Raw genomic sequence first — 56,173 nt, 5'->3', positions numbered from 1 at the left:
AATCTGTTCGCCGACCATTGTGGTGGCCATTGTTCTTCGAATTCTTCATGGCCGGCGCCGTCTCCGACTGACGGCGTCGGCCATTGTGGTGTGCGCCTTCGACCGTGTGCGGGAAACAGTCAATTAAGGGCTGGGAAACACTCACGCAATCAAGTCGGTCGACGCTTTGCGTGCCCGTACCCGATGCGATGGCCAACGGCGACGTCCACCCGTCGACCTCGGCATCGCCCACTTGAGCTCCACCGGACCGCACCGACCGTCCATTCGTCACAAGAGTGCACCGCAGGGAGAATAGATGTCACTTCTTTGGAGCCGCCGCATCCTGGCGGGCGCCATGACCGTCGTCGCCGCGGCCGCGCTGAGCGCGTGCGGCAGCAAGACCAGTGACGAGGGCGGCGCGGCCGGCGTCACCGCCGACGTCTCCGGCGACACCGTCAAGGTGGGCCTGCTCAACTCGCTGTCCGGCACCATGGCGATCAGCGAGGTCACCGTCCGCGACTCCATCATGCTCGCCGTCGAGGAGATCAACGCGGCCGGCGGCGTGCTCGGCAAGAAAATCCAACCGGTTGGTGAGGACGGCGCCTCGGACTGGCCGACCTTCGCGGAGAAGGCCGAGAAGCTGATCTCCGAGGACCGCGTCGCCGCCGTCTTCGGTTGCTGGACGTCGGCGAGCCGCAAGGCGGTCAAGCCGGTGTTCGAGAAGAACAAGGCGCTGCTGTTCTATCCGGTGCAGTACGAGGGACTGGAACAGTCGCCCTACATCTTCTACACCGGAGCGACGACCAACCAGCAGATCGTTCCCGGGCTCGACTACCTCAAGGCCCAGGGGGTGAAGTCGGTCTATCTGGTCGGCAGTGACTACGTCTTTCCCCGCACCGCCAACAAAATCATCAAGGCGTACGCGGCCGCCAACGGGATGACAGTGGCCGGCGAGGACTACGCGCCGCTCGGGTCCACCGAATTCGGCACGATCGTCAACAAGGTCAAGTCGTCCGGCGCGGCTGCCGTGTTCAACACCCTCAACGGCGACAGCAACGTGGCCTTCTTCAAGGAGTACAAGTCGGCTGGCCTGACCGCCGCGGCGATGCCTGTGGTGTCGGTGTCGATCGCCGAGGAGGAGGTCAAGGGCATCGGCACGCAATACCTTCAGGGCCAGCTGACCGCCTGGAACTACTACCAGACCACGCCCGGCGCGGCGAACAGCAAGTTCGTGGCCGCGTACAAGGCGAAGTACGGCGCGGACAAGCCGACGAGCGACCCGATGGAGGCCGCCTACGTCAGCGTCTACCTGTGGAAGGCGATGGTCACCAAGGCCGGCGCGTTCGACGTCGAGAAGGTCCGCACCGCCTCCGACGGGATCACCTTCGACGCGCCGGAGGGCCTGGTCACCGTCGACGGGAAGACCCAGCACATCGCCAAGACCGCCCGGATCGGCAAGATCGGCGCCGACGGTCTGATCACCGAGGTGTGGAACTCCGGCAAGCCGGTCGCGCCGGACCCGTTCCTCAAGACCTACCCGTGGGCGAGCGGCCTGAGCTGACGACGCCGGCCCGGGCGGGCCGTGTTGCCGCGCGGCCCGCCCGGGCCACCCGACCAGCAGTACGGAGTACCCACCGTGACAGTCCTCTTCGGTCAACTCTTCACCGGCATCAGCATCGGCGCGGTGCTGCTGCTCATCGCGCTCGGGCTGGCGCTGACCTTCGGTCAGATGAACGTCATCAACATGGCGCACGGCGAGTTCATCATGGCCGGCGCGTACACCACGTACGTCCTGCAGCAGAGCATCACCTCCGCCGGCCTGTCGCTGGTGGTCGCGCTGCCGGTGGCTTTCGTGGTCGCCGGCACGATGGGTGTGCTGCTGGAGATCCTGCTGATCCGCCGGCTCTACGCCCGCCCGCTGGACACCCTGCTGGTCACCTGGGGTGTGTCGCTGATGCTGCAACAGCTCGCCCGCGACGTCTTCGGCAGCCCGAACGTGCAGACGCGCGCGCCGGACCTGCTGACCGGCAACGTGGCGTTGCCCGGCGGGCTGACCATCGCCAACAACCGGCTGTTCATCCTGGCCCTGGCCCTGGCCGCCGTCGCGGCGCTCACTCTGGCGCTGCGGCTCACCCCGCTCGGGCGTCGGATCCGCGCGGTGGTGCAGAACCGCGACCTCGCCGCGGTGTCCGGCATTCCCACCGCTCGAATCGACCGGACGACGTTCTTCCTCGGCTCCGGCCTGGCCGGGCTCGCCGGGGTGGCGCTCACCCTGCTCGGCCCGATCGGCCCGACAATGGGCACCAACCTGATCATCGACGCCTTCCTGGTCGTCGTGGTCGGCGGGATCGGCCAGCTCAAGGGCAGCGTGATCGTCGCCTTCGCCCTCGGCGTGCTCCAGGCCACCGGGGAGTACCTGACCACCCTCAGCGTCGCCAAGGTGATCGTGTTCGTGGCGATCGTCGCGTTCCTCCAGTGGCGACCACAGGGCCTGTTCACCCTGCGGACCAGGAGCCTCGCATGACCGCCGTGACGCCCGCCCCACCGGACACCGCCGTGCGACAGGCGCCCGCCGGCGCCGTACCGCCGAACCCGCCGGGGGGTCGGTCGCGGCTGCGCGCGGCGGCGGGCTTCGCGTTCGGCGCGGCGTTGCTCTTCGCCGTGGCGCCGCTGGTGCTGTCGGACTTCCGGCTGGCTCTGCTGGCCAAGTACCTCTGCGTCGCCATGGTCGCCGTGGGCATCGGGATCGCCTGGGGCCGGGGCGGCATGCTCACCCTCGGCCAGGGCGTCTTCTTCGGCCTGGGCGGCTACGCGATGGCCATGCACCTCAAGCTCGCCGACGCGGGCCCGGGTGGGATGCCCGACTTCATGCAGCTGTACGGGCAGCTCGACGAGCTGCCCCTGTGGTGGCGGCCCTTCGCCAGCCCGTGGTTCGCGCTGCCCGCAACGGTGCTGCTGCCGATGGCGGTCGCCTTCGGGCTCGGCTCGCTGGTGTTCCGCCGCCGGGTGCGGGGCGCGTACTTCGCCATCCTCAGTCAGGCCCTCGCCGCCGCCATGGTGATCCTCCTGATCGGGCAGCAGGGCACCACGGGCGGCACCAACGGGCTCACCGACATCCAGGGCTTCTTCGGCTACGACCTCGACGACCCGGTCAACCAGCGGATGGTCTACTTCATCATCGCCGCAGTCCTGCTGGCGTTGCTCGCGCTGGCCCGCCAGCTCATCCACAGCCGCTACGGCGAGCTGCTGGTGGCGGTCCGCGACGGCGAGGAGCGGGTCCGCTTCCTCGGCTACGACCCGGCGTCGGTCAAGCTCGTCGCGTACGTGGTCGCGGCCGGTATGGCGGGGCTGGCCGGGGCGCTGTTCGTGCCGGCGGTGGGCATCATCTCGCCCGCGCTGATCGGGATCGTCCCGTCGATCGAGTTCGTCATCGGGGTGGCGGTGGGTGGCCGGGCGACGCTGCTGGGCCCGGTGCTCGGCGCGGTGGCGGTGGCCTGGGCGCGTACCGCCCTGTCGGAGCGTTTCCCAGGCACCTGGACGTACCTGCAGGGTCTGCTCTTCGTGGTCGTGGTGGCGTTCCTTCCCGGCGGCCTGGCGTCGCTGTGGGCGCTGACCCGCCATCGGGCCCCCGGGCCGGCGTCGGACCGGCGTGGATGGTCGCCGCTGGGCCGGCGACGCGGCGATCGAGCGGAGGTGCCGGCGGCATGAGCGGCGATCGGCTGGACGGCCTGTCCGTCCGTGACGTGCGGGTCAGCTTCGACGGCTTCACCGCGGTCGACGGCGTCTCGCTGGAGGTGCCGGCCGGCGACATCCGGTTCCTGATCGGGCCGAACGGCGCCGGCAAGACCACCCTCGTCGACGCGGTCACCGGCCTGGTGCGGGCCACCGGCTCGGTGCGGTTCGGCGACCAGGAGCTGCTCGGCCGCCCGGTGCACCGGATCAGCCGGCTGGGCATCGGGCGGACGTTCCAGACGTCCACGGTGTTCGAGGAGCTGTCGGTCGTGCAGAACCTCGACATCGCGGCCGGCGCCCGGCGGAGCTGGGTGACGCTGGCGCGGCGCCGGCGGGGGATCCCCGACGAGGTGGCCGCCGCGCTGGAGACCATCGGCCTGACCGGGCGGACCGACCAGCTCGCCGGGACGCTCGCGCACGGCCAGAAGCAGTGGCTGGAGATCGGCATGCTGCTGGTGCAGGACGCGCGGCTGCTGCTGCTCGACGAGCCGGTCGCCGGGATGAGCCACGAGGAACGCGACGCCACCGGCGCGCTGCTGGAGACGGTGAGCCGGGACCGCACGGTGGTGGTGATCGAGCACGACATGGACTTCCTGCGCCGGTTCGCGCGCAGCGTCACGGTGCTGCACGCCGGCAAGGTGCTCAGCGAGGGCACTGTGGCGCAGGTCCAGGCGGATCCGCGTGTGCAGGAGGTCTACCTTGGCCACCCGGTCGACGCCGGGGCGGTTCCCAGCGGTCTGGAGGCATGATGCTGACCCTGCGCGGGGTGCACGCCGGATACGGGCGTTCGAGGGTGCTGCACGGGGTGGATCTCGCCGTCCCGCCCGACGGGGTGGCCGCCGTGCTCGGGCACAACGGCGCCGGCAAGAGCACCCTGCTGCGGGTCGCGGCGGGCCTGCTGCGCCCCAGCGCCGGCACCGTCGAGCTGGACGGCGAGGACGTCACCCGTCTCGCACCGCACGAGCGGGTGCAGCGTGGGATGGCGTACGTCCCGCAGGGCCAGCAGTGCTTCGGGCACCTGACGGCCGGGGAGAACCTGCGGCTGGTCGCCGACGGCCGGCGTGACGGCGCGGTGGCCACGGCGGAGGTGCTGGACCTGTTCCCGGCGCTGCGCCCGCTGCTGCGCCGACGGGCCGGGCTGCTCTCCGGCGGCCAGCGCCAGCAACTGGCCATCGCCCGCGCGCTGATCACCCGGCCCCGGCTGCTGATGCTCGACGAGCCGACCGAGGGCATCCAGCCGTCGGTGGTCGCGGAGATCCAGGAACGGATCGTCGAGCTGACCCGACAGCCCGGCTTCAGCGTGCTGCTCGTGGAGCAGCACCTGGGTTTCGCACTGCGGGTGGCGAACCGCTACCACGTGCTGGAGTCCGGCCGGGTCACCTCGGACGGCGACGGCGGCGTCACCGCGGAGCGGGAGGTCCGGGCGGCCCTGGCGGTCTGACCGCACCCCCGCCGCCGGTCAGGTCGTCGGCGCGGGGCCGGTCGAGTCGCGGACGACCAGCAGGTGGCCGGTGGCGCGGCGGCGGGGTCGCGCCGAGCGGGGCTTGAGGGCGAGGGTGAGCGCGGTGCGGCCCATCTCGGCCATCGGCAGTCGGATGGTGGTGAGGCTGGGCGCGAGGTCGGCGGCGACGGACACGTCGTCGAAGCCGACGACGGAGACCTGCGCGGGCACCGGCACGCGGCGCGACCGCAGCGTCGAGAGCACGCCGATCGCCATGGCGTCGTTCAGCGCGATGATCGCCGTGGTCTCCGGGTGCTCGTTGAGGATCTGCTCGGTGGCGGCGCGTCCACCACCGCGGGTGAAGTCCCCGTGCACGACAGTCAGGTCGTCGGGGCGCAGCCCGCGCTGCCGCAGCGCGGACGTCACGCCGGCGAGCCGGTCGGCGACAGTGGTGAGGCCGGCGCTGCCGGCGGCGACCGCGATGCGGCGGTGGCCGAGGTCCATGAGGTGCGTGGCGAGCGCGTGGCCACCGGCCTCGTTGTCCGGCAGGACGGCGTCGACGCCGAGCGCGTGTCGGCCGATGGCGGCGACCCGGCCGCCGTGGTCCTGGAACGCCGCCAGCTCGGCGCGGGCCTCGGTCTCGACCCGCGGGTCGTCGTACCCGGAGCCGCTGATCAGGATGATGCCGACCCGTTGGGCGATGAGGTGGCGCAGCTGTTGCAGCTCGTAGCCCGGGTCGCGGCCGGACTGGCAGATCTGCACCAGCAGCCCCTGCTCGGCGGCGAGCTGGATGACTCCGGCGGCGATCTCGGAGAAGTAGGGGTCGTCGACCTGGTGGACGATCAGCCCGACAGTGGACCGGGCGCCGCCGGCCAGGGTGCGCGCGTACGGGTTGGCGACGTAGCCCAGCTCGTGGGCGACCCGCCGGATCCGGTCGGCCACCTCGGTGCTGACCCCCTCGCGGCCGGCGAGGGCCCGGGAGGCGGTGGCCAGCGAGACGCCCGCGCGTTCGGCCACCTCCACGAGGCGGGGCCGCTGGCCAGCCCTGGGCATCCGCAACTCCCCGGAAACATCCATGTCACCCGATCTATTGCCAGTGACGTTCGTCGAAGCCTAGGGTACGTAAGCGCTTACGTAAGCGCTTACGTAGCGGGCACCGGCGTGCCGCGAAACGAGGTGAACGATGTCCAGAGCCCGAATCGTCGCCGTCTCGCTGCTGATGGTCGGCGTGCTGACCGGCGCGGGCGTGCCGCCGGCCCAGGCGGACCGGAGCACCGCGCACGACGTCCACCCGGCCCTGCGGACGCACCTGGTCGCCGCGTACGACTTCGACCACCCGGTGCCGGGCGACCCGGCCCTGGAGCGTGACCAGGGCCGCTCCGGCACCGAGATCGAGCTGATCAACGGCGGCGCGGCGATGCGGGTGCCCGATCGCGCCTACCGGGGCAGCGGCAACGCGGTGCAGACCCGGCAGGTCGACCCGGCGACCACCGGCAACGACGACTGGAAGGCCGGGACGTGGTCGGCCAGCGGGGTGCGGACGTTGCGCGCCTTCAGCGCCACCGGCGGCACCACCATCATGGGCTGGTTCAAGCTGAACATGGACAGCCCGGCGCTCAACTCCACCACCGCCGACCCGGACGACAGGTACAACGCGATAGGGCTGGCCGGCCTGCTCACCGGCGACTCCGACGGGCACGGCGTCCGGGCCCTGCTGGAGCTGATCGACGTCGACGGCGAACTGCGCCTCGTCGCGCTCGGCCGCCGCCTCGACGGCGGCAACTCGCAGACGTTCGCCGCGCGGCCGGACTGGCGGGACCTGCTGCCGGTGGGGGAGTGGGTGCACCTCGCGGCCACCTTCGACTTCGGCACCGGCGCGCTGGCCCTCTACCGCAACGGCGAACCCGTCGACGGTTTCTACACCCGCGCCGACGATCCGTGGCTCGTGTCGGGGCCCGGCCCGCACGTGACCACCGCCTCCGACCCGCGGGGCATCAAGATCGGCGGGAGCTTCCCGCAGGACACGCTCGAACGCAACCCCTGCGACTGCCGCATGGACGGCCTGCTGTTCCTCGACAGCGTGGTCTCCGCGCGGGACGTGCGCAGGCAGTACCACCACCTGGCCCGCTGACCACCCTCGGCACCGTCCCACCGATAAGGAGACACGCGTGCGCACCCTCCACCGCCGACCCACCCTGAGGGCCGGCCTCACCGCCCTCGTGGTGGTGCTGTCCACACTGGTCGCGGCCCCCGCCCGAGCCGCCGACGCGGTCTACGACCCGATCCCCGAGATGCCGACCCAGTCCCGCCTCGGGCTGGTCCTGAGCGAGTACGCGCGCTTCCCGCAGTCGTACCCGACCCCCGCGCCGACCGACCAGCGGCTCATGCGGACCGCCCGGATCAACACCATCATGGAGCTTCCCGACGGCTCCGGCCGGCGCGCGGTGCCCGACCTGAACGGCAACCTCTACCTGGTCGAGAACGGCGTGCCGCACGTCTACCTCGACATGGCGGCCACCTTCGCGCCCCAGTTCTTCTCCGGCCGAGGGCTCGGTCAGGGCTTCGGGTACGTCGCCTTCCACCCCGAGTTCGGCGTCAACGGCCGGTTCTACACCATCCACACCGAGCTGGCCTCGGCGACGACCACGCCACCGGACCACGCCCAGGCCGGCACGATCTACCACGGTGTCATCACCGAGTGGACGGCCACCGATCCGGCCGCCGACACCTTCGCCGGCACCCGCCGGGAGGTGCTCCGCATCGGCTTCGGCGGGCAGGTGCACGGCATCCAGGAGATCAACTTCAACCCGACGGCGAAGCGCCACGACCGCGACTACGGCCTGCTGTACCTCGCCGTCGGCGACGGCGGCCTGGGCGTACGCAACACCGACCCGCAGAACCTGGGCCTGCCGCACGGCAAGCTGCTGCGCATCGACCCGCGCGGCACCAACTCGGCCAACGGCCGGTATGGCATTCCCGCCGACAACCCGTTCGTCGGGCGGGCCGGCGCGCTCGGCGAGATCTACGCCGTGGGCTTTCGCGATCCGCACCGGTTCAGCTGGGACCGGGCGACCGGCCGGATGTACCTCGGGCACATCGGTGAGCACGCCATCGAGGCGATCTACGAGGTCCGCGCCGGCGACAACTTCGGCTGGAGCGAGCGCGAGGGCTCCTTCGTCTTCGACAAGGCGGCCACCAACCCCTGCGACCGGCTGTTCCCGCTGCCCGCCGACGACGCGCGCTACGGCTACACGTACCCCGTCGCCGCGTACGACCACGACCCCGCCGCGGACTGGAACTGCACCGCGGACGTCGGCGTCGCGGTGGCCGGCGGGTTCGTCTACCGCGGACGCGCGGTGCCCGCGCTGCGCGGCAAGTACGTCTTCGGTGACCTCGTCGACGGCCGGGTGCTCTACACCGAGGCGAACGAGATGCGCCGCGGGCACGGCCTCGCGCCGATCCACCAGCTCGCGCTCTTCGACGCCGCGGGTGGCCCGGTGCGGATGCGGGACCTCTCCGCGCCGGGCGCCCCCGGCGACCCCAACCGGGTCGACCTGCGCTTCGGCACCGACGCCGCCGGCGAGCTGTACCTCGTCGCCAAGGCCAACGGCACGATCTGGAAGGTGACCGGCATGAGGGAGTTCGCCAGCGGCGACGTCGGCGACACCACCGTGCGCCACACGTCGGGCGCCGCGAACTGGGCGCCGGTGACGCCCGCGAAGTGGCAGTTCACCCGCGACCAGGTCATCCTCGCCGAGGCCGGGGAGAGTCGGCCGGGCCCGCGCCGGCCCTTCGAGTACGCCGTGCTGACCGCCGGCCCGGCGTGGTCGTCGGTGCGGATCGATGCCCGGGTACGACTCGACACACCTGTGGAGATCAGCAACCGCGACGTGATCATCGTCTTCGGCTGGCGCTCGGACACGGAGTTCTACTACGCCCACCTCTCCACCGACAACACGATCTATCCGCACAACGGCATCTTCAAGGTCAACAACGCCGACCGGGAGCGCATCGACCACCAGTGGAACGGCCGCTCCCGTGGCGCCAACCCGGCGATCACCGACGCCGAGTGGCACCGCGTACGCGTCGTGCACCTGCCGGCCACCGGCGAGATCGCCGTCTACGTCGACGGACACCGCGACCCGCTGCTCACCGCGAAGGACACCACCTTCGGCTCGGGGCGGGTGGGCTTCGGCTCGTTCGACAACGTCGGCCGGCTGCGCAACCTCACCGTCACCGGCACACCGGCCTGAGACCCGCCGGGGGCGGCGGTCACCGTGCCGCCGTCCCCCTCGGGGCGCAACCCGCCCGGAGGGCACCGTCGCGTTCGTAGAATCCGTGCCATGGCGCAGATCGTCGAGTTGCTGGCCTCGCCCGTGCACCGCTTCCTGGGCCGACCCAGCGACGGCCCGGCACCCGCGCCACCCGGTGAGCTGGTGGACAGCGTCCAGATCCGCGCCGACCTCGGCATCGTCGGCGACCGCTACTTCGGCAAGCCGGCGCACCGCGACGCCAGCGTGACAGTGATCGCCCAGGAGTCCCTGCCGGCCGGCATCGGCCTCGCACAGGTGCGGCGCAACATCCTCACCGCCGGCATCGCCGTGGACGAGCTGATCGGCCGGGTCCTGATCCTGGATTCCGGCGACGGCCCGGTCAGCCTGCGGGTGAACCGGGCCGCCCGCCCGTGCGCCTGGATGGACGTCACTGTCGGTCCGGGCGCCTGGAAGGCGCTGCGCACCACGGGCGGCATCCGCTGCACCCCGCTCAACGACGGTCTGCTGCGCCTCGGCCCGATCGACGCCACCGTGAGCTGAAGCCGGCCTGCCGGGAGGTAGGGCGGGTCAGACCGGACTGATGTGTGCGGCGAGGATCCGCCAGCCGTGCGGGTCGTCGTGGACCCACGTCCGGGTGTAGCGCAGGCGCGCGGCGAACGGTTCACCATTGAACACCCCGGCGACCCGGCCCAGGAAGAACGTCACGCCGGTCCGCCCGACGACGAGCAGGTCCAGTTCCTCCTCGACCAGCTCCTCGATGATCGAGGTCCGGTCCCGGTGCGCCGCCAGGTCCTCGGCCTTGCCGTGCTGGCGGCCGTCGGGGCCGATCGCGATGAGCTGGTCGACCAGCAACTGATCGAGGGCCGCGACGTCACCGGCCCGCTGCGCGGCCTGCAGGGTGCGTTCGGCGTCGAGCAGCTCCGCCTCGCGTGCGCTGTCCGGCATGGCCGTCCTCCTGGTCTCCCTCGTCCGGCGCCACCGACCGGACTGACCGCATTGTGGCAGCCGGCACGCCTCGACGCGGGCGCATCGGCGGCGCGTCTCGTCCCACCGTGGTTCCACCGGCAAACGAGCCACCTCGATACGCCGGCCGGATGCTGGTCGGCGAACAGGTGTCGCGGGACGCGAGGTTGACGGCGCTCGCTCCCGGAAAACGGTTGCACGATGACCGGCGGGCCTGAGTAATGTTTGCGCCATGTCGAGCCCTGAGGCATCCACGGTGGGGGCTTTCGGTCACGCCGTCAGCCCCCTGAACCACTGAGTTCTTAGCCCGCTCCCAGCAGCCTTCGCTGCGTGGGACAGGTGCGCGCACGCCTTGGGGCGCTGGCCGCGGTGACGAGACGTCTCCTTCTCCTTCTCGCTCACCTCGGAGCTCTCGATGCCTCTCCCGCTCTACCTGCTTGCCGTGGCGGTCTTCGCCATGGGCACCTCGGAGTTCATGCTCGCCGGCCTGGTGCCGGACATCGCCACGAGTCTCGACGTGTCGGTCGGAACCGCCGGGCTTCTGACCTCGGCGTTCGCTGCCGGGATGATCGTCGGCGCGCCGCTGATGGCGGCGCTTGCGCGTCGCTGGCCCGCACAGGCCAGCCTGTTGAGCTTTGTGCTGGTCTTCGCCGTGGCCCACGTCGTGGGCGTCCTCACCACGAGCTTCGCGGTTCTCCTTGTCACCCGCGTGCTCGCCGCCCTGGCCAACGCGGGCTTCCTCGCGGTGGCGTTGAGCACGGCCGCGACGCTCGTCGGGACCGATCAGAAAGGGCGCGCACTGGCGGTGCTGCTCTCGGGCACGACGGTGGCCACCATCGCCGGAGTTCCCGGCGGTGCCGTGCTCGGCACGCTGCTCAGCTGGCGCGCAACGTTCTGGGCGATCGCACTGCTCTGCGTTCCCGCTGCCTTCGGCGTCGTGAAGGGCATCCCGACCCGTGCCGGAAGGACCCCTCAGGGCGCTCCGGCCGGCTCGTCTCTTCGGAACGAGATCGCCCAACTCGCGATGCCCAGGCTGCTCCTGGTCATGCTGCTCGGCGCCCTCGTCAACGCGGCCACCTTCGCCACGTTCACCTTCCTGGCACCGATCGTGACTGACACCGCCGGCCTGCGCGACCTGTGGGTCCCGGTCGCGCTGGTGCTCTTTGGGGTCGGGTCCTTCGTCGGCGTCACCGTCGCCGGTCGGCTCTCCGATCAGCGCCCCCGCATCGTGATCGCCATCGGCGGCCCGTTGCTGCTGCTCGGCTGGGTGGCATTGGCGGCCCTGGCCGCCGAACCGGTGGCGCTTCTGCTGCTCGTGTTCGTACAGGGCGCGCTCTCCTTCGCGTTGGGCAGCACCCTGATCGCCCGGGTGCTCTACGAGGCAGCAGGCGCGCCCACAATGGCAGGGTCGTACGCGACTGCGGCGCTCAACATCGGCGCCGCTGGCGGCCCCGTCGTTGCCGCAATGACCCTCGGGGCCGATGCTGGTGACCTCGGCCCGGTATGGGTCAGCAGCCTCCTGGTTGCGATCGCACTGCTCATCGCCCTGCCGCTCCTGCGATTCACGACACCCCGCGTCGGTCAGGCGATCCGATGAACCACCCGCTGGACGTCGAGCGAGGTGTCATCAACGTCCAGCCCTCCGACAACTAGGCTTCGTGCCATGGCGGACCACGGTGGTCCCGGCGGGCACGCCGCCGAAGCGACGCGTCCGGTCGAGGCGGTCGTCCGGGAGATCCTCGCGGTCGTCCCGGCCGGATGTACGTGGCTGGTGCCCGTGCCCGACGACCACCGGGCGGTCGCCGACTTCCGGATCGCGGCCACCAGCGGCCAGAGCCACGACATCTACGGGCGGGGCGTCGACCGGGTGGGCGCCCGGCTCAGCGAGCTGTACCCCAGCATGGTCGGCGGCCCCCTCTGGCAGCTCTACCAGCAGGTCCTCGCCACCGGTTCGTCCGGGCGCCTGGCCGACTTCCGGTACGTGGAGAAGCGCACCGGCGTCGTCGCCGACTCGCTGTTCGACATCCACGTGCACCGCGTCCTCGGCGGCCTGCTGGTGTCCTGGCAGCGCCTCGACGAGGACCGCCGGCGCATGGACCGCACCGAGCTGCTGGGCAGCCTCGGCTGGGCGGAGTACGACCTGGCCAGCGGGGTCAGCCAGTGGTCACCCGGGATGTACCGCATCTTCGAGCGCGATCCGGCGCTCGGCCCGCTGTCGCGCACCGAGCAGGCAGCCGCCCTGCTCCCCGACGACTACATGCTGAGCGAGACGGCGTGGCAGACACTGGACAGCGGCGCGTCCTCGGACGTGACGGTCCGGTTCCAGGCGGCAGGCGCGGTCCGGTATCTGCGGATCCTCTCCGACGTCTCCCGCGACGCGGACGGCGCACCGCTGAAGATCCACGCGGTGGTGCAGGACGTGACCGCCCGGGTGGACTCCCGGACCGCCATCGAGCGACTCAGCGACCAGTTGCGGACGCGGGAGATGACAGCCCTCGCCGAGCACCGGCTCGCCGGGCAGTTGCAGAACCTCATCCAGCCCGTGCCCCGCGACCCGTTTCCGCTGGCCGGCCTGGAGGCGGTGGTCAACTACCTGCCGGCCGAGAGCACCGCGCGGGTCGGCGGGGACTGGTATCACGCGCAGTCCCTGCCGGACGGAAAGGTCGTGCTCGCCGTCGGCGACGTCGCCGGTCACGGACTGGACGCGGCGAGCGGGATGGCACACCTGCGCTTCTCCCTGGTCGCCTGGCTCTCGATCGGCATCCAGGACCCGTCGGTGCTGCTGGGGCACCTCAACCGGCTCTGCGGGCAGCTCTCGATCACCGCAACCGCGGTGGTCGCGGTGTACGACCCGGCCACCCGGGTGCTCTGCTGGGGCCGCGCCGGGCACATGGTGCCGCTGCTGTCCCGCGCCGGCCAGACCGACCCGCTCGACCGCCCCCCGGGTCTGCTGCTGGGCGCCGGGGATGACGCCGCGTACCCGGTGCTCGCCCCGCGCCTGAACCCCGGCGACGTCGTGCTGTTCTACACCGACGGCCTGGTCGAGAGACGCGCGCCCGAGCAGGACCTGCTGCCGCAGGTGCGTAAAACCCTCTCGGCGCTCACCGCGACGCCGGGTGAGCAGCCCCTCGCCCGGCTGCGTGACCTGCTCAACCATCCCAGCCCGGACGACGACACGTGCACCCTGGCCGTGCGCGTGCTGCCCTGAGCCGCCGCGCTCAGAGCGCCAGTCGGATCCGGACCACGGTGCCCTCACTGGCGGTCAGCACGGCCACCTCGTCACAGATCTGCTCGACGATGGCCAGCCCGCGACCCCGTACCGCGTCGGCGGCCGGCATGACCCGGCCGAACGCCCGCGCCGGGCCCCGATCGACGACGTCGCAGAACAACTGGTCGCCCTCGGCCCAGAGCCGGACCCGGCCACCGTCGGAGGTGTGCTGCAACGTGTTCGTGGCCAGCTCGCTGACCGCCAGCGCCAGCAGCTCCACCCGATCGGCCGGCAGGCCCCGGGCGACGGCGCCGGCGCAGACGAACGCCCGCAGCGCCCGCAGGTCGTTCGCCACCTCGTACGCCATGGTGTCGGTGCGCAGGGCGGGCGAGGGCTGCTCGGCCACGGTACGGGTCTCTCGCTGGTCGGCCGCCATCAGCCCGCCAGCCGCGAGTCGTCGGCGGGCGGGCGCAGCAGGTTGCCGATGCCGGTGATGTCGAGGACGGCCGCTACCGGGCCGGCGGCGTTCACGGCGTACAGATGCCGGCCGCTCGCGCGTGCCTCCTGATGGGCGGTCACCAGGCCGTGCAGGCCGGTGGAGTCGAGGAACCGCAGCCCGCCGACGTCGACCACCACCACCGGCGCGGCGCGCACCGCCGCGGACAGCACGCCCGTCAGCTCAGCCTGGGCGGCCAGGTCACACTCACCGGTCAGCGTGACCACGATTCGCCCGGATGCCGTGGACGTGCGGGCCTCGAAGTGCGCCATCAGACAGCAGCACCCTTCCTCGTAGCGTCAGCTGTTGTCGGCACATCATGTCATCCGCCGGCCCACTGACCACGTCGTCCGTTCGGCGGGTGATCACGAAAACCCGTTCCGGTCCGCTCCGGGGCCCGACGACGGGACGCGGAACGTCCGGCGCGGGTCGCCGATTCGCCCTTGCAGGGGGTCAGGGCGTCGCGTCGAATGCGACGGACTCGCTCAACTCGCGCCACCGCGCGTCGGACGCGGCGAGCGCCTCGGCGACCGTCGAGGCGGCCGCCACGGCGTCGGCGCCGAGGAGCAACCGGGCGGGCGGGTCGTCGACGCGGGTGATCCGGATGATCGTCTGGGCGGCCCGGGCGGGGTCGCCGGGCTGGTTCCCGCTGGTGCGGCGCATCCGCTCCACGACCGGCTCGATGATCGGCCGGTACGGCTCGCTGACCGGCAACATGCTCATCGAGGCGCCTGCCCAGTCGGTGCGCAGCGCGCCCGGCTCGACCGTGGTGATCCGGATCCCGAACGACGCGACCTCCGTGGCGAGCACCGCCGAGAAGCCGGCGACCGCCCACTTGGCGGACTGGTAGGCGCCCAGCCCGGTGCTGGCCACCCGGTCGCCGACACTGGAGATCTGCACGATGTGCCCGCGTCCCTGCCCCCGCAGCACCGGCAGGGCGGCGCGGGTCAGGTTGACCACCCCGAAGAAGTTGGCCTCGATCTGCGCCCGGAAGGCCTCCTCGGACACGTCCTCGATCGCGGCCACGTCGGCGTACCCGGCGTTGTTGACCAGGACGTCCAGGCTCCCGAACGCGTCCACCGCGCCCTGTACGGCCGTCCGCGCGGCGGCGGGATCGGTGACGTCGAGCGCGAGCGCCCGGACCTGGTCGCCGTACCGGTCGGTGAGGTCGGCGAGCTGCGCCGGGTTGCGGGCGGTGGCGACGAGCCGGTCGCCGTCGGCCAGCACAGCTTCGGCGAGCGCCCGGCCGAGCCCTCGCGAGCAACCGGTGACGAGCCAGACTCGTGCCACGACGTCTCCTCCTGACGGGCGACTCGCGTGGTCGCTACGGGCGGATGTCCAGGGCGCCGATCAGGCCGTCGCGCAGGGTGAACCGGTACCGCAGCTCGATCGGGCTGCCCGGAAAGTCACCCGACACCCGTGTGCTGACCAGGTACGAGTCGCCCGCCTGGGGCGTCACCCGCAACGGTTCGGCAGTGTACGAGGAGGCCGCCGCCGTCCGCTGTGCCCAGGAGCGGATCGACGGTCGGCCGTCGTACAGCCGGTCCTCGTCGGCCACGCTCGCGGTGTCCGCGAAGCAGGCGACGAGGGCGTCGAGGTCGTTGTCGCCGACGGCTCGGAAGTACCTGTCGATCACGTCGGGCAGGTCGACAGCCATCTGCTCCTCCTGCGGCACGGGCCGCCGTCGGGCGGCCGGCGTGAACCCGGTCCGACCCCACCGTACGAGACGGGGCTGACCGGGCGCGGAGCAACCGACAGAACCGATCTCGGCGCGCGTGGCGCCGGCGGCGGGATCCGCCACCGGCGCCACGCGGCGCGGGTCAGGGCTTGCGGCCGACGGCGCAGTAGCCGTCCAGGGGCGCCGGGGTGCCGTCGTGCTCGGGCCGCCAGTGGGTGAACGGCACCAGACCGGGCTCGACCAGCTCCAGGCCGTCGAAGAACCGGGCGATCCGCTGCGGACTGCGCAGGTGGTACGGCAGCGCGCCGCTCTCGTTGTACTGGCGGTGCGACTCGACGACGGCCTCGCTGGTGTCGGTGCCGTCGGAGAGCGCCAGGTAGCTGCCGGACGGGACCGCGTCGAGCAGGGCGCGGATGATGGCGACCGCCTCGTCGTCGTCGCCGACGTGGCCCATCACCCCGAACAGCAGGACGGCGACGGGTTCGGTGAAGTCGAGGTGCTCGGCGGCCTGCCGGAGCACTGCCTCCGGCTCGCGCAGGTCGGCGTGGATGTAGCGGGTCAGCCCGTCCGGGCTGCCGACCAGCAGCGCCCGCGCGTGGGCCAGCACCATCGGGTCGTTGTCGACGTAGACGACCCGGCTCCGCGGGTTGACCCGCTGGGCCACCTGGTGGGTGTTGTCGGCGGTCGGCAGACCGGTGCCGACGTCGAGGAACTGGCGGATCCCCGCCTCACCGGCGAGGAAGCGCACCGCGCGGGACAGGAACGCCCGTGACTCGCGGGCGGTCTCGATCATCGCGGGGAACAGCTCGCGTACCTGCTCGCCGGCCAGCCGGTCGATCTCGAAGTTGTCCTTGCCGCCCAACCAGTAGTTCCAGATCCGGGCCGAGTGCGGCACGCTGGTGTCGATCTTGGGCTGGTCGGCGGCCGGCAGGGGGGCGGTTTCCGCCATGGGGCGTCCTTCCGCTCGGGGGTGGGCAAGACACGAAGGACAACCATGTTCGCACAGCCCTTCGATGCGCAAAGCGGACGCCCACGCCCTCGGGTTTGCCGCCGGTCGGCCCGGGTAGCCACGCGTCTCGGCAACGGAAAGGGCGGGACCATGGCCGATCTGGGGTTCGTCGACAAGGTCGCGGCACGGGCGGGCATCCCGCCCGCGCAGGCACGCCCGCTGACCGAGGCCGTGCTGCAAACGCTCACCGAGCGCCTCAGCGGCGGCGAGGCCGCCGCGCTCGCTCCGCACCTGGCCGCCGAGTTGAGCCCACTGCTGGTCAAGGCCACCGAGCCGCCGGAAGCGTTCGGGTACGACGAGTTCCTGCGCCGCGTCGCCGACCGCGCCGGAACGGACCGGCCCGGCGCCGAGCGGGGCGTGCGGGCGGTCCTGCAGACCATGCACCGGGTGGTCGGGCACCGCGAGTTCACCGACGCCCTGTCCCAACTCCCGGCGGACCTGCGCGCACTGGCCCAACCCCTGCCGCACGGCCCCTGACCGACGCCGTGTCCGGCCTGGCCGTCCAACTGTCGGCGCAAAGCGCGGTCTGACCGGCCGGCGGCCAGACCGCGCCCCGGGCGTCAGCCCGCGGTGACCACCCACTTCTGGTGCGCGCCACCGACGTACGTGCCGATCTGGATCTGGGTGCCGTCGGCGCTGGCGCCCCCGGCGGCCTGCAACACCTTGCCCGACTGCGGGTTGCGGATCGACCCGTCGGACTGCGGCTGCCACACCTGCGAGCCGGTGCCGTTGCAGGTCCACAACTGCACCTTGGTGCCGTCGGCGGTGCCGGCGTTGTCCACGTCGAGACACTTGCCCAGCGCCCGGTACGTGTCGCCGGACCGGCTCCACGACTGCGCTCCGGTGCCGTTGCAGGTCCACAACTGCACCTTCGTGCCGTCCGCGGTGCCGGCGTTGTCCACGTCCAGGCACTTGCCGCCGATGCCGGTGATGCTGCCCGCGCCGCTGGCGGCGCTGCCGTACACCTCCAGCTCGTAGATGCGCGCGGCGGTGTCGCTGGTGCTGGTCGGCGCGGTGACGGCCAGCCGGACGTAGCGGGCGCCGGGCGCGGTGACGTCGTGCGTCGTGGTGCTCGCCGTGTTGCCGGTCACCGTGGCCCGGGTGGTCCAGTTCGTGCCGTCGGGACTGGACGCGATGGTGAAGTCCCGGGTGTTCCAGGCGGCGTCCTCACCACCGGCGCCGGCGTGCTTCACCACCACCCGGTTCACCGCGTAGCTGCCGCCCAGGTCCACCTGGAGGTACTTCGACGTGCCCTTGGAACACCACTTGTCGCCGTTGCCGCCGGTGACGCTGCCGTTGACGGCCTTGGCCGGCCCCTCGGTCGTCGAGCAGGAGCTGTCCGCGGTGGCCGGCTTGTTGAGCGCCAGGTTGGTCCCGCCACCGGGCGGGGTGACGCCCGGGATGGCGTTGAGCGTGTACCACGCCTCGGTGCTCCACAGCGACTGCCCGCTGGTGGAGGTGAACGGGCGGGGTGAGCGCAGGTAGACCACCCGGCCGGCCTTGCGGCCGTCGACGGTCAGGTTGACCTTCCGGCCGTCCGCCGAGAGGGTGGCCCCACTGACCGTCAACGTCTCCTCGTCGATCTTCGGGCCGCCGTAGTTGGACGTCGCCTCGTACCGCCACTGCTTGACCTTGTAGTGGGCGGCCAGGTTGGCGGCGGTCTCCGCCGAGACCGGCTGGGTGTACTCCACCTCGAAACCGGCGGTGTTGGCCCGCATGGCCAGCATCTCGAACGTGCTGGCGCTGTTCGGGGTGAGCTTCTGCAACCCGTACGTCAGCTTGCCGGTCTGCCCCCAGTTGCCGCCCGCGCCGAGCCCGCCGACGTAGATCGCGCCGTCCGGGCCGAGGTTGACCTCGGAGACGCCCGCCTCCAGGCCCTGGGTGAGGCGGAACAACGCGCCCTGGTACTCGCCGTTGACCTTCTCCACCGAGGCGCGCTGGAGGCCGCCGTAGGTGACGTCGCCGATGACGAACTGCCCGGCGTACCGCCCGGTGGTGAGGTAGAGCGGCGTGCTGGGGGAGTTGGCGATCTCGTTCTGCGGCATCCAGAGCACCGGCGGGGTGACCGGGTTGGCGTCGAACGGGCCCGCCGGGGTCATGTAGTGGTTGAAGAAGCGCCCCTGCTTGATGTGCACCAGCTTCGACGACGGCAGCCAGCCGCCCTGGTTGTCGGTGACGAAGATGCCGCCCTCCGGACCCCAGCCGATGCCGTGCGGCGTCCGCAGACCGCCGGCGATGTAGCTGACCGCGCCGGTGTCCTTGTTGACCCGGATGGTGGTGCCCCGGTTGGCGGCGGGCTGCGGCACCGTTGTCGCGCCGCCGTAGTCGATCGACACCGACAGGTTCACGTAGAACGAGCCGTCCTGGTAGAGCAGACCGAACGCGAACTCGTGGAACTTGCCGCCGTACGGCCAGGTGGCGACGGTGTCCAGGCGGTCGGCCACCTCGTCGCCGGTGGTGTCCACGAGCCGGGTCAGCCGCTGCTTCTCCGACACGTAGACCACGCCGTCGACGACCTTGAGCCCCATCGGCTCCTTGAGCCCGCCGGCGATCTTCTTGGTGGTGACCGACCCGGGACCTGTCGCGCCGCCGGTGTTGCCCATGATGTACACCTCGCCGTCCTGGGAGGTGCCGGACTGGTCGCTGCCACCCCAGGTGCTGATGACGAGCCGGCCGTCGGCCAGCCAGTCCATCCCGGTGACCTTCGGCTGGAAGCCCGAGGGCCGCAGGTTCGTGAGCGTGTAGCCGGGGTGCACGCCAGTGAGCGGCAACCCGTCGCCGGGGGAGTCGGTGACCCCCTCGCACTCCTTGCGCCCCGGTGCGGTGACCCGCACGACTCCGGCGTCGGTGCTCAGCGCCGAGGTGGGCACGACCACGAAGGACGACGAGCCGGGCGTCCGCCACTCCAGGGTGATCTGCTGGCCGCCGGTGCGCTCGAAGTGGTCGATGCGCAGGGGGTGCAGCCCGGCCGCGAGGGTGACCGCGCCCTCCTTGGGCGGGGTGGCGCCGTGCAGGCCGTCATGGTTGATCACGACGGTGTTGTCGATCGTCAGCTTGGAGCCGTCGTCACTGCTGAGCCGGAAGGTGTAGCTCCCGGCCTGGGTGATGGTGATGTTGCCGAGCACCTGCGAGACGAAGTTGTCGTCGAAGCCGAAGTCGGCCGGCGACGTCCAGTTGATCGTGGACATCAGCTTGTCCACGTTCGGGGTCTGCGCGGGCTTGAGAGTGCAGATCTCGGAGAGCGGTACCTGGACGTCGTAGACGCGCAGAGTGACGCCCGGTTCCTGCTCGGGGGCGGCGTCGGCCGGGTCGGCCCAGAAGCCGACGGCGAGGACGAGCGCGAGCGCGCCCAGGACGGGACTGCGGAATCGGCGCAGCAGCGGTGTGCCCATCGTTCCTCCACAGAGGATAGGAGTGACCGACGGCCGGTGTGCAGCGATGTGAGGCGGTGGCCGCCGGCCCGGTCCGTAACGTCCTCGACGCCGACGAGTGACGATCCGGAAACACCGGGTTGATGGGTCGAGACATTAAGGGCTTTCGATCTGACTGTCCATGCCTTTGCATCGATACATCAAAAGTTCCCGATGTCCGTGCGAAAGGTCGCGGTGCTTGTCCTCGAATGCCCGGAGATGCCCCTCCGGGTCAGCGGCGGCCGCGACGAGCCGGCCGGCGGTCCGTTCCACCGCGCGGACGCGACGCCGCACCCCGTGGACGCGGCGCTGCGCCGCGCGGACGGGCGGTGCCGCCGGACGCGCCTTGCGCCGGCCGGCGACGGGCTGCCACGACGATGATCGTGCCGACGACCACGACGACGGCGGCGGGCACCACCCAGGGCGGAAGACCTTCCGCCGGTGGGGACGCCGGCGGCGCGGCCGCGGGGGTGGCGTCCGCCGGGAGTGTCGCCGCCGGCACGGCGGAGGCCGAAGGGGTGCCCTCGGCCTGGGCGAGGAGGGCGGGCTCGGGACCGTTCGTCGGTGCCGTCCAGCCGGCCGGGGCGGGCGTGCTCGGGCCCTGGTAGTCGAAGGTGACGGTGCCCCGCACCGCTTCGCCGTCCGACGCGACAGTGAGATAGCTGGCGGTGTAGCGGCCCTTCGCCGGCCAGTGCGCGACGGTAACCATCGCGGGAAAGCCGGTGTGGTACAGCCGCGGCTCGAAGACCCCGTTGACCATGAAGTACTCCTGGACCGGCTTGTCCAGCCGCTTCGGCTCGCCGTGCGACCAGCCGCTGTCCACCCGTGACCCGTTCGGCCCGGTGAGGGTGAAGTGCGCGTTGGAGGCCGGCTTCTCGGTGAAGTACAACCCGATCTGCGCCAGGGGCTTACGGACGACGGTGCCGGTCAGCGGCGTGGAGGTCGCCAACTGCCCGTGCGCCGAAGCCGGGGCGGCGGGCAGCGCCAGGGACACCACCAGCAGCGCCGCCAGCACCGCGACGGTACGGCACACAACGTGACAGACAGTGACCAGCCTCGATCGCATTCGTTCATCATGGTCATTTCCCCACCGCCGAACAAGACGTAGAGTTCACCCTCCGACGATCAGCTCGACACCCCGTCCCCCCGCGTCGTTCGGAGTCCGCCCGTGCTCGTCCGTACCCTCGGTGGCCACCGCACCGCCGTCCCCACCGCCCTTTTCGTCACCGGCCTGCTCAGCGCCCTGCTCACCGCCGGCTGCGGGCAGGACGACGACCCGTCCGTCGCCGCCCCCTCGACGCCGGCCACGTCGACCGCCGCACCGAGCGCCTCCGCGCCGGCCTCGGCGGACAGCCCGACTCCCGCCGCCAGCACGCCCGGGGCCGACCGGGAGATCACCGTGACCATCGCCAAACGACGGATCAGCCCGCCCACCGGCCGGGTGACCGTGACCAAGGGTCAACTGGTCCGAATCACCGTCACCTCGGACGTCGCCGACGAACTGCACGTGCACGGCTACGACCTGGGGGCCCGACTGCCGGCCGGTACGCCCGGCTCGGTGGAGTTCCGGGCCGAGAAGACCGGGCTGTTCGAGGTGGAGACGCACGAGACCGAGCTGGTGCTGTTCCAGCTCGTCGTCCGCTGAGCGGGATGCCCGCCGCTCCCGCGCTGCTGGCGCACGGCGTCGGCGGCCGCCAGGACCTGCCCATCACGCTCCCCGAACTCGTCGTCGCCGCCGCGCTGACCCTGGTCGTCACGTTCCTCGCCCTGGGCCTGCTCTGGCGCGAGCCACGCCTCGACCGGGACGCCGCCGGTGGCCGGCCGCTGCCCGACCGGCTGGCCGGCCTCGTCGACGCCCCCGCGTTCCGGTGGGCGCTGCGCGCGCTGGGACTGCTCGCCGCCGGCTGGTTCTGCGTCGGCCTGCTCGCCGGGCCGGACACCCCGGACAATCCGACGGCCGGCGCGCTCTACGTGCTCCTCTGGGTCGGGCTGGTACCCGCCTCGCTGCTGTTCGGCCCGCTCTGGCGGGCCGTCAACCCGCTGCGGACCGTGCACCTGCTCGTCGCCCTGGCGGCGCGGCGCGAGCCCGCGCGCGGCGTCCGGGAGCTGCCCACCGGCGTGGGCCTCTGGCCTGCCGCGCTCACCCTGTTCGGGTTCGTCTGGCTGGAACTGGTCGCGCCGGACCGGGCCACCCTGCCGGTCATCACCGCGTGGCTGGCCGGGTACGCAGTGGTCATGCTCGGCGGCGCCGCGCTGTTCGGCGCGGGCTGGTTCGACCGGGCCGACCCGTTCGAGGTCTACAGCGCGCTCGTCGGCCAGCTCGCCCCGATCGGCAGGGCCGCCGACGGAGTACTGGTGTGGCGCAACCCGCTCGACGGGATCGCCGGACTGCGGCCCCGTCCCGGGCTCGTCGCCGTGGTGATCGTGCTGCTCGGCTCGACCATGTTCGACAGCCTCTCCAACGCGCCGGCGTGGCTGCGCTTCTCCCAGGAGGACGCCCTGCCCCCGGCGGTCACCGGCAGCGCCGGACTGATCGTGGTCATCGGGGTCGTCGCCGTGGCGTACCTGCTCGCCACCGGCGCCGCCGCCCGCGTCGGCGGTCCCCGACCGCCAGACGCCGCGGGGCCGTCGAACCCTGCGGGGTCGCCGCGGGTGCCGCGCGAACTCGCGCACTCGATCGTGCCGATCGCGGTGGGCTACGTGGTGGCGCACTACTACTCGCTGCTGATCCTGGAGGGTCAACGCACCGTCGCCCTGCTGTCCGACCCGCGTGACACCGGGGCGGACTGGTTCGGCACGGCGGGCTGGCAACCGCACACCGGGCTGGTCACCCCGTCCGGGGTGGCCAACCTCCAGATCACCGTCATCATCGTCGGGCACCTGCTCGGGACGCTGCTCGCCCACGACCGCGCCCTGTACCTGTTCCCCCGGGCGCGGGCGGTGGCCGGCCAGCTCCCGCTACTCGCGCTGATGGTCGCGTACACCGTCGCCGGTCTGCTGCTGCTCTACGCCGGTTAGGGCCGGTGCCGACGCGCCCGGGCCCACGGGTGAGGATGGGGCGTGGACCCTGCTCTTCGGCGCTACCTCGACGACCTCGTGGACACCTCCCGGGACGTGCTCGGCGGCGATCTCGTCGGGGCGTACGCGGCCGGGTCGGTGGGACTCGGCGCGTACCAGCCCGGCCGGAGCGACGTGGACGTGGCACTGGTCTGCGCCGGCCCGCTGACCGAGGCAACCAAGCGGACGCTCGTGACACGGTTGCGACACGAGGCGCTGCCCTGCCCGGCGCGCGGGCTGGAACTGGTCGTGTACCAGCGGGCCGTGGCCGCGGCCGGCAGCCCCGAGCCCGGCTTCGAGGTCGAGCTGAACACCGGGCGCGCGATGCCGTTCCGCCGCACCCTCGACCCGGCGGACCGCCCGAGCGCCGACGGTCGGTTCTGGTACGGGCTGGACCGCAGCATCCTGCACCAGAGCGGGATGGCGCTGCTCGGACCGCCGGCGGCGGAGGTCTTCGCCGACCTCGCCCCGGCCGACCTGCGTCGCCTGCTGATCGAGGCGCTGACCTGGTGGCTGGCCCTGCCGACGCCACCGGGCGACCGGCCCGCGCCCGGCGTTCAGGACGCGGTGCTCGGCGCCTGCCGCTCGCTGGTGCGCCACCGCGACGGTGCGTGGCTGTCCAAGGTGGACGCCGGCCGGCGGCTCGTCGACACCGGCGACCCGGATGAGGTGATCCGCCGGGCGATCGCCGCGCGACACGGTGGGCCACCGCCCACGGGTGCCCAGGCGCGTGCCTTCCAGGAACGGGTACGCGCCGAGATCGCCGGCTGACCTCGCCCGGCGGGACGTGCTCAGCGCACCGGGTGGGACGTGCTCAGCGCACCGGGCGGGACGTCAGCGACGCGAAGAGCAGGTTGAGGCCCTCGGCCATCGTCGGATGCGTGATGACCGCGTCCCGCAGCGCGGTCCACGGCATGCCGGCGAGCATGGCCAGCTGCACCGAGGTGATCACCTCGCCCGCCTCCGGGCCGAGCAGCGCCGCGCCCAGGATCTGGTCGGTCCGGGCGTCGATCACCGCCTTCCACATGCCCTGCGTCTGGCGCAGGGTGCGGGCCCGGGGGATCGCGGCGACGGGCAGGTGGGCCACCTGGACGTCGTACCCGGCGCGGCGCGCGTCGCTCTCGCTGAGACCGACCCGCGCCAGCTCCGGGGTGGTGAAGACGGTGTACGGGATGAGCCTCCCCGCCGTGCTGCGCTGCGCACCGGCCAGGTTCGCCCGGATGATCCGATAGTCGTCGAGAGAGGCGTGGGTGAACTGCGGGCTGCCCGCGACGTCCCCGGCCGCCCACGTTCGCTCGGCGCTGGTGCGCAGGTACTCGTCGACCAGCACGAAGCCCCTGTCGTTGAGTCGGACACCTGCCGCGTCCAGCCCGAGCCCGTCGGTGACCGGCGCCCGGCCGGCCGCCACCAGCACGTCGTCACCGGTCACCACGCTGCCGTCGTCGAGCGTGATCCGGGCCGTACCGTCGGCGTCGCGGTCGACCCGGGCGACAGTCACCCCGACGCGTACGTCGATGCCGTCGTCGAGGAAGACCCGCATCATCGCGTCGCCGATGTCGGGGTCCTCCCGGGTCAGCAGCTGGGGACCGCCTTCGATCACCGTCACCGCGCTGCCGAACGACGCGAACATCTGCGCGAACTCCACCCCGACGGTGCCACCGCCGAGCACCACCAGTCGTGCCGGCAGCCGGTCCAGGCGCAGCAGGTCGTCGCTGGTCAGCACCCCGGCCTCGGCCATTCCGGGTACGGACGGCAGGTACGGCCGGGTGCCCGTGTTGACGACCACGTCGTCGCCGCGCAGTAGTCGTTCGCCGCCGTCGGCCAGTGACACCCGCACGGTCCGCTCGGCCACGAAGCGGGCCTGGCCGATCACCAGGTGCAGGCCCGAGTCGAGGAACTGCTGCCGGTTGGCGGCGACCATGCCCTCGACGACGTCCTGCTTGTGCGCCCGCAGCAGGTCCACGTCGACATGCCCGCCCTCGACCACGACGCCGAGCGCGGCGGCGTGGCGCAGCTGGCGGGCCGCCCGCGCGCTCGTCACCAGGGCCTTCGTGGGGATGCACGCGACGTTGATGCAGCTACCGCCGATCATGCCGCGCTCCACCATCGCCACCCGACGGCCGGACCGGGCAACGTCCATGCTCAGCGTCTTGCCGGCCTTGCCGCCGCCCACGACGAGCAGGTCGAAGTCCTCCGGTTGGTCGGTCACTGGCGCTCCTTCCGGCCACGAGGCGCTCCTGGGTCGCCGGTCGGGCCAGCGGCGGTCGGTGCGTGTCGGCCAACCCAGCCTGCCAGCTCCGGCGCCACGTTCGGGATGGTTCGGTGCAGAATCGTCCCCGGTGCGTCGTGCCCGACGACGGTGCGGCGCCGAGTCGGGACCGGACCGCCGCGCGGCGTCAAGCTTCGGCCGTGACCAGGTACAGGGTGAACCCCGCCAGCAGGGGACCGTTCGTGAGACGTCGCAGCCACGGCTGCACGTCCGCGTCGGCCAGCGCGCCGGCCGCGACGGCGCGGGCCGAATTGCGCCGCAGCCCCAGGATCCGGTCCGCCGTGTCGAAGTCCCGAAAGACGACGGCGATCGCCTCGACCGATCTCACCCGCAGGCCAGCCCGCGCCGACAGCCGGACCAGCTCCCGTCCGACAGTCGCGTTCCGCACCCGCCCCGCGACGAAGCGGGCGAAGCCGCGGCTCGTCCGCACGTCCTCGTCGGCGACCGCGAGGGTGTCCCAGTCCGGCTCGGTCAGCGCGAGCACACCACCCGGGCGCAGCACCCGACGAACCTCCCTCAGCACCATCGCGGGATCCGCGACGTGCATGAGGACCCGGTCGATCCGGGCCCGGTCCATGCTGGTGTCGTCCAGCGGAAGCGCGTGCGCGTCGCCCGCGCGCAGGCCGATCGTGGGCCGGTCGGTCAGCCGCCGACCGGCCTCGGCGAGCATCCGCGCGTCACTGTCGACTCCGACAACCCGGCCGCCGGCCTGCACGGCGTCGGCCAGCCGTCCGAGATCGGTCCCCGGGCCGCAGCCGACGTCCACCACCGTGTGCCCCGGCCGCAGATCGAGGGCGTCGAGGGCACGCCTCTTGTAGTCGCGTCCTACAGCGGTGGCCGCGGCCGTGTCGAGGTACGCGATCTGATCGGCGGCGGTGGGCGTCGCGCTCGGGTGGTGGCTCATCGGCCCATCCAAACAGCGGATTGTGGGCGTATCGCGAACACGGCGCGCAGATCCGGTGTAGGCCACCGTCGACGACGGGCCGGCCTGGCCGCGCCGAACCGCGAGCTCGGGCCCCACGCGCCGCTGCGCGGGGCCCGGGTCGACAGAAGGCGGGGTCAGTGCCGGGCGGTGCCGTTGTCGCTGACCGGTTGCCCGAAGGCCAGGAACGGTACGGGCGTCGGCGGCTCGGGCCGCGTGAAGATCCGCTCGGCGTCGTTGGTGGGCGACCCCGACGTGGCCGTCTGATCGGCCGGCTCCACCGGGTACCGCAGGGGCGGCCGACCGGGCCGCTCGCCGTCGGCGTGGTCGACACCGACGTGCTGACCGTTGGCGTGCTCGCCGTCGGCGTGCTGACCGTTGGCGTGTTCGGCGTCGGCGTGCCGACCGTTGCCGTGCTCGGCGTCGGCGTGCTCGACCTCGGCCCGGGTGTCGTCCGCGTTGGTCCGGTCGGCGTCGGTCCGGTCGGTGTCGGCGCGGTCGGCGTCCGCGCGGTCGGCCTCGGCGCGATCGTTCGCGGGCCGGTCCACGGGGAGCAGCTCCACGTTCGTGCGGGACTGGTTCGACCGGGAACCGACCATCGGGTACTCGGCGGTCTCCGTGCCGCCGGCCGCGGCGGCCATCACGGCGGCGGCGGCCAGGTCGGCCACCCGCTTCGCCTCGCGCTGCACCCGGGCGCGGACCTCCTTGGCGTGCCGCTCGGCGGAATCTCCGGCCCGTCGCGCCTCGTCCAGCCGGGTCGCCTCGGCGGTCAGGTCCCGACGCACCTCGCTCAACCGCTGCTGGAGGCGGGACAGCTCGTTCTCCAGGGTCTCGCCCTCGTGGCGCACCTCCGCGAGCTGCTGCTGGGCGGTTTCCAGCTCTGCGTGCAGCTGGTCCGACTCCTGCCGGCGCTCCTCGATCTCCTGCTGGAGCGCGGTCAGCTGCTCCTGGTGGCTGGCCGCCTGCTCGTCGGCCCGGTTACGCAGCTCGGTCACGTGCTGTTGCGCCTCGGCCAGCAGCGCGGCGATCTGCTGCTCGGTGGAGCTGCGCTGCTCGGCCAGCTCCTCCTGGGCCGCGGCCTGCAACTCGGCGATCTCCTGCTCGGCGGCGCTGCGTCGCTCGGCGACCTCGCGCTCCACCCCGGCCTGCCACTGGGCCATCTCCTGCTGGTTCTTGGCCCGGGCGGCCTGGACCTCCTGCTGGATCTGGGTGCGGGCGGACTTCATCAGGGCATCGGCGGCGACCCGGGTCTGGTTGAGCTGCTGAGCGCTCTGTTCGGTGGTGCGCTTCGCCTCGTGCTGGGCGCGCTCGTGCGCGGCCTCCCCGTCGGCGCGCAACTGCTCGGCGCGCTCCCGGATCGCGGTCAACTCGGCCTCGGCCACGGCACGCCGCTCCTCGTACGCCTGCTCCTGCTCGGCGCGTCGCGCGGCCAGCTCCTCCGACAGGTCGTGGCGTGCCTGCGCGGCCCGCTCGCGGGTGTCGGCGAGGATCTGCTCGGCCTCGGTGCGCAGCTCGTTGGCCCGGTCGCTGGCCGACTCGGTGATGAGGGCGGCCTGCTTCTCGGCGAGGGTCAGAATCTCGCCGACCATCGGGCCCAGATCCTGGAACGAGGCGCGGTCCACCTGCACCGGCTGCTCGTGCAGCTCGGCCAGTTCGGCGCGCAGCCGCTGCACCTCGGCGGTCAGCTCACGGACTCGCACCGCGGAGCGTCCGTGCTCGCCGCTGAGCATCGCGATCTGGCCGTCGAGCTGCTCCAGGTGTCGGTCCACCTGGCGTTTGTCGTAGCCGCGCAGGGTGAGCTCGAAGCTCGGCCGCGAGGCCGCGTCGTCGCGTGCTGCGAGCGGCTCAGCGCCGATGGACATGCACCATCCTCCGTACGATCGGGGCGTCAGGGCCGGCGGTCAACCGCCCCTGCGGGCCGTGAGTGTGGCGCAACGCTACCGCCGAGCCCACCCCCGTGCGAAGGCCCGCCCCGCCTCGGCCCCGCTCCTTGGTCGATCATGGAGCCGTGGTGCCCGGAAAGCCCTGATCCGCGGCTCTTGTCATCCACCACGACTCCATGATCGACGCGGGCTCAGCGGCGGCGGGCCAGCAGCACCGCGTCGTGGTGGACGACGTCGTTGGGGCCGGGGCGGGGGCGGGTGTCGGTGACGAGCACGTCCCACCGGGTCGGGTCCAGCGAGGCGGCCACGTCCTCGGCGGTGTACATCATGTCCGGCATGTGCATCCGGTGCCCCGACGTCCACAGGTCCGACGGGTGGTGCCCGACGATCAGCAGCACGCCGCCCGGGGCCACCGCGTCGGCCAGCCTGGCGAACAACTCACGCCGCTGCGTCGGGGGCAGGTGCATGAACTGCGCCGACACCAGGTCGTACGCCTCCTCGGCGGGCGGCTTGTCGCGCAGGTCGGTGTGCGTGAACTCGATCCGGTCAGCCACCCCTGCGGTCTCGGCGTGCTCGGCGGCCCGGGTCAGCGCGGTGGTCGAGATGTCCACCGCGGTCACCCGCCAGCCGCGCTCGGCCAGCCACACCGCGTCAGCGCCCTCGCCGCTGCCCACGTCCAGCGCCCGCCCCGGGGCCAGGTCCGCGGCCTCGGCGACCAGTTGCGGGTTCGGACGTCCACTCCAGACGGCCGGCTTGGACTGGTAGCGCTCCTCCCACGCCGGCTCCTCGAAGGTGGTGGCCACCAACTGCCGGTACGCGGCCACCGCGTCGCGGGTGTCCTCGGCGATGAGGTCGGCGTTGATCGCCGCCCCGGCCATCAGCCCGGCGGCGGCGGACGTGATGACCTGACCGCGCAGGTCGGCCACGTTGCCGGCCACCCACACCCCGGGAACTGTCGTCGCCCCGGTCGCGTCGGCCGGGATCTGGGTGCCGACCACGTGCCCACCCATCGTCACCTCCTCCGGGGCCAGACCCAGCCCCACCAGCAGGTCGGCGCGGGGCGCCGTACGGGTCGCGACCACCACCACGTCGAGCGCCACCACCCGGCCGTCGGCGAGCCGGACTCCGCTGAGCGCGTCCCCGCTGACCTCCAGCGCGGCGACCGGGCCGGGCACCACCGCGATGCCCCGGGCGGCCAGCCGCTCGGCCGTCTCCTCGTCCGGGGTCGGGGCGTCGTGCAGCAGGAGCAGCACGTCGGAGGTCCACTGCCGCCACATCTCGGCCTGGTGCACGGACATCGGCCCGGTCGCCAGTACGCCGACCCGCTGGTCCCGCACCTCCCAGCCGTGGCAGTACGGACAGTGCAGCACGTCACGGCCCCATCGCTGCGCCAGGCCGGGCACGTCGGGCAGCTCGTCGGTGAGCCCGGTGGCCACCAGCAGGCGGCGTGCCCGCACCGAGGCCCCGTCGTCGAGGGCGAGCCGGAAGCCACCGTCGTCGCGGGTCGCGGCCTGGACCCGGCCGGCGCGGAACTGTCCGCCGTACCCGGCCACCTCGGCGCGTCCGACCGCGAGCAGCTCGCCCGGCGGCGTCCCCTCCCGGCCCAGGTAGTTGTGCACGTGGTCGGCCGGCGCGTTGCGGGGCTCGCCGGAGTCGATCACCAGCACCGACCGCCGGGCCCGGCTCAGCGCCAGGGCTCCGCTGAGCCCGGCCGCGCCGCCGCCCACGACCACCACGTCATATGTCTCGTCCACCGGAATGTCCCCCTACTTGTCGGCTGAGCCCACCATCCGTCGTAGCCGTTCGGGTGGCAAGTATCCTTGCCGTTATGGCAAACGAGGACAGCGCCGCGCTGGCGGCCGTCGGCCCCCGGCTGCGTGCCCTGCGCCACCAGCGCGGCACCACGCTCACCCAGCTCGCCGAGCTGACCGGCATCTCGGTGAGCACCCTGTCCCGGCTGGAGTCCGGCACCCGCCGACCCACCCTGGAACTGCTGCTCCCGCTCGCGCGGGCGTACCAGGTGGCGCTCGACGAGCTGGTGGACGCCCCGGCCACCGGCGACCCCCGCGTACGCCCCAAGCCGATCGTCATGCACGGCGTGACGTACCTGCCGCTGACCCGCCGACCGGGCGGCCTCCAAGCGTTCAAGCAGATCTTCCCGCCGGACCCGTCCGCCGGGGGGCGAACCCCACAAGCCCACGAGGGGTACGAGTGGCTCTACGTGCTCTCGGGCCGGCTGCGCCTGCTGCTCGGTGACCGCGACCTCATCCTGACGCCGGGAGAGGTGGCCGAGTTCGACACCCGCGTCCCGCACCTCTTCTTCAATCCCGGTCCCGGCACCGCGGAGGCGCTCAGCCTCTTCGGGCCGCAGGGGGAGCGGCTGCACGTCCGCGCCCGCCCCGCGAAGGCCGAGGAGCGGTAGGCGCTGGCTCGGGCGGCCGTGGGCCGGTGGAACGCGGTCCGCAACGTAACGGGCCGAAACCCGAGAACGTCACCGGCGGCGGGCACGCAGGGAGCCTCCGGCGCGATGCCGGAGGCTCCCTGGTCCGCCCCGGTCAGTTGAGGGCGTAGATCTCCGCGGCGGTGGTCCACGGGTTGCCGTTGACCTCGCTCAGGGCGCGCAGCCGCAGGTACTGCCCGGTCTTGGCGGTGAACCGGACCTCCTTCTGGCTGGCGTTGTTGGCGAAGGTGCCGGTGGCCACGGCCGTACCCCAGTTGACGCCGTCAGTGCTGACGTAGACCTCGTACTGGCCGATGCGCCCGTTGGCGGCGCCGGAGCCGCTGTCCTGCCGGGGCAGGTAGCGAATTCCGGAGACGGAGTAGCTCGCACCGAGGTTGATCTGGATCTCGTGGGGCATCGGGGCGTTGCCCCCGGTGTACTTCGTGTGCCAGATCGTGCTGAGGTTGCCGTCGAAGGCGTTGGTGGCCGCCCCGTTCTCGGCGGTCGTCTCCTGGCTGTCCGTGTACTTCAGGGACCAGCCGGTGCGGGGGATGACGCCGGCGCTGGGCACGCAGACGGTGCTCAGCTGGTGGGCGCCCCGGTCGGGACGGCACCCCTGGGTGACGACGCCGCCGAAGTAGTCCCGGCTGCCCGGGTTGGTCATGACCTGGCCACTGGCCAGTGCCGGCGAGCCGGCGCGCAGCCGGTAGCCACCGGCGTCGCTGATCGAGGTGGCGGTGCCCGGCGCGACGAACAGCGGATCGGCCGTGATCTTGTTCGAGTCGGTGGGCTCACCGGCCGGGTGCTGGCCGTAGAACACGTTGGAGTCGAACAGCAGAGCACCGGCGTTGTAGGTGGCCTGGGTCGTGGTCACGTAGAAGATGTTGTTGTAGAACTCCACGTTGGCGCCGGCCGAGCCGTTGCCGTTGTTGATGATCTGGGCCGCCTGGCCGACGTAGAAGACGTTGTTGTAGATCTTCGTATTGGTGAGCTTGCCGCAGACCAGGTCGAAGATCTGGCCACGGTCGTTCTGGCTGATGTTGTAGCGCACGATGTTGTCTGCGGTGGTGGAACCCCCGCCGTTGCACAGCAGGATGAAGCCACCCTCGTTGTCGTGGCTGTAGTTGTACTGGTAAATGGTGCGGATGTTGCCCTCGTCCAGGTCGAGGCCCTGCCCGTCACAGGTGCTCCGGCCGCCGCTCACCTCGTTGAACTGGAACAGGGCGTCGTTGATGTTCCAGCCCCAGATGCCTGCGGCGCACTGCGCGGGCTCGCGGACCCGGAAGCCGTCGACCCGGTTGTTCTCCACCAGGGCGCTCTGGGTGTGGTGCACGTCGATGGCGTCGCCGCCGATGTCGGTGACCGTGTTGCCGCGTACGACGACCCGGGTCTGCGGAAGCCAGTTGCCGCAGGTGGAGCCGCAGTTGGGGTTGGCCAGTTCGGGCCGGACCATCCAGCGGGTCCAGAAGTGGATGCCGTAGCGGTCGACGGTGGCGATCGTGTTGTTGTTGATCAGCACGTCGTCGAACTTCGTCTGCGTGGTGTAGCCCAGAACCTCGAAGAAAATGCCGGCGCTGGCGTCGTCGTCCTTCTTGGTCTGGTTCCCGTTGACGTCGTGGACGCTGAGCCCGGTCACCCGGTAGTAGGTGCCGATGCCGGAGTTCTCGCGGATGATGTGCACGCCGCGACGGGTGGCGATCGCCGAACCCTTGTTGGAGATGTCCAGGTTGCGGATCTCCCAGTACTGCTGGTTGTAGAGCTTCACGACGTCGACGACCGCACCGTTACCAGCCAGCACCGGCTTGGCGCCGCTGCCGTACGCGTCGATGACGATCGGTGCGCCGGCCGCGCCGGAACCCTTGGGGAAGAGTTGCTGATTGGCGCAGGTCGTGCCCCGCCGGATCAGGATCTGGTCTCCGGCGGCGAACGTCCTGGCGTTCACCGGCGTGAAGCTGTTCCAGGGGCTGGCCTGGGTGCCGCTGCCCGACGTGCTCGCGGAACAGTCGACGTAGTAGTTCGCTGCGGCTGCCGCGGCGGGGGGCGCGGCGACAAGTACTGCGGTGGCTAGCGTGGTCAAAGCCACCAACGAGGACCTGAACAGGTGCATCGAGAGTCCTAACCGTGGGGTGGTTGGGGGATTCGTTCACTTCCTGGGAGATATCCGGCGCGCACGACCGGGAGATGACGCCGGCGACGGAACCGGTGGACCGCGGGCCCGTCCGCCGACGGGGGTCCGAGTCACCGGAACTTGCGGTTGTAGTCCGCGAGAAGACCGATCAGAACGGCGAGCGCCACGAGCATGATCGCGAGGCTTCCCCAGCCGACAGTGGGCCGGACGACCACCACCGTGACGACGCAGGCCAGCGCGACCAGAATCCGGGCGACGACGAGCAGTACGACAGGCGTCGGTTTCTTCATGACATCCCTTTCTCGGGCCTCAGCCCTTGACGCCGCCGGCGGCCATGCCCTGGATCAGGCGGCGCTGGATCAGCGCGTACAGGAGCAGCACCGGCACGATGACGATGACCATGCCGGCGTAGAGCCGCCCGGGGTCCGCGGCCGCCTTCTGGGCGGCCATCAGGTTGAGCAGGCCGACCTGCAACGTCTTGCCCTCGCCGGGCAGCAGCGTCAGCGCGATGATGAAGTCGTTCCAGTACGCCAGGAAGTTGAACAGGATCACTGTGGTGACCGCCGGGCGGGCCATCGGCAGCATCACCCGCGTCATGATCCGAAAGCGGGATGCCCCGTCCAGCAGCGCCGCCTCCTCGAAGTCCCCGGGAATTGACCGGAAGTACGCGCTCAGCAGGTAGATCGTGAACGGGATCGAGGTGGCCGCGTAGACCAGCGCGAGCATCGCCGGGTTGTCGAGGAAGAACCCGTCCGGGAACACGTCGACGAGCGCGCGGTCCCAGTCGACGAGCATCAGGAAGATCGGCACCACGATGTAGTTGACGTTGACGAAGAGCCCGGCGAGCAGCGCCACCTCGACGATGCTCTTGCCGCGGAACTCGTACCTGGCGACGACGTACGCCGCCGGCACCGAGACCGCCAGCACGAAGACCAGGCCGAGGAGGGTGACAAGCACCGACGTGGCGAAGTAGCGGCCCATGTGCGCGCCGCCGAACGCGTCGACGTAGTTGCGCAGGTGCAGGCCTTCGGGCAGGGTCCAGGGGCTGCCGAAGAACTCGCTCTTGCGCTTGAGCGAGGCCACCAGCACCCAGGCGACCGGGATCACGATGAGCAGGGTGATCCCGCCGACGAGCAGGTGGGTGAGGCCACGGCCGGGGCGCGGACCGGATTTGTTGATCGTGGTCATGGAAGTGTCCTCTAGAACTGGAGGGGCTCACGCCGGGTCGCGCGGCTCACCAGGAGCGACACGAGGAACGAGAAAGCGAAGATCACCACGCCGATGGCCATGCCGTAGCCGTAGGCCGAGTTGGTGTACGCCTGCTTGTACATGTAACTGAGCAGCACCTCTGAGGCGCCGTCCGGACCGCCGCCGGTCATCGCCCTTACCAGCACGAAACTGAGGTTGACGGCGCTGAGGATGAAGAAGGTCAGTGTGGTGCGCAGGTTCTGCCAGATCAGCGGCAGCGTGACGGCGAAGAACTGCCGGGCGGCCGACGCGCCGTCGAGCGCCGAGGCCTCGTACAGCTCCTCCGGGATGCTCGCCATGCTCGACATGTAGATGACCATGTAGTAGCCCAGCGACTGCCACAGCATCGCTGTCGCGACCGAGTAGAGCACCAGCTTCTGGTCACCCAGCCACACCTGTTGCAGGCCGTCCAGCGAGAGCAGCCGGAGTGTGCCGTTGAGCAGGCCGTTCTCCTGGTCGTAGACGGCCGAGAAGATGGCCGCGATGACCACTACCGAGAGCACGTTCGGGACGTAGAGCACGAACCGGTAGAAGGTGTGGCCGCGCAGCTTCTGCCGGGTCATGACGGCCGCGAGGAACAGGCCCATCCCCATCGTCACCACTGTCACGACGACGAGCAGCGCGACGGTGTTCTGGAACGCGCGCAGGAACTGCTCGTCGTCGAGCAGCTTGCTGAAGTTGTCCAGGCCGACGAACCGCATCTGCGTCGAGAAGCCGCTCCAGGTGTAGAGCGACATCCGGAACACGCTCACCGTCGGCCAGATCATGAACAGCGCGAACAGTGCCAGCGCCGGCAGCAGGCAGACGGCGACGAACCGGCCGTCGCCGCGCCGGCCACGCGCGGCGCCACCGCGCGTCGACGTCGGGGATCGACCGGGCGCACGTTTGCTGGCGCCCGGGGTTGGTGGAGTGCGGGTCGTCGTCACCGTGACCAGTCCTTGGCTCTCGCAGGGGGAAGGGAACGGCGGCAGCCCGGATCCCGGGCTGCCGCCGGGGCGTCACTTGCCCGCCTGCCGCAACTTCTCGCTGGCGTCGTTCAGGGCGGTCTGCCACTGGTCGACGGTCTTGTCGCCGCTGATGATGCTGTTCGCGGTGTCGAAGAGCGTGCCCTTGATGTTCACGCCCTCGACGGGGGCGGTGCTGGCGAAGCCACCGACCAGGGCGGTGATGCTCGGGTCCTCGTAGAGCTGGTAGAACGGCGCGATCTCGGCGGGCAGCGTCGAGGCGATGCCCTTGATCGGCTGGATCGCGTTGGCCTTGGCGAAGATGCCGGCGGCCTCGTCGGAGTAGAGGTACGCGACGAAGTCCTTCGCGGCGTCCTTGTTCTGGGCGCCGCTCGGCACCCAGGCCGACTCGACGATGGTGGTCAGGTAGCGCTTGCCACCTGCGGTGACCGCCGGCAGCGGGGCCATCGCCCACTCGAAGCCCGTGGCACGCGGCGCGTCCTTCATCTCGCCGACGACCCACGTGCCGTTCGGCATGAACAGCGTCTTGTTGTCGAGCAGAGACTGCTGGTTCTTGGTGAAGTCCTGCTCGTTCGCGTACCCGACGGTGGTCTTCGCCGCGTAGGTCAGCAGCTTGGCGGTGATGTCCAGGACCTGGCGTGCCTGGGCGGTCTTCCAGACACCCTCGGAGTAGGTCATCGCCTCCTTGTAGAACTGCTCACCGCCGACATCGGCGAGCAGGGCGAAGAAGAACGAGTCCAGGTAACCCGCGGTCGGGTACGTGAACAGCGCGATGCCCTCGGCCTTGGCGGCGTCGCCGAGCTTGAACATGTCGTCCCAGCTGGTCGGAACCTGCCAACCCTTCTGCGCGAAGAGACCCTTGTTGTAGACCAGGCCGGTCGGCGCGTAGTACATCGGCATCAGGTAGGTCTTGTCGTCGTTGTACGGGTTGGTGCTGAGGTTGCCGACGATCCCGTCGGCGAGCTTGGACCGTACTGTGGACTGCTCGCCCGGCACTGTCATGTCCAGAACGCCGGTGAGGTCCTCCAGCGCCTTGTCCTTGACCAGAGTCTCGGCGAGCGCGGCCTTGCGGCCCTGGGGCAGCACCACGACGTCGGGGAACTTGCCAGCCTTCATGTTGGGGCTGATTTCGTCCTCAAGGGTCTTCGAGAGCTGCAGTTGCACATCCACGTCGGGGTGCTTCGCCTTGTAGGCGTCGACGACCTGGACGTACATGTCCCGGCCGTAACCGCCCTCGAAAGCCGCGATCTTCAGCGTCTTCTTGCCGTCGGCGTCGTCGTTCCCTCCGGAACAGCCGGCGAGCAGGCTCAGCGCTGTCGCCGCGGCGACCGCAAGGACGATTGGTCGTCTCAACATGGTGGGGGGCCTCCAAGGGCGGTGCACACGGCGGTGCGGAATTGAGCGGTGTGGACGAGGCACGGCATCGGCCCACAAGATCGCGGGCGGGCCTCGCGTTGTTACTGTGGCACCCGTAACATGAGTCGTCAAGAACGATGTGCCAACAGCGCGGAGGCGCGCAGGGGTCAGCGGGACCGCGGTGCGGCGGTCGACTCCCGGACGATGAGGCTCGGCTGCGCCACCGACTCGCCGGCGCCCTCGCTGCCCAGAAGGAGCGCGACGGCGGCCGCCCCGGAGCGGTAGAAGTCCTGGCGGACAGTGGTGAGCGGCGGGTGGCAGTACGCCGCCAGCTCGATGTCGTCCACGCTCACTATCGACACGTCCGCAGGCACCGATCGGCCGCGCTCGCGCAGCGCCCTGATCACGCCGAACGCCATCTCGTCACTGGCCACGAAAATGGCCGTGACCTCCGGAATCATCGCGAGGATCTGCCCCTGGCGGTAACCGGATTCGGGCGACCAGTCGCCCTCGAGCGCTGGCGGCGCGTCGATCCCGGCGGTGGTCAGGCACTCCTGCCAGCCCTGCCGGCGCTGCCGTGCCTCGATCCACTCGTCCGGCCCGGCCACGTGCCACACCTGGCGGTGCCCGGCGTCGAGCAGGTGCTGGGTGGCGATGCGCCCGGCCTCGTGCTGGTCGATGCCCAGCACCCGCGCACCTGTGGTGCGCGAGCCGTCGACAGTGACGGTGGGGATGTCCCGGGTGATGTCCTCCATCCGCTGGGTCACGGAGATCAGCGGGACCGCGATGATGATGCCGTCGACGCCCTGGTCGGACAGCTTGAGCAGGGACTTTTCCATCATGGCGGTGTCCAGCTCGGCGAGGGTCGCGATGCTCACCGAGTAGCCCGCCTGCCCGGCCGCGGCCTCCACCCCGGCGGTCACCGCGGAGCGCGAGTAGTAGCCGCCGGCCTGGAGCAGGACCAGGCCGAGGGTGAAGCTGCGCCCGGACGACAGCAGCCGGGGGGCGCCGTTGTACCGGTATCGGAGCTGCTCGACGGCGGTGAGCACGCGCCGACGGGTCTCGGCGTTGACGTTCGGTGAGTCGCGCAGGGTGCGCGAGACCGTCTGTGCCGACACGCCGGCGGCCCGTGCCACGTCAGCCATGCTCGGCTGCTTGCCACTCATTGTCGCCTCGGTCATCCCCGTCGCCCTCCCGGAACGTGCTACGGGCGCATCCTACCGGCATTGTTACGAATGGCACGGGTAACATAGGCTGCCACCATGATCGAGACCACCCGGCGGGGCAGCGCGGTAGCGCCGCCGACGAGACCCTCGCCCGCACTCGGCTGGCACGACCGCCAGCTCTACCGGCACGGAGTCCCGCACCGCATCCTGTCCGGCGCCCTGCACTACTTCCGGGTCCACCCCGGGTTGTGGCGCGACCGGATCCGGCGGCTCGCCGACCTGGGTCTGAACACCCTCGACACGTACGTGCCCTGGAACTTCCACCAGCCGTACGCCGATCGCGCGCCGCGCTTCGACGGGTGGCGCGACCTCGAGGCGTTCATCGCGCTCGCCGGCGAGGAGGGTCTCGACGTCGTCGTGCGGCCCGGCCCGTACATCTGCGCGGAGTGGTCCAACGGTGGATTGCCGGCCTGGCTCACCGCCCGCGACGTGGCCCTGCGCACCTCCGACCCGGCGTTCACCGGGCCGGTCGGGTGGTGGTTCGACGAACTCATACCCCGCATCGCGCGGCACCAGACGCACTCCGGTGGACCGGTCGTGGCCGTGCAGGTCGAGAACGAGTACGGCAGCTACGGCGACGACGAGGCGTACCTGCTGTGGAACCGCGCCGCCCTGCTCGACCGCGGTATCACCGAGATGCTGTTCACCGCCGACGGCCCCACCGAGCTGATGCACGACGCGGGTACGGTGCCGGGCACGCTCGCAGCCGCCACCCTCGGGTCGAAGCCCGAGGCCGCCCGTGCCCTGTTCGCCCGGCGCCGACCCGACGAACCGTTCGTGGTCGCCGAGTACTGGAACGGCTGGTTCGACCACTGGGGCGAGCGGCACCACGTCCGCGCCGTGGACAGCGCCGTCCGCACTCTGGACGCCATCATCGCCGAGAGCGGAAGCGTCAGCCTCTACATGGCGCACGGCGGCACCAACTTCGGGCTCTGGGCCGGCGCCAACGCGGAACGAGGCCGGCTCCAGCCCACCATCACCAGCTACGACTCCGACGCGCCGATCGCCGAGGACGGGGCGCTCACCGCGAAGTTCCACGCCATGCGCCGGGCGCTCGGCGCCACCGGGCCGCTGCGGGTACCCGAGCGGATGCCGGTCCTCGCGCCGGCGCGGGTGCCGTTGACCCACCACGCCGACCTGATCGCCGGCCTGCGTGCGGTGCCGGCGCCGGAGTCGACAGGGCCCCGGCCGGCCACCTTCGAACAGCTCGGCCTGGACGCCGGGATGGTGCTGCTCACCGCCCACCCGAAGATCCCCCCGGGGGAGCACACGATCATCCTGACCGACGTACGCGACCGGGCCGTCGTCCTCGCCGACGGCGTGCCGATCGGGGTGGCCGACGGTGCGCATCCGGAGATACCGATTCACGGCACCGGGGCGGCCGTGCGCCTGGAGGTCCTGGTGGAGAACCTGGGCCGGGTCAACTACGGCCCGTTGGTCGGACAGCACAAGGGCCTGCTCGGCCCCGTGCTCGTCGATCGCCGGATGGTGCACGGCTGGACGAGCTCGCCTGTCGCCCTGGCCGAGTGGACACCTGACGACCTGCGCCGTGCGGCGGGTGCCGGACCGGCCAGCACCGGCGCCGGCTTCGCCGTCGCGACGGTGCGCCTCGACGAGCCCGCCGACACCTTCCTGGCCCTGCCCGGCTCCGTGCACGGCCTGGTCTGGGTCAACGGATTCCTGCTCGGCCGCTACTGGGATATCGGCCCGCAGGTCACCCTCTACTGCCCGGCACCGCTGCTGCAAAGGGGCGAGAACACGTTTGTCGTCCTGGAGACCGACCGGCTCGGCTCGGTCCTGGAGTTGCGCGACCGGCCCGAGCTGGGCCCCACCGAGGAGTACGTCGAAGAGTTCGACTGACCGTCGGCCGGTGGTCAGCGCGCCGGTCGCGCGGCGTGCCGACGCACGACCTCGCTGCCAGGACGGCGGCGGCAGCGCGACGGGCCCCGGACGCCCGCGTGGACGTCCGGGGCCCGACCGGCTGGTCAGTGGCGCCTGCGGTGACGGCGCTTCGTGAAAAGGAATGCCAGGCCGACAGCCAGCAGCGCGGCACCGCCTCCGGCGGCGGCGAGCGGCAGGGCCGTCGAGCTGTCCTCGGCGGCGGCGGTGAGCTCCTCCGGGCCGGTCTCGGTCACCGGTTCGGAGCTGTCGCCCATGGCCTCGGTGGCGGCGCTCGCGCTGGGGGTGGGCGTGGCGGCGCTGGGGGTCGGGGTCGTAGTCGGTGACTTCGAGGGAGTCGGGTCGAGGGAGGCCAGCGAGTCGCCGTTGAGCGCGACCTTGACCTTGGCCTGACCGCCGCCGGAGGAGACGACGGCGACGGACAGCTTGCTCGCCTTGTCCGTCAGTTTCGTGATGGCGTCCGTGTTGGGCGGTGCGTTGTTGGCGGCGGTCTTGTTCGCCGTCGTGGTGTCGATGAGGGACGAGGAGCCGTAGGAGCCCTTGGGGACGCGGTAGGCGTGCACGCCCTCGAGCTTCGCGTCGAAGTTGCCGGCCGCGTGGCGGTACTCGATGACGAGCCGGTCGCCGCCCAGGGCGATGTCCAGGGCGCGGACTCCGCTGCCCTTGCCGTGCAGGGAGCGCAGCGTGTAGACGCCGGACTTGGTGACCTTGACAGACGCCCCGCCGGAGAGCCATCCGGCACGGATCATCTCCGGCGCGGAGAAGCCGGCCGGCCGGTACCCGCCGGCCATGATGCTCGTGTGGCTGGCGCCCGCCTCCTTGCACGCGCCCAGGTTGCCGCCCGTGCACTGGACGCGACCCTGGTGACCGAAGCCCAGGTTGTGCCCGAGTTCGTGGCCGACGACGTCGATGCCACTGGCGGTGCCGTACAGGTTGATCCAGGTGGTCGGGCCGGGCAGGGTGGCGAGGCCAGCCCAGGGGCATTCGGTCTTCTGTGCCGGAAAGACGATCGAGAGGCTTTCGTAGTCCTTGCCCGCGACCAGTCCCCGTTTGGCGAGTTCGTCCCGGGTCATCTGGTTGATCTTGCCCTGCGGGCAGCCGGCGGCGCTCAGGTCCAGCTTGATCGGGCCGAGGAACTGCTCCTTGATGGCGGGTACCACCGTGTACTGCCCGCGCGAGACCTCGGACAGGAACGACGCGGCCGAGTCGCTCTTCGCCCCGAAGTAGGTGTCCGGCGTGGACGCCTTCACCTTGTCCGGGAACTGGAAGGACGCGTCGTTGAACTCCACCAGGACGGGGAGGATCTTTCTCTTCACCGGTGCGGCGGATGCGGGGGTGCCGGGGAGCATGGCGGTGGTCAGCACGGCGATGCCTGTGGCCAGAGCGATGCGGCCGAGGGCAGACAGCTTCATGGGGTCCGGTTCCTTCGAGGGGATGCAGGGCGCCAGGGACGCCGACGTCCGCGACACTGTCGCTTCGCCTGGATATCCACTTGGAGCACCAGGGAGAGTCAGTTAATCGGACATCCAATGTCTGATGTCGTATGACCGTAGGGCGCATCAATATCTTCGTCAAGTGCTCGCCGAGAGCGGCGGGGGATATCGTGCACGTCGTGACGCATGAACGTGAGCTGCTCTCACCTGTCGATCTGTGCCAACGGAACGGGCGGCTCAATCCCGCGGCGGTGGGCTGGACCCGCCGCCCCCTGCACACCGCGAACCTGCGCGGCTGGGGCCGGACCAAGCGGTGGGAGTACTGGGGCATCGTGACCCCACGGCACATCGTCGGGCTGGTCGCCTCGTCGCTGGACTACGCCGGTGTGCACAGCGTCTACGTGCTCGACCGGGACAGCGGCACCGAGACGAAGGCCGACGTGGTGGTGCCGCTCGCGCGGGGGACGATGCTCCCGCCACGGTGCGGCGTGGGCGAAGCGGAAGCGCGGGGCGGTGACCTGGCGATCCGGATCACCCAGCGCCCGGACGGCACCGCCATCTCGGCGAGTGCCCCCGGCGTACGGCTGGCGGTGGACGTGCCGTTGCCGGCCGGTCACGAGTCACTCGGCGTGGTGGTGCCGTGGAGCCCCACGCGATTCCAGTACACGGTCAAGGACGTCGGCCGCCCGGTCCTCGGCACGCTGGACCTGCACGGCCGGACGTACGAGATCGGTGGACCCGACGCGTTCGCCGTGCTGGACCACGGTCGCGGCAGGTGGCCGTACTCGATCGCGTGGAACTGGGCCGCCGGCGCCGCGCCGGGACGGGCGATCCAACTCGGCGGTCAGTGGACCGACGGCACCGGGGTCACCGAGAACGGCCTGTTCGTCGACGGCCGCCTGCACAAGATCGGCGAGGAGCTGCGCTGGACGTACGACAGGTCCGACTGGCTCCGCCCCTGGCGGATCAACGGGGAACGGGTCGAGGTCGAGTTTCAGCCGTTCCACGAGAAGGTGGCCCGCACCAACCTGGGTGTCGTCGCGAACGAGACGCACCAGTGTTTCGGGCACTTCTCCGGCTGGGCGACGACTGACGACGGTACGACTGTGCGCCTCGACGGGCTCGTCGGCTGGGCCGAGGAGGCACGCAACCGCTGGTAGTGGGTCAGCGCGGGGCGGCGATCGGCGGCGTCGACGGCCCGAAGGTGGTCAGGAACCGGTCCCGGAAGGTGTCCATGGGCCACACCGGCGCGTCCGGTCCCGGGCGCAGTCCGTCCTGCCAACCCCAGCCGTTAACCCGGTCCAGCACCGCCGGGTCGCGGGCCACGATGGTGATCGGCACGTCCCGACTGGCGCCCTCGCCGGTCACCACCGGGGCCGGCTGGTGATCGCCGAGGAAGACCAGCACCAGATCGTCGTCACCGTAGGTCTGGACGTAGGAGATCAGGGCCTGGAGCGAGTAGGCGACGGCCTGGCGGTAGCCGGCCCGGATCCGGCCGGTGTCCCGGTCGTCGGCGTCGCCGTCGTCCTTCGCGCCGGAGTCGCCGTGGTAGATCGAACCGTCGCCCACCTCGTCCCAGCCGATCATGCGGGGCACCGCCGTCCACGGTGAGTGGCTGGAGATCAGCGGAATCTCCGCCATGATCGGACGGTCCGCGCCGGCGCGCACCCGCCGCTGGAAGAACGACAGCGTGTACTGGTCGGGCATCGGCGCGTAGCTGAACTTCGGGCCCCGGTAGCCCAGCGCCTCGGCGTCGTAGTACCTGTCGTACGAGAAGAAACCCTGCTCCGGCCACGGCTGGGTGGCCGCCGGCAGCACCCCGACGGTCTGCCAGCCCGCCCGGCGGAACGCGCCGTTGAGGGTGAGCCGGTCGCTGGCCAGCAGGCTCCGGTGCCGCTGCTCGTTGTCCGTCCACAGACCGGACAGCAGCGTGTCGTGCGCCAACCAACTGCCCCCGCCGAAGGTGGGGGAGGTGAGAAAGCCGCTGCGCGCGCCGTATCCGGCCGCGCGCAGCCGCTCGGTGCCGGTGTCCAGCACCGCGTTGACCTGCGGCGCCAGCTGCGGATCCTCGACGGCGTCGCGCCCGTAGCTCTCCACGAAGGCGAGGACGACGTCCTTGCCGCGCAGCCCGGTCAGCAGCTGGTCACCCGGGACGCCCTGGAACGGGTCGGCGTCGATCTGGGCGGTGAACCGTTCCCGGTCGTGCAGCCGCGCGTCCACCTGCTCGGCGTGCGCGCCGACCAGCGCGGTGGTCCCGGCGTCGGCCACCGGCACGCCCGGGACGATCCGCACGCCGGCCACGGCGCAGAGGACCCAGGCCGCCGTCAGGGCGGCCACCGCCCGGGTCGCCACCCGCTCGTGGCCGACCAGCAGCGCCGCCAGCCGCCGCACCGCCGCGGTCGCCACCAGCAGCAGCACACCGACCAGCAACACGACGCCGACCACCGCGCCGACCGCGCCGGCCCGCCCCGCCGAATCCCGCACGAAACCGAACGCGTCGTCCAGCAGCAGCCAGTCCAGCACCAGATCGAACGGCCGGTCGAGGGCCGTGCGAAAACCCAGGTCGGCGAGCTTCACGATGGCCAGCAGACCCAGCAGCGGCCCGAGCACGGCCACCACTACCCGCCGTGGTCGCGGCGGCAGCGCCAGCAGCAGCGCCGCGACCAACAGACCCTCCAGCGGGATCCGCACGAACGCGCCGGGCGTCAGCTCGCCGAGCCGGTCCGGGCCGACCAGGACGGCGTACACCAGCAGAACCGCCAGCACCGTGCCCACCCACCCCAGCGCCCGCCGCGCACGGCCGCGCGGCACCGACGACACCACGGGGGTACGCGCCGAAGCGTCACCGCTCGACGCGGGGCTCGGGCGTCGCCGGCCGGTCAGCCGGCGCAGCCGGGCGGGAAGGGTCATCACGGCCTCCAGTCGGAGTGGACCGTACCGCCCGAGCGGGCCGCCAGCGCGGGCGTGGGCACCGGCAGCAGCGGCGGTACGACGACGGGTGCGTGCCCGCCCAGCGGCAGCAGGGGCACCGCCACCGGCGCGGCGATCGGGACCGCAGGCGGGGTGATCGGCGGTGGGGCGGGCGCGGCGGTGATCGCCACGACCGACAGCGGGTGGGACCGCCGAGGGGCCGGGCGGCGACGCCACAGCCAGGCCACGTCCCGGCCGAACGACTCGACAAGCAGTGTCAACGCCGTCACCAGGACCACTGTGGTCCACGGCTCCGGCAGCACCCGCGCGGCGGCGACCGCCAACAACACGCCCTGCGCGGCGGCCACCACCTTGCGCCAGTAGCGCGGCGGCAACGTACCGCGCAGCCAGGGCAGCACGGCGCTGGCCGCGACGAAGGCGTACCGCATCGCGCCGATGGCCAGCACCCAGCTCCCCGCCGCCGGGGCGACGTACACGCTGAGAACCAGGATGAGGAACGCGTCGACCTCCATGTCGAAGCGGGCCCCGAGCGCGCTGACCGTGCCGGTGCGCCGGGCGACCTGACCGTCCACCGCGTCCAGCAGCAGAGCCACCGCGCTCAGCGCGACCAGCAGCCCCACCGGCGTCGGGTGGCCGAACGAGTCCACCACCAGCGCGGTGACCGCGCCGACCAGGACGGCCCGGGTCAGCGTCACCCGGTCGGCGGGGCCGAGCCGCGACGCGCCGGACAGGTGCAGGCCCCGGCTCAACGCGAGGCAGGTGAGCGCGGCGTAGCCGGCGCCGGCCAGCCAGCCCGCCGTGCTCAGACCCACGGTGGCGGCCAGTGCCGCCAGCACGACCAACTGCGCGCTCAGCCCGATCACCGGACCGCTTCGAACTGTGGGCACCGTACCTCCGTGTTTATGATCGACGACCCCGACAGGGAACACGGAAATCAGGGCCGTTCGGTTCGACCGGGACAAAAGGTGAGGTGTGCGAGGGTGATCCGCGAGGCGTACGCCTGCTGGGTGCGCGAGCCCGGCGCGGCGGAGATCCGGCCGGTGTCGCTGCCCGTGCCGGGGCCGGACGAGGTGCTGGTACGGGCCCGCTACTCCGGCGTCAGCCGGGGCACCGAGACGCTGGTGTTCGCCGGCCGGGTGCCCGTGGACCAGTACGCGGCGATGCGCGCCCCGTTCCAGGAGGGTGACTTCCCCGGCCCGGTGAAGTACGGCTACCTCAGCGTCGGCGTGGTCGAAGAGGGTCCGCCGGAGCTGCTCGGGCGTACGGTGTTCTGCCTGCACCCGCACCAGAGCGCGTACGTCGTGCCGGCGACCGCCGTCGTGCCGGTGCCGGACGACGTGCCGCCCGCCCGCGCGGTGCTCGCCGGCACTGTCGAGACCGCCGTAAACGCCCTGTGGGACGCCGCGCCCCTGGTCGGCGACCGGGTCAGCGTGATCGGCGCGGGCATGGTGGGCTGCTGCGTTGCGGCGCTGCTGGCGCGTTTCCCCGGCGTGGACGTCGAGCTGATCGACACCGACGTACGCCGGGCGGGGGTGGCCGGGGCGCTCGGTGTCCGGTTCGCCCGACCGGGCGACGCGACCGGCGACCGCGACCTGGTCGTGCACGCCAGCGCCTCGTCCGCCGGACTGCAACAGGCGCTGGACCTGCTCGCGCCCGAGGGCACGGTGATCGAGCTGAGCTGGTACGGCGACCGCCCGGTGCAGGTGTCGCTGGGCGGGGCGTTCCACTCCCGACGGCTCACCGTGCGCAGCAGCCAGGTCGGCATGGTCGCGCCCGCGCGGCGGGGCCGCCGCAGCTACGCCGACCGACTGGCCCTGGCCCTGGACCTGCTCGACGACCCGGCGTTCGACGCGCTGATCACCGGCGCGTCCCGGTTCGCCGAGCTGCCCGACGTACTCGCCCGACTGAGCACGGGTGACCTGCCCGCGCTCTGCCACCTCATCACCTACGACGACGGGGAGTGACAGTGTTCAGCGTGACAGTTCGGGATCACATGATGATCGCCCACAGTTTCCGGGGCGAGGTGTTCGGCCCGGCCCAGCGCCTGCACGGGGCGACGTTCGTGGTGGACGCGACGTTCCGCCGGCCCGACCTGGACGCCGACGGCATCGTCGTCGACATCGGCCTGGCCACCGAGCAGCTGCGGGCCGTGGTCGGTGAGCTGTCCTACCGCAACCTCGACGACGAGCCCGCGTTCGCCGGATTCAACACCACCACCGAGGTGCTGGCCCGTACCGTCGCCGACCGCCTGGCCGATCGGGTGCACGCCGGTGAGCTGGGCCCCGGGGCGCGTGAGCTGGCCGGCATCACCGTCACCCTGCACGAGTCACACGTCGCCTGGGCCAGCTACGAGCGGTCGCTGTGATCGACGCGGGCCGGCTGACGCCGGCCCACGCCGCCGAGGTCGTCGGCCCGCGCCGCCGTACGGTGCACGTCGTCCTGCCCGGCGACATCGACGACCCGGCGGCGCCCAGCGGCGGCAACACGTACGACCGGCGGGTCTGCGCCGGGCTCGGCGAGCGCGGTTGGCTGGTGCACGAGCACCAGGTGCCCGGAGCGTGGCCGCACCCCGACCCGGCCGCGCTCGCGGCGCTGGCCCGGCTGCTCGCCGCCACGCCGGACGACGCAGTGGTGCTCGTCGACGGCCTGATCGCATCCGCCGTGCCGGACCTGCTCGCCCCGCACGCGACACGGCTGCGCCTCGTCCTTCTGGTGCACATGCCCCTGGACCACGAGGCCGAGGGCCGGGCGCTGGCCACCGCGCGAGCCGTCGTCACCACCAGCGAATGGACCCGCCGTCGCCTGCTGGCCCGCCACTGGTTGCCGGCCGACCGGGTCCGGGTCGCGACGCCGGGGGTGACGCCCGCACCGCCGGCGGCCCCCGGCTCGGCAGCCGGCCACCGGCTGCTCTGCGTCGCCGCGGTCACCCGCCACAAGGGTCACGACGTGCTCGTCGACGCCCTGTGCGTGCTGGCCGAGATGCCCTGGACGCTGGTCTGCGCCGGCACGCTGGCCCGGGAACCCGAACTGGTGCACCGGCTGCGCGACCGGCTCGCCGGCGCCGGCCTGTCGGAACGGGTCCGGCTGGCTGGCCCGCTGACCGGCCCGGCGCTCGACGCCGCGTACGCCGCCGCCGACCTGCTGGTGCTGCCGTCGCGGGGCGAGACGTACGGGATGGTCGTCACCGAGGCGCTGGCCCGCGGCGTGCCGGTGCTGGCCACCGAGGTGGGGGGTCTGCCCGAGGCGCTGGGCCGCGCCCCCGACGGTGACCTGCCCGGGTTGCTTGTGCCGCCGGACGACCCGGCCGCCCTGGCCGGGGCGCTGAGCTGGTGGTGGGGGGACGACGAGCTGCGGGCGCGGCTGCGCCGGGCCGCGCTCGCCCGGCGCGACACCCTGACCGACTGGCCGGTGACGACCGCGCGCCTGGCCGCTGTGCTGGAGGAGGTGGCGGGATGACCGTCGAGGAGACCCTGCCGTTCGCCGACTGGCTGCGTCTGCGCGAGCCGGCCGACGCGGCGGCCCGCGCCGAGGACCTGGTGGACGCCGTGCGGCCCCGGCTGGCCGGCAGCGATCCGATCGTGATCCACGACCTGGGCAGCGGCACCGGCTCGATGAGCCGCTGGCTCGCGGCCCGATTGACCGGGCCGCAGCACTGGGTGCTGCACGACCGGGACGCCGACCTGCTGGCCCGGGCCGCCGACGGCATGGCCGGGGTGACCGGCGCCGACGGGGCGCCCGTCACCGTCGACACCCGCTGCGGCGACCTCACCCGGCTCAGCGCCGCCGACCTGTCCGACGGCGCGCTGGTCACCGCGTCCGCGCTGCTGGACATGCTGACCGCCGAGGAGGTCGAACGGGTGGTGGCCGCCTGCGTCGACGCCGGTCGTCCCGCCCTGTTCGCGGTCTCGGTGACGGGCCGGGTCCGGCTCACCCCGCCCGACCCGCTCGACGCCGCCGTCGAGGAGGCGTTCAACGCGCACCAGCGGCGTACCGTCGACGGCCGCCGGCTGCTCGGCCCGGACGCGGCCGACGCCACCGCCGCCGCGTTCGCCCGCCGGGGCGTGCCGGTGCGGGAGCGGCCCAGCCCGTGGCGGCTCGGCCCGGAGCAGCCCGACCTGGCGGCCGAGTGGTTCCGCGGCTGGCTGGACGCGGCCTGCGAGCAACGCCCGGAACTGACCGGCGCAACCCGGGCGTACGCCCAGCGCCGGCTCGCCGACGCCGCCGCCGGCCGGCTCGGCGTGCTGGTCGAGCATCGGGACCTTCTGGCCGGCGGATGAACCGTCGACGCCCTGGGTACGTGCACTAGAGAGGGTGGACGATCTTCAGGGAGGACCGGCGTCGATGGTGTGGGCCTGGGCACGAGTGGTCGGCGGGGTGGGCCTGCTCGCCGCCCTGCTGTGGCAGGTGGGTGGCGGCCCCTTCCTCGCCGGCGTACGGCTGATCAACGCGCCGGCGCTGGCCGCGGCCCTGCTCATCGGCGTGCTCACCACGGTCTGCGCGGCCTGGCGGTGGAGCCTCGTCGCCGGTGGCCTCGGCGTACGGCTGCCGCTGGCGACCGCGGTGGCGCACTGCTACCGGGCGGTGTTCCTCAACGCCACGTTGCCCGGCGGGGTGCTCGGGGACGTGCACCGGGCGGTACGCCACGGCCGCGACGCCGGCGACGTCAGCCGGGGCATCCGCGCGGTGGTCTGGGAGCGTACCGCCGGTCAGGTGGTCCTGGTGGCTGTCGCGCTGGTGGTGCTGGCGGCGTTCCCGTCGCCGGTGCGGCCGTACCTGCCGGCCGCGGCCGGCCTGCTGCTCGCGCTCGGGCTGGCCGTCGTGCTGCTGGCGCGGCGCCTGCCCGACGCCGGTAGGTCCCGGTGGACCCGCGGCGTCCGCACCGCGGTGGCCGACGTGCGGTCCGGGCTGCTGGCCCGGCGGACCTGGCTCGGCGTGCTGGTCGCCTCCGCAGTGATGGTCGCCGGGCACCTGGCCACCTTCCTGGTGGCGGCACGGACCGCCGGTTCGGACGCTCCGCTGACCCGGCTCCTGCCCCTGACCCTGCTGGCCCTGCTCGCCATGGGCCTGCCCCTGAACGTCGCCGGGTTCGGCCCCCGCGAGGGGGTGGCCGCGTGGGTGTTCGGCGCGGCCGGACTCAGCGCGGCCGAAGGTGTCGCCACCGCCACCGTCTACGGCGCACTCGTGCTGGTGGCCAGCCTGCCCGGCGCGGCCGTGCTGCTCGCTCGGCGGGCCCGCAATCCCACCACCACTCGGGAAGCCGCCTTGCGCGGTGGCTGTTGAGTCGTGGTGAGACGGTACGCGTCGCCGTCCCAGGACGGCGCCGGACAAAGGAGTCCCATGCCCGAAGCACTGCCGGTAGCCACGGTCCGTACGCAGGTCACGGTGCCGCTGGCGTTTCCCGACGGCTACACCACCACCGTCCGGGTGTTCACGTTCAAGGGCCTCATCGACGGTCGGGAACACCTCGCCCTCGGCCTGGGTGACTGGGCCGGGGCGCTGGACCGGCTCGCCGCCGGTGGCGAGCCGCCGCTGGTCCGCCCGCACAGCGAGTGCCTCACCGGCGACGTGTTCGGCAGCCAGCGCTGCGACTGCGGGCCGCAGCTGCGCGAGGCGGTGCAGCGGATCGCCGAGACCGGCGGGTTCCTGCTCTACCTGCGTCAGGAGGGCCGGGGCATCGGCCTGTACGCCAAGCTCGACGCGTACGCCCTGCAGGACGCCGGGCTGGACACCTACCAGGCCAACGTGGCGCTGGGCCGGGGCGAGGACGAGCGTGACTACAGCGCCGCCGCGCAGATGCTGGCCACCCTCGGCGTGCCGCGCGTGCGCCTGCTCAGCAGCAACCCGGACAAGGCCGAGCAGTTGACCCGGCTCGGCGTGGACGTCGTCGAACGCGTCCCCACCAGCATCTTCCTGTCCCCGGCCAACGCCGAGTACCTCGCGGCGAAGGCCGCCAAGGCGGCAGAGGCTGAGGCGGCGGAGGCCGAGGCGGCGCAGGCGCCGGCGGGTCGTACCCCTGACGGGCCCGTCTCCCGATGAGCTGCCGGCCGGCGTCGCCACGGCCGTACGTGCTGCTGAGCTGCGCCACCAGTATCGACGGGTACATCGACGACGCCTCCGAGCAGCGGTTGCTGCTGTCCAACGAGGATGATCTCGACCGCGTCGACGCGGTCCGGGCCAGTTGCGACGCGATCCTGGTCGGCGCCGCCACGGTCCGCCGGGACGATCCCCGCCTGCTGGTGCGGTCCGCGTCCCGCCGGGCCGAGCGGGTGGCGTGCGGGCGGCCCGCCTCGCCCACGAAGGTGACCCTGACCGCCCGGGGAGACCTCGACCCGACCGCCCGGTTCTTCACCGCCGGCGATCCCGATCGGCTGGTCTACTGCGCCAGCGGAGTGCTGGACAAGACCCGCGAGCGGGTCGGTCGGCTGGCCACTGTCGTCGACGGGGGCGACCCGGTCGACCTCGCCTGGATCCTCGCCGACCTGGCGGCGCGGGGCGTGCGCCGGCTGATGGTCGAGGGGGGCGGGACGGTGCACGCCCAGTTCCTCACCGCCGGTCTCGCCGACGAGCTGCACCTGGTGGTCGCCCCGTTCTTCGTCGGCGACCGCCGGGCGCCCCGGTTCGTCGGGGAGGGGAGCTTCCCCTGGCACCCGGGACGCCGCGCCCGACTGGCCGAGGCCCGCCAGATCGGCGACGTGGTGCTGCTGCGCTACGCGCTCTCCGACCGCTTCGGCCAGACCTGAGCCCGCCGCTCAGCCCACCGTGGCCGGCAGCGCGAAGGCGCGCAGCACCGCCGGGTCCTGGAAGACCACGTTGTGCGCCACCCCGGCCGGCGCGATGGTCAGCACCTGCACCGTGTGCAGGCGGTACCCCGGGCCGTCCTGCCGGCAGTACGCGGCGAGGGTCGGCTGACCGTTCGCCGCCGTCGGCAGCACCCGCCAGTCCCGGCCCCGCAGGGCGAAGACCCGGGACATGAACCGGCCGTACGCCTCCCGGCCCGAGTACCAGAGGGGGACCGGCGGCATCTCCAACACCGCCGTGTCGGTGAGCAGGTCGACCAACGCGGGTACGTCGGCGGCCTCGAACGCCCGCACGTACCGGTCCACCGTGGCGCGCACCTCGGGATCATCGGCCTCCCGCACGCCGTCGTCGCGCAGCCCGGTGTCGGCCAGCCCGGCGCGTGCCCGTTGCAGGGCGCTGTTGACGCCGGCGACCGAGGTGCCCAGCTGCCCCGCCACCTCGGCGGCGCTGAACCGCAGCACGTCGCGCAGGATCAGCACCGCGCGCTGCCGCGGCGGCAGCAGCTGCAGGGCCGCCACCAGCGCCAACCGCAGGCTGCTGCGCCGCTGCACCACCATCTGCGGGTCATCGGTGTCGGTGAGCCGGGCGTCCGGCAGCGGCTGGAGCCAGGGCACGTCCATGCGCGGCGTCAGCGGCGCGTCCGCGTCCTCGCTGGCCGGACCGAGGCCGGTCGGCAGCGGTCGGCGGCGGCGACCCTCCAGTGCGGTCAGGCAGGCGTTGGTGGCGATCGCGTAGAGCCAGGTACGCGGCGTGGCCCGGGTGGCGTCGTAGCGGTCCCGCGCCCGCCAGGCCCTCAGCATCGTCTCCTGGACGACGTCCTCGGCCTCGTCGACGGCGCCCAGCATCCGGTAGCAGTGCGCCAGCAGTTCGGGTCGCAGCCCGGCCGCCGTCGTCACGAAACCGTCGCCCGCCAGCACGTCCATGCGCCACCTCCACCGGCAGCATGCCAGCGCGGCACGCTGCCGCCCACCAGCGACGTGGTGAGAGATGTCGACCGTCGGCAGCGATGAGTTCACTGCCGCCCGCTGGTATCCCCTGTGAGACGTGCCGTCGGCCCGCGCCCGTCGGCTCGGCGTGACACGTCCAGCGCGGCGCCGGATCGACGGCGCCACCGACAGGGAGGTCATCCGCATGAGCAACACCTCGCTCGCCCCGAAGGGCGACGCATCAACCGCGACCAAGGCCATCCTCGACCTGTTCCGGCGCCTCTACGCCGCCTGGGGCGACAACGACGCCGACGCCTTCGCCGCCCTCTACCGCCCGGACGCCACAGTGGTCATGCCCGGAGTGCTGCACCGGGGCCGCGAGGCGGTGCGGGCGCACATGGCCGCCGGGTTCGCCGGTCCGCTGAAGGGGTCCCGTGGGCTCGACGAGCCACTGGACATCCGAGTGCTCGGCGACACCGCGATCGTCGTCAGCGCCGCCGGCATCCTGATGGCCGGTGAGGACGAGCTGCCGAGCGAGCGGCGTCGGCACGCCACCTGGGTCCTGCACCGCACGGACGGCGCCTGGGCCGTCGCGGCGTACGCCAACGCGCCGGCCTGACCGCTGGGGGCGCCCGACCGTCGGCCGGTCGGGCGCCCGGGGCCGTCAGCGCCGGGCACGGGACGCCGAACCGCGCCGGCCCAACGCCGCGCGCAGGCCGTACGTCGCGCCGCTGAGCAGGAAGAGCGCCGCGCTGAGCACCAACCAGCGCACCAGGTACGGCCGCTGGGTCTGGCCGGTGGCCGCCTCGTGGGTGGTCTCGCCCCAGCGCAGGATGCCGGGGGAGTAGACGACGAACAGCAGCGCCGTGCCGAGCGCCGGCACCCGCAGGTGGTTGAGCAGCGTGACCCGGTCGCGAACCACCGCGCGCAGCACCCGGTCGGCGCTTGCGTACACCGGGAACAGCACCAGGTCGTGGGCGATGACCGCGCCGACGAACCAGAGCAGCATCCGGCCGAACGTCGCCTCCTGCGCCAGCCGCAGCGCCACCCAGCCGGCGAGCACGATGACCGCCGTGACCAGGACGAGGTGCCACGGCGCGGCGCCGTAGGCGGCGCGCAGTCGGCCGGCCCGTCCCGCGGTCGGCCTGTCTCGTCCCGCGGTCGGCCCGGCCCGCTCAGCCATCGGCCTGACCCCGGAAGTCGATCTCGGCGACCCACTTCGTGCAGTGCACCCCGGGCAGGGCCGGCACGATGACCCGAGCCGGGTAGCCGTGGTCGGGGGCGAGGTCGACGCCGTTGACCCGCAGGGCGAGCAACGAATCCGGATCGAGGATCTGGTTGGGGGCGAGCACCGCCGTGCGGAACAGCCCGGCCTTCTCCAGCGACGACACGCGCGCCGAGGCCGGGTCCGCGACCCCGGCGAGCGCGGCCAGGTCACGAAGACGGACGCCGGTCCAGGTCTGCCGGGTCGACCAACCCTCCACGCAGGAGATGGGGAGGTCGGCGGTGTGCTGCGCCATGGCGAGCAGGCCGGGCCGGTCCAGGGTCACGGTCCGGCCGCCGCCCCGCAGCGTCAGCCGCCAGGACGCGTCGGTCTGCTCGGGGCGTACGCCGGCGGCGGCGACGGTGCGGTTGACCGGGAAGCCGTTCGGCCCGGTGCCGGGCTGTCGTCCGCGGGGCAGCAGCAGCGCCGTGCGCCGCAGGGGACCGTCCAGGCTCTGCCCGATGGTGACGACGGCGAGCAGCAGCGCCCCTCCGCCGACCAGTCCGACCGCGCCGCGCCGGCTGACCGTGGCCGGCCCGGGTTCGGCGGCGACCAGACCGTCCGGGTCGGGCGGTTCGGGTCGGGTCGCGGCGCGCGGGGTGCGCAGCTCCGTGCCCAGCGGGCGGGACCGCAGCGCGGTCACCAGCCGGGGAAACTTGATGATCACGTGCGCCACGAAGGCGCCCGTGAAGATCCACGCTCCGAAGTAGTGGGCGGTGTAGAAGTCGAAGCCGAACACGTACGAGTACTGGATGTTGAGCAGGCCGGTGGCGATCTGGAACAGGATCCCGCCGACCAGCAACAGCAGCGTCAGCCGTTCCAACACCTGGGCCAGGGAGCGGGCCGGCGGCCAGTCGAACAGCTTCGGCAGCACCGACCACAGCTTGCCCAGCACCACCGGGACGAGCACGATGCCGAGTGTCACGTGCAGCCCCTGGGTGACCCGGAACAGCCACGACGGCCGCGTCGGCCAGTCGAACGCGGGCAGCCGCAGCCAGCCCACGTTCGTCGGGAACGCCTGGTCGAACTGCGGGCCGTAGGCGGCGTAGTCGAGCAACCCGGTGATGATCACCAGCGGCAGCGCCACCAGCAGCACCGAGCCGTAGACGGCGGTGAGCCAGGGGCCGCGCAACGGGCTGCGCCAGCTTCGTTCGACGGCGTCCACACCCGGTGGGGCGTGCTGGGCCAGCCCTCGCCAGAACCGGCGCGGAGCGCCGTAGCCGTCCGCGTCCGTTGCCCGGGTCCCGCTGCCGCTCGGGCCGGGTCTGCTAACCGGCACCCGCTGCCCCTTCCTCGCCGTCACACGCCTTGTCGTCCACACCGGTCGGCCCGGCCGGCGCGTGGGGCGGCGGCGGGCACTGCCGGCAGGTTAGACCGCGGGGGTACGGCCGGGCCGGGTTTACCGCATTACCGAACGCTTACCGGGGCGCGGGCACCCGCCGAGCTGTTGCGAACTCCTTACGGGTCCGCCGAACCGGCCCGCCGGGCGTCCCGTGCGCCCTAGCGTGACCGGCATGCGCGTACTGGTCACCGGCGCGGCCGGGTTCATCGGGTCGCAGGTCGTCGACCTGCTCGTCGAGCAGGGCCACGAGGTGGTGGCGCTGGACGCGCTGCTGCCCCAGGCGCACGGCGGTGAACTGCCCACCTGGTCACGCGGGCACCACGTGGTCCACGGCGACGTCCGCGACGGCCCCCTGCTGGACCGGCTGCTCGTCGGCGTGGACGCGGTCTGTCACCAGGCGGCGATGGTCGGCCACGGCCTCGACCCGTCGGACGCCCCCGACTACGTCACGCACAACGACTACGGCACGGCGGTGCTGTTGGCGGCGCTGCACCGGGCGGGCATCGGCCGGCTGGTGCTGGCCAGCTCGATGGTGGTCTACGGCGAGGGGCGCTACGCCTGCCCCGAGCACGCCACGGTGCGCCCCGCGCCCCGCCGGTCCGAGGACGTGACAGCCGGCCGGTACGACCCGACCTGCCCACACTGCGGCCGAGGACTCGATCCGGTGCTCGTGCCGGAGGACGCGCCGCTTGAGCCCCGCAGCACGTACGCCGCGAGCAAGCTCGCCCAGGAGCACCTGGCCGCCGCCTGGGCCCGGCAGACCGGCGGCGCCGTGTGGGCGCTGCGGTACCACAACGTGTACGGCCCCCGGATGCCCCGCGACACCCCGTACGCCGGGGTGGCATCGATCTTCCGGTCGGCGCTGGCGGCCGGCGTGGCACCCCGCGTGTTGGAGGACGGCCGGCAACGGCGGGACTTCGTGCACGTCACCGACGTGGCGCGGGCCAACCTGCTGGCCCTGGACAGCAGCGCGCCGCCCGCCACGCTGGTGCCGGTGAACGTCTGCTCGGGCGAGCCGCACACGGTCGGGGAGCTGGCGGTCACCCTGGCCGAGGCGATGGGCGGGCCGGCCCCGCAGGTGGTGGGTGGGGCCCGCGCGGCCGACGTGCGGCACGTCGTCGCCGACCCTCGCCGGGCCGTGGAACTGCTCGGCTACACGGCGCGCGTCGGCTTCGCCGAGGGTGTGGCCGGCTTCGCCACCGACCCGCTACGGGAACCAGCCGCAGTCGCAGGCTGACCGCCCGCCGCCGCTGGCGCCGCCCTCCACCGCCGCTGACTGACCGCCCTCGGCCGCACCCCTCCGCCGCCCGCCGCCCCTGACTGATCGCCCTCCGCCGCCCCGCCGCCGTACGCCCGCCGTGCCGCCGCCCGTCGTCCACCGTCGAATGATGCGCGCGGTGGTGGTGCTTGCGGCGATCGGCGCGCGCCGAGGCGGTACCGACAATGAGCGTGATGCCTGTGAGTCATCAAGATGACTCACAGGCATCACGCTCAGCCGGGTGGCCGGGTGGCCGGGTGGCCGGGTGGCCGGGTGGCCGGGTGGCCGGGTGGCCGGGTGGCCGGGTGGTCAGGAGACCGTCCAGACCAGGTGGTTGACGGCCAGGGCGGTGAGCGCCTGCGCGGCCAGCCACCAGCGCCGGGACCCTGTCGGCAGGTGGGCGGTGGCCACCAGCAGCCACACCACGAACGGCAGCCAGATCCGCTCCACCTCGGCCTTGCTCAGCCCGGACAGGTCCGCGCCGAGCACCGCCACCAGGGCGGCCAGCGGTAGCAGCACAGTGGGCCCGGCTGCGCGTACCGCTGCTGCCGCAGGCATGGCCAGCCGGCCGACGGCCCGCCACCCGCTCGCGGCCGCGCCCGGCCCGAAGCGCGGCCCACCCGGCGCAGGCCCGCCCG

General features: G+C 72.4%; 51 protein-coding genes and 1 pseudogene. 26 read left to right on the top strand and 26 right to left on the bottom strand.

The genetic code is table 11. The annotated features are described in order from the left end of the window. Positions 1-295 precede the first annotated feature (295 nt). The 5 genes from urtA to urtE all read left to right on the top strand — a co-directional run bounded on the left by urtA (position 296) and on the right by urtE (position 5,152). The gene (gene urtA, locus B0E54_RS19635) at positions 296-1,540 is read left to right on the top strand and encodes an urea ABC transporter substrate-binding protein (RefSeq protein WP_234586789.1); all 1,245 of its coding nucleotides are present in this window, start codon (positions 296-298) and stop codon (positions 1,538-1,540) included. A 75-nt stretch (positions 1,541-1,615) separates the two neighbouring features. After that, positions 1,616-2,503: an urea ABC transporter permease subunit UrtB gene (gene urtB / locus B0E54_RS19630; RefSeq protein ID WP_234586787.1), complete on the top strand. Its 888-nt coding sequence runs from the start codon at positions 1,616-1,618 to the stop codon at positions 2,501-2,503. Beyond that, the gene (gene urtC / locus B0E54_RS19625) at positions 2,500-3,687 is read left to right on the top strand and encodes an urea ABC transporter permease subunit UrtC (RefSeq protein ID WP_234586784.1); all 1,188 of its coding nucleotides are present in this window, start codon (positions 2,500-2,502) and stop codon (positions 3,685-3,687) included. The genes urtB and urtC overlap by 4 nt, the downstream gene beginning before the upstream one ends. Beyond that, entirely contained in the window at positions 3,684-4,460 is a 777-nt protein-coding gene (gene urtD, locus B0E54_RS19620; RefSeq protein ID WP_234586782.1) for an urea ABC transporter ATP-binding protein UrtD, read from the top strand. The genes urtC and urtD overlap by 4 nt, the downstream gene beginning before the upstream one ends. After that, entirely contained in the window at positions 4,460-5,152 is a 693-nt protein-coding gene (gene urtE, locus B0E54_RS19615; protein WP_234586780.1) for an urea ABC transporter ATP-binding subunit UrtE, read from the top strand. The genes urtD and urtE overlap by 1 nt, the downstream gene beginning before the upstream one ends. Positions 5,153-5,170: 18 nt before the next feature. Here the strand turns inward: urtE and B0E54_RS19610 are convergent, their stop codons facing one another. After that, positions 5,171-6,205 carry a LacI family DNA-binding transcriptional regulator gene (locus B0E54_RS19610; protein ID WP_234586778.1) on the bottom strand — a complete coding sequence of 345 codons (1,035 nt, stop codon included), beginning with the start codon at positions 6,203-6,205 and terminating at the stop codon, positions 5,171-5,173. Positions 6,206-6,335: 130 nt separating this feature from the next. On the opposite strand from B0E54_RS19610, the gene B0E54_RS19605 reads away from it, so the two are divergent. The 3 genes from B0E54_RS19605 to B0E54_RS19595 all read left to right on the top strand — a co-directional run bounded on the left by B0E54_RS19605 (position 6,336) and on the right by B0E54_RS19595 (position 9,966). Then, positions 6,336-7,283 (top strand): LamG domain-containing protein, encoded by a 948-nt coding sequence (locus B0E54_RS19605; protein WP_234586774.1) that lies wholly within the window; start codon positions 6,336-6,338, stop codon positions 7,281-7,283. Positions 7,284-7,320: 37 nt separating this feature from the next. Then, complete coding sequence (locus B0E54_RS19600) at positions 7,321-9,405, top strand: sorbosone dehydrogenase family protein (protein ID WP_234586772.1); 2,085 nt, start codon at positions 7,321-7,323, stop codon at positions 9,403-9,405. 90 nt (positions 9,406-9,495) lie between these two features. Next, a complete protein-coding gene (locus B0E54_RS19595) occupies positions 9,496-9,966 on the top strand; it encodes a molybdenum cofactor biosysynthesis protein (protein ID WP_234586770.1) in 471 nt (156 codons plus the stop codon). A 27-nt stretch (positions 9,967-9,993) separates the two neighbouring features. Here B0E54_RS19595 and B0E54_RS19590 read toward each other — a convergent pair whose 3' ends face one another. Beyond that, positions 9,994-10,371: a nuclear transport factor 2 family protein gene (locus tag B0E54_RS19590; protein ID WP_234586768.1), complete on the bottom strand. Its 378-nt coding sequence runs from the start codon at positions 10,369-10,371 to the stop codon at positions 9,994-9,996. Between the two features lie 433 nt (positions 10,372-10,804). On the opposite strand from B0E54_RS19590, the gene B0E54_RS19585 reads away from it, so the two are divergent. Next, on the top strand, positions 10,805-11,986 hold the full coding sequence (locus B0E54_RS19585) for a Cmx/CmrA family chloramphenicol efflux MFS transporter (protein ID WP_234586766.1): 1,182 nt from the start codon (positions 10,805-10,807) through the stop codon (positions 11,984-11,986). A gap of 66 nt (positions 11,987-12,052) precedes the next feature. Beyond that, positions 12,053-13,597: a PP2C family protein-serine/threonine phosphatase gene (locus tag B0E54_RS19580; RefSeq protein WP_234586763.1), complete on the top strand. Its 1,545-nt coding sequence runs from the start codon at positions 12,053-12,055 to the stop codon at positions 13,595-13,597. Positions 13,598-13,607: 10 nt separating this feature from the next. Here B0E54_RS19580 and B0E54_RS19575 read toward each other — a convergent pair whose 3' ends face one another. The 5 genes from B0E54_RS19575 to B0E54_RS19555 all read right to left on the bottom strand — a co-directional run bounded on the left by B0E54_RS19575 (position 13,608) and on the right by B0E54_RS19555 (position 16,720). After that, complete coding sequence (locus B0E54_RS19575; RefSeq protein ID WP_234586761.1) at positions 13,608-14,033, bottom strand: ATP-binding protein; 426 nt, start codon at positions 14,031-14,033, stop codon at positions 13,608-13,610. Continuing rightward, complete coding sequence (locus B0E54_RS19570) at positions 14,033-14,365, bottom strand: STAS domain-containing protein (protein WP_234586758.1); 333 nt, start codon at positions 14,363-14,365, stop codon at positions 14,033-14,035. Before B0E54_RS19570 ends, B0E54_RS19575 begins: the two co-directional genes overlap by 1 nt. A 181-nt stretch (positions 14,366-14,546) precedes the next feature. After that, positions 14,547-15,383 carry an SDR family NAD(P)-dependent oxidoreductase gene (locus B0E54_RS19565; RefSeq protein ID WP_234586756.1) on the bottom strand — a complete coding sequence of 279 codons (837 nt, stop codon included), beginning with the start codon at positions 15,381-15,383 and terminating at the stop codon, positions 14,547-14,549. 34 nt (positions 15,384-15,417) lie between these two features. Next, complete coding sequence (locus tag B0E54_RS19560) at positions 15,418-15,750, bottom strand: nuclear transport factor 2 family protein (RefSeq protein WP_234586754.1); 333 nt, start codon at positions 15,748-15,750, stop codon at positions 15,418-15,420. 163 nt (positions 15,751-15,913) lie between these two features. Continuing rightward, the gene (locus B0E54_RS19555) at positions 15,914-16,720 is read right to left on the bottom strand and encodes an SAM-dependent methyltransferase (protein WP_234586751.1); all 807 of its coding nucleotides are present in this window, start codon (positions 16,718-16,720) and stop codon (positions 15,914-15,916) included. 150 nt (positions 16,721-16,870) lie between these two features. On the opposite strand from B0E54_RS19555, the gene B0E54_RS19550 reads away from it, so the two are divergent. Next, positions 16,871-17,257, top strand: a complete 387-nt coding sequence (locus B0E54_RS19550; protein WP_234586748.1) for a DUF2267 domain-containing protein — start codon at positions 16,871-16,873, stop codon at positions 17,255-17,257. An 83-nt stretch (positions 17,258-17,340) separates the two neighbouring features. Here the strand turns inward: B0E54_RS19550 and B0E54_RS19545 are convergent, their stop codons facing one another. Together B0E54_RS19545 and B0E54_RS19540 are read right to left on the bottom strand one after the other, a co-directional pair. Continuing rightward, the gene (locus B0E54_RS19545; RefSeq protein ID WP_234586746.1) at positions 17,341-20,172 is read right to left on the bottom strand and encodes a ricin-type beta-trefoil lectin domain protein; all 2,832 of its coding nucleotides are present in this window, start codon (positions 20,170-20,172) and stop codon (positions 17,341-17,343) included. A 250-nt stretch (positions 20,173-20,422) separates the two neighbouring features. Further along, entirely contained in the window at positions 20,423-21,256 is an 834-nt protein-coding gene (locus B0E54_RS19540) for a copper resistance protein CopC (RefSeq protein WP_234586743.1), read from the bottom strand. A 102-nt stretch (positions 21,257-21,358) separates the two neighbouring features. Between B0E54_RS19540 and B0E54_RS19535 the strand changes: the two genes are divergently transcribed. From B0E54_RS19535 to B0E54_RS19525, 3 genes are read left to right on the top strand one after another with little or no spacing between them, the layout of a single operon-like run. Continuing rightward, positions 21,359-21,835, top strand: coding sequence for a hypothetical protein (locus tag B0E54_RS19535; RefSeq protein WP_234586741.1), 477 nt, complete (start codon positions 21,359-21,361; stop codon positions 21,833-21,835). 5 nt (positions 21,836-21,840) lie between these two features. Next, positions 21,841-23,208: a hypothetical protein gene (locus tag B0E54_RS19530; RefSeq protein WP_234586739.1), complete on the top strand. Its 1,368-nt coding sequence runs from the start codon at positions 21,841-21,843 to the stop codon at positions 23,206-23,208. A gap of 42 nt (positions 23,209-23,250) precedes the next feature. Continuing rightward, positions 23,251-24,018: a nucleotidyltransferase domain-containing protein gene (locus B0E54_RS19525; RefSeq protein WP_234586737.1), complete on the top strand. Its 768-nt coding sequence runs from the start codon at positions 23,251-23,253 to the stop codon at positions 24,016-24,018. Between the two features lie 43 nt (positions 24,019-24,061). Here B0E54_RS19525 and B0E54_RS19520 read toward each other — a convergent pair whose 3' ends face one another. The 4 genes from B0E54_RS19520 to B0E54_RS19505 all read right to left on the bottom strand — a co-directional run bounded on the left by B0E54_RS19520 (position 24,062) and on the right by B0E54_RS19505 (position 30,075). Continuing rightward, positions 24,062-25,456, bottom strand: a complete 1,395-nt coding sequence (locus tag B0E54_RS19520) for an FAD-dependent oxidoreductase (protein ID WP_234586734.1) — start codon at positions 25,454-25,456, stop codon at positions 24,062-24,064. Between the two features lie 187 nt (positions 25,457-25,643). Beyond that, entirely contained in the window at positions 25,644-26,420 is a 777-nt protein-coding gene (locus tag B0E54_RS19515) for a methyltransferase domain-containing protein (protein ID WP_234586732.1), read from the bottom strand. Positions 26,421-26,575: 155 nt separating this feature from the next. Then, positions 26,576-28,300, bottom strand: a complete 1,725-nt coding sequence (locus B0E54_RS19510; protein ID WP_234586730.1) for a hypothetical protein — start codon at positions 28,298-28,300, stop codon at positions 26,576-26,578. Between the two features lie 212 nt (positions 28,301-28,512). After that, positions 28,513-30,075, bottom strand: coding sequence for a bifunctional NAD(P)/FAD-dependent oxidoreductase/class I SAM-dependent methyltransferase (locus B0E54_RS19505; protein ID WP_234586728.1), 1,563 nt, complete (start codon positions 30,073-30,075; stop codon positions 28,513-28,515). Between the two features lie 74 nt (positions 30,076-30,149). Here B0E54_RS19505 and B0E54_RS19500 point away from each other — a divergent pair, with 74 nt between their 5' ends. Beyond that, entirely contained in the window at positions 30,150-30,743 is a 594-nt protein-coding gene (locus tag B0E54_RS19500) for a helix-turn-helix transcriptional regulator (protein ID WP_234586726.1), read from the top strand. A gap of 133 nt (positions 30,744-30,876) precedes the next feature. Here the strand turns inward: B0E54_RS19500 and B0E54_RS19495 are convergent, their stop codons facing one another. The 6 genes from B0E54_RS19495 to B0E54_RS19470 all read right to left on the bottom strand — a co-directional run bounded on the left by B0E54_RS19495 (position 30,877) and on the right by B0E54_RS19470 (position 37,603). After that, positions 30,877-32,844: a discoidin domain-containing protein gene (locus B0E54_RS19495; RefSeq protein ID WP_234586724.1), complete on the bottom strand. Its 1,968-nt coding sequence runs from the start codon at positions 32,842-32,844 to the stop codon at positions 30,877-30,879. Between the two features lie 155 nt (positions 32,845-32,999). Further along, entirely contained in the window at positions 33,000-33,179 is a 180-nt protein-coding gene (locus tag B0E54_RS19490) for a hypothetical protein (RefSeq protein WP_234586721.1), read from the bottom strand. A gap of 19 nt (positions 33,180-33,198) precedes the next feature. Then, the gene (locus B0E54_RS19485) at positions 33,199-34,077 is read right to left on the bottom strand and encodes a carbohydrate ABC transporter permease (RefSeq protein WP_234586719.1); all 879 of its coding nucleotides are present in this window, start codon (positions 34,075-34,077) and stop codon (positions 33,199-33,201) included. An 11-nt stretch (positions 34,078-34,088) separates the two neighbouring features. Continuing rightward, positions 34,089-35,063, bottom strand: a complete 975-nt coding sequence (locus B0E54_RS19480) for a carbohydrate ABC transporter permease (protein WP_234586717.1) — start codon at positions 35,061-35,063, stop codon at positions 34,089-34,091. 72 nt (positions 35,064-35,135) lie between these two features. Further along, the gene (locus tag B0E54_RS19475; protein ID WP_234586715.1) at positions 35,136-36,458 is read right to left on the bottom strand and encodes a carbohydrate ABC transporter substrate-binding protein; all 1,323 of its coding nucleotides are present in this window, start codon (positions 36,456-36,458) and stop codon (positions 35,136-35,138) included. Between the two features lie 167 nt (positions 36,459-36,625). Continuing rightward, entirely contained in the window at positions 36,626-37,603 is a 978-nt protein-coding gene (locus tag B0E54_RS19470; RefSeq protein WP_234586712.1) for a LacI family DNA-binding transcriptional regulator, read from the bottom strand. A 117-nt stretch (positions 37,604-37,720) separates the two neighbouring features. Here B0E54_RS19470 and B0E54_RS19465 point away from each other — a divergent pair, with 117 nt between their 5' ends. Next, positions 37,721-39,544 carry a glycoside hydrolase family 35 protein gene (locus tag B0E54_RS19465; RefSeq protein ID WP_234586710.1) on the top strand — a complete coding sequence of 608 codons (1,824 nt, stop codon included), beginning with the start codon at positions 37,721-37,723 and terminating at the stop codon, positions 39,542-39,544. A gap of 125 nt (positions 39,545-39,669) precedes the next feature. Here B0E54_RS19465 and B0E54_RS19460 read toward each other — a convergent pair whose 3' ends face one another. Beyond that, positions 39,670-40,995, bottom strand: a complete 1,326-nt coding sequence (locus B0E54_RS19460; RefSeq protein WP_234586708.1) for a hypothetical protein — start codon at positions 40,993-40,995, stop codon at positions 39,670-39,672. 200 nt (positions 40,996-41,195) lie between these two features. Between B0E54_RS19460 and B0E54_RS19455 the strand changes: the two genes are divergently transcribed. After that, positions 41,196-42,176 carry a DUF2804 domain-containing protein gene (locus B0E54_RS19455; protein ID WP_234586706.1) on the top strand — a complete coding sequence of 327 codons (981 nt, stop codon included), beginning with the start codon at positions 41,196-41,198 and terminating at the stop codon, positions 42,174-42,176. A gap of 4 nt (positions 42,177-42,180) precedes the next feature. Here the strand turns inward: B0E54_RS19455 and B0E54_RS19450 are convergent, their stop codons facing one another. After that, on the bottom strand, positions 42,181-43,926 hold the full coding sequence (locus tag B0E54_RS19450) for a sulfatase-like hydrolase/transferase (protein WP_374109291.1): 1,746 nt from the start codon (positions 43,924-43,926) through the stop codon (positions 42,181-42,183). Beyond that, entirely contained in the window at positions 43,926-44,834 is a 909-nt protein-coding gene (locus B0E54_RS19445) for a CDP-alcohol phosphatidyltransferase family protein (RefSeq protein ID WP_234586703.1), read from the bottom strand. The genes B0E54_RS19450 and B0E54_RS19445 overlap by 1 nt, the downstream gene beginning before the upstream one ends. Before the next feature lie 93 nt (positions 44,835-44,927). On the opposite strand from B0E54_RS19445, the gene B0E54_RS19440 reads away from it, so the two are divergent. The 7 genes from B0E54_RS19440 (at position 44,928) to B0E54_RS19410 (ending at position 50,687) form a co-directional block, all read left to right on the top strand. Beyond that, positions 44,928-45,911: a zinc-binding alcohol dehydrogenase gene (locus B0E54_RS19440; RefSeq protein ID WP_234586701.1), complete on the top strand. Its 984-nt coding sequence runs from the start codon at positions 44,928-44,930 to the stop codon at positions 45,909-45,911. 2 nt (positions 45,912-45,913) lie between these two features. Continuing rightward, positions 45,914-46,312 (top strand): 6-carboxytetrahydropterin synthase, encoded by a 399-nt coding sequence (locus B0E54_RS19435; protein WP_234586699.1) that lies wholly within the window; start codon positions 45,914-45,916, stop codon positions 46,310-46,312. Between the two features lie 14 nt (positions 46,313-46,326). Beyond that, entirely contained in the window at positions 46,327-47,403 is a 1,077-nt protein-coding gene (locus tag B0E54_RS19430; protein ID WP_234586800.1) for a glycosyltransferase family 4 protein, read from the top strand. Then, a complete protein-coding gene (locus B0E54_RS19425; protein WP_234586696.1) occupies positions 47,400-48,224 on the top strand; it encodes a class I SAM-dependent methyltransferase in 825 nt (274 codons plus the stop codon). The genes B0E54_RS19430 and B0E54_RS19425 overlap by 4 nt, the downstream gene beginning before the upstream one ends. 64 nt (positions 48,225-48,288) lie before the next feature. Continuing rightward, on the top strand, positions 48,289-49,227 hold the full coding sequence (locus tag B0E54_RS19420; RefSeq protein ID WP_234586798.1) for a lysylphosphatidylglycerol synthase transmembrane domain-containing protein: 939 nt from the start codon (positions 48,289-48,291) through the stop codon (positions 49,225-49,227). Between the two features lie 57 nt (positions 49,228-49,284). Next, positions 49,285-49,983 (top strand): GTP cyclohydrolase II, encoded by a 699-nt coding sequence (ribA, locus tag B0E54_RS19415; protein ID WP_234586694.1) that lies wholly within the window; start codon positions 49,285-49,287, stop codon positions 49,981-49,983. Further along, positions 49,980-50,687 (top strand): dihydrofolate reductase family protein, encoded by a 708-nt coding sequence (locus B0E54_RS19410; protein WP_234586692.1) that lies wholly within the window; start codon positions 49,980-49,982, stop codon positions 50,685-50,687. Before ribA ends, B0E54_RS19410 begins: the two co-directional genes overlap by 4 nt. A gap of 9 nt (positions 50,688-50,696) precedes the next feature. On the opposite strand, the gene B0E54_RS19405 is transcribed toward B0E54_RS19410, so the two are convergent. After that, on the bottom strand, positions 50,697-51,668 hold the full coding sequence (locus B0E54_RS19405; RefSeq protein WP_234586689.1) for an RNA polymerase subunit sigma-70: 972 nt from the start codon (positions 51,666-51,668) through the stop codon (positions 50,697-50,699). A 208-nt stretch (positions 51,669-51,876) separates the two neighbouring features. Between B0E54_RS19405 and B0E54_RS19400 the strand changes: the two genes are divergently transcribed. After that, positions 51,877-52,290, top strand: coding sequence for an SgcJ/EcaC family oxidoreductase (locus tag B0E54_RS19400; RefSeq protein WP_234586686.1), 414 nt, complete (start codon positions 51,877-51,879; stop codon positions 52,288-52,290). A 45-nt stretch (positions 52,291-52,335) separates the two neighbouring features. On the opposite strand, the gene B0E54_RS19395 is transcribed toward B0E54_RS19400, so the two are convergent. Both B0E54_RS19395 and B0E54_RS19390 read right to left on the bottom strand, forming a co-directional pair. Continuing rightward, positions 52,336-52,854 (bottom strand): hypothetical protein, encoded by a 519-nt coding sequence (locus B0E54_RS19395; RefSeq protein WP_234586683.1) that lies wholly within the window; start codon positions 52,852-52,854, stop codon positions 52,336-52,338. Next, a complete protein-coding gene (locus tag B0E54_RS19390; RefSeq protein WP_234586681.1) occupies positions 52,847-54,214 on the bottom strand; it encodes a molybdopterin-dependent oxidoreductase in 1,368 nt (455 codons plus the stop codon). Before B0E54_RS19390 ends, B0E54_RS19395 begins: the two co-directional genes overlap by 8 nt. A gap of 235 nt (positions 54,215-54,449) precedes the next feature. Here B0E54_RS19390 and B0E54_RS19385 point away from each other — a divergent pair, with 235 nt between their 5' ends. After that, positions 54,450-55,514 carry an NAD-dependent epimerase/dehydratase family protein gene (locus B0E54_RS19385; RefSeq protein ID WP_234586679.1) on the top strand — a complete coding sequence of 355 codons (1,065 nt, stop codon included), beginning with the start codon at positions 54,450-54,452 and terminating at the stop codon, positions 55,512-55,514. A 330-nt stretch (positions 55,515-55,844) separates the two neighbouring features. Here B0E54_RS19385 and B0E54_RS19380 read toward each other — a convergent pair. Next, positions 55,845-56,173 (bottom strand): annotated as a pseudogene (locus B0E54_RS19380) (hypothetical protein); the annotation flags it as partial.

Origin of the sequence: Micromonospora sp. MH99 (assembly GCF_021442385.1) — a bacterium.
In the GTDB taxonomy this organism is placed as follows: Bacteria; Actinomycetota; Actinomycetes; order Mycobacteriales; family Micromonosporaceae; genus Micromonospora.
Note: the sequence above shows the minus strand (reverse complement) of the source record. Positions and strands in the feature narration are given on the sequence as shown.

Excerpts from the sequence above, each read along its gene's own strand:
- urtE (WP_234586780.1), top strand. The coding sequence starts at position 4,460 with ATGCTGACCCTGCGCGGGGTGCACGCCGGATACGGGCGTTCGAGGGTG.
- B0E54_RS19550 (WP_234586748.1), top strand. The coding sequence starts at position 16,871 with ATGGCCGATCTGGGGTTCGTCGACAAGGTCGCGGCACGGGCGGGCATC.
- B0E54_RS19590 (WP_234586768.1), bottom strand. The coding sequence starts at position 10,371 with ATGCCGGACAGCGCACGCGAGGCGGAGCTGCTCGACGCCGAACGCACC.
- B0E54_RS19555 (WP_234586751.1), bottom strand. The coding sequence starts at position 16,720 with ATGGCGGAAACCGCCCCCCTGCCGGCCGCCGACCAGCCCAAGATCGAC.
- B0E54_RS19420 (WP_234586798.1), top strand. The coding sequence starts at position 48,289 with ATGGTGTGGGCCTGGGCACGAGTGGTCGGCGGGGTGGGCCTGCTCGCC.
- B0E54_RS19465 (WP_234586710.1), top strand. The coding sequence starts at position 37,721 with ATGATCGAGACCACCCGGCGGGGCAGCGCGGTAGCGCCGCCGACGAGA.
- urtD (WP_234586782.1), top strand. The coding sequence starts at position 3,684 with ATGAGCGGCGATCGGCTGGACGGCCTGTCCGTCCGTGACGTGCGGGTC.
- urtC (WP_234586784.1), top strand. The coding sequence starts at position 2,500 with ATGACCGCCGTGACGCCCGCCCCACCGGACACCGCCGTGCGACAGGCG.
- B0E54_RS19530 (WP_234586739.1), top strand. The coding sequence starts at position 21,841 with ATGCCCGCCGCTCCCGCGCTGCTGGCGCACGGCGTCGGCGGCCGCCAG.
- B0E54_RS19460 (WP_234586708.1), bottom strand. The coding sequence starts at position 40,995 with ATGAAGCTGTCTGCCCTCGGCCGCATCGCTCTGGCCACAGGCATCGCC.
- B0E54_RS19570 (WP_234586758.1), bottom strand. The coding sequence starts at position 14,365 with ATGGCGCACTTCGAGGCCCGCACGTCCACGGCATCCGGGCGAATCGTG.
- B0E54_RS19540 (WP_234586743.1), bottom strand. The coding sequence starts at position 21,256 with ATGCGATCGAGGCTGGTCACTGTCTGTCACGTTGTGTGCCGTACCGTC.
- B0E54_RS19610 (WP_234586778.1), bottom strand. The coding sequence starts at position 6,205 with ATGCCCAGGGCTGGCCAGCGGCCCCGCCTCGTGGAGGTGGCCGAACGC.
- B0E54_RS19490 (WP_234586721.1), bottom strand. The coding sequence starts at position 33,179 with ATGAAGAAACCGACGCCTGTCGTACTGCTCGTCGTCGCCCGGATTCTG.
- B0E54_RS19580 (WP_234586763.1), top strand. The coding sequence starts at position 12,053 with ATGGCGGACCACGGTGGTCCCGGCGGGCACGCCGCCGAAGCGACGCGT.
- B0E54_RS19405 (WP_234586689.1), bottom strand. The coding sequence starts at position 51,668 with ATGGACGTGCTGGCGGGCGACGGTTTCGTGACGACGGCGGCCGGGCTG.
- urtA (WP_234586789.1), top strand. The coding sequence starts at position 296 with ATGTCACTTCTTTGGAGCCGCCGCATCCTGGCGGGCGCCATGACCGTC.
- B0E54_RS19470 (WP_234586712.1), bottom strand. The coding sequence starts at position 37,603 with ATGGCTGACGTGGCACGGGCCGCCGGCGTGTCGGCACAGACGGTCTCG.
- ribA (WP_234586694.1), top strand. The coding sequence starts at position 49,285 with ATGCCCGAAGCACTGCCGGTAGCCACGGTCCGTACGCAGGTCACGGTG.
- B0E54_RS19545 (WP_234586746.1), bottom strand. The coding sequence starts at position 20,172 with ATGGGCACACCGCTGCTGCGCCGATTCCGCAGTCCCGTCCTGGGCGCG.
- B0E54_RS19560 (WP_234586754.1), bottom strand. The coding sequence starts at position 15,750 with ATGGCTGTCGACCTGCCCGACGTGATCGACAGGTACTTCCGAGCCGTC.
- B0E54_RS19485 (WP_234586719.1), bottom strand. The coding sequence starts at position 34,077 with ATGACCACGATCAACAAATCCGGTCCGCGCCCCGGCCGTGGCCTCACC.
- B0E54_RS19385 (WP_234586679.1), top strand. The coding sequence starts at position 54,450 with ATGCGCGTACTGGTCACCGGCGCGGCCGGGTTCATCGGGTCGCAGGTC.
- B0E54_RS19605 (WP_234586774.1), top strand. The coding sequence starts at position 6,336 with ATGTCCAGAGCCCGAATCGTCGCCGTCTCGCTGCTGATGGTCGGCGTG.
- B0E54_RS19475 (WP_234586715.1), bottom strand. The coding sequence starts at position 36,458 with ATGTTGAGACGACCAATCGTCCTTGCGGTCGCCGCGGCGACAGCGCTG.
- B0E54_RS19425 (WP_234586696.1), top strand. The coding sequence starts at position 47,400 with ATGACCGTCGAGGAGACCCTGCCGTTCGCCGACTGGCTGCGTCTGCGC.
- B0E54_RS19515 (WP_234586732.1), bottom strand. The coding sequence starts at position 26,420 with ATGAGCCACCACCCGAGCGCGACGCCCACCGCCGCCGATCAGATCGCG.
- B0E54_RS19510 (WP_234586730.1), bottom strand. The coding sequence starts at position 28,300 with ATGTCCATCGGCGCTGAGCCGCTCGCAGCACGCGACGACGCGGCCTCG.
- B0E54_RS19500 (WP_234586726.1), top strand. The coding sequence starts at position 30,150 with ATGGCAAACGAGGACAGCGCCGCGCTGGCGGCCGTCGGCCCCCGGCTG.
- B0E54_RS19450 (WP_374109291.1), bottom strand. The coding sequence starts at position 43,926 with ATGACCCTTCCCGCCCGGCTGCGCCGGCTGACCGGCCGGCGACGCCCG.
- B0E54_RS19400 (WP_234586686.1), top strand. The coding sequence starts at position 51,877 with ATGAGCAACACCTCGCTCGCCCCGAAGGGCGACGCATCAACCGCGACC.
- B0E54_RS19595 (WP_234586770.1), top strand. The coding sequence starts at position 9,496 with ATGGCGCAGATCGTCGAGTTGCTGGCCTCGCCCGTGCACCGCTTCCTG.
- B0E54_RS19575 (WP_234586761.1), bottom strand. The coding sequence starts at position 14,033 with ATGGCGGCCGACCAGCGAGAGACCCGTACCGTGGCCGAGCAGCCCTCG.
- B0E54_RS19585 (WP_234586766.1), top strand. The coding sequence starts at position 10,805 with ATGCCTCTCCCGCTCTACCTGCTTGCCGTGGCGGTCTTCGCCATGGGC.
- B0E54_RS19410 (WP_234586692.1), top strand. The coding sequence starts at position 49,980 with ATGAGCTGCCGGCCGGCGTCGCCACGGCCGTACGTGCTGCTGAGCTGC.
- B0E54_RS19395 (WP_234586683.1), bottom strand. The coding sequence starts at position 52,854 with ATGGCTGAGCGGGCCGGGCCGACCGCGGGACGAGACAGGCCGACCGCG.